This is a genomic window from Clostridium gallinarum (assembly GCF_014836325.1).
Classification (GTDB): domain Bacteria; phylum Bacillota; class Clostridia; order Clostridiales; family Clostridiaceae; genus Clostridium; species Clostridium gallinarum.
On the sequence record NZ_JACSQZ010000021.1, the window covers coordinates 1 to 47395 of the forward strand.

Here is a 47395-nt window from a genome sequence, read left to right on the forward strand (position 1 = left end):
CTTTTCTCCTTTGTAAATACTCAATTTATATAAATCTATACTTAATATAATCTCCATATTTTATTATATTTAGCACGTTTTTAACCTATAAATTCAAAAAAATTTATAATTATTTTTAAAGTCTAGTAATAAAGATACTATAAAAAAGAGACTATTGCAAATAGCCTCCTACTTTCCCTTTGGAATTACTATAGTTATAGTTGTTCCACTATTTAATTTACTCTTTATATTAATACCATAATCATTTCCATAAATAAGCTTAATTCTACTATCAACATTATTAATACCTATTCCACTAAAATATCTATTCTTTTCTTCATTGCCTTTCATAATTCTATCTATATTTTCCTCATCTATACCTATACCATTATCAAAAATTTCTATCTTTACCTTATCTTCATCTATTTCCTTTATAAAAATTTGAATTTCACCCTCTTCTTCAGAAGGAAAAGCATGAAAAAATGAGTTTTCTATAAAGGGTTGTAATATTAGTTTTGGTATCAAATATTCATAGCAATCAGGCATAATAAAGTACTCTACCTTTATTCTATCCCCATATCTTATATTGTTAATTAAAACATAGTTTTTTAAATTTTCTATTTCTTCTTCTATAGTTACAAATTCATCTGTTTTACTTATAGTATTTCTTATCATATTAATAAAAGCATCTATAGCACTTATAGATTTTTCCTTACTTCCTTGCCAAATAAGCCACTTAATACTAGATAAAGTATTATATATATAATGAGGATTTATTTGCATTTGCAAAGCATTTATTTCAGCTTTTCTCTTTTCTTTTTGTACCTTCATTAATTCATTAACATATTTATTTATATCCTTTATCATATAATTATAAGTAGATGATAATTCCTTTATTTCTTCTGGACCACTTACTTCTATATATTCATTAAAGTTACCATTCTTCACCTTAGACATTTTTTCTGTTAATAAATAAAGAGGCCTTGTCATTTCTCTTACTATTAAAAATATACCAACTAAAACACCTAAAGTTATTAAAGTGCATATAAATGCTATCCCCTTAACATCATACATTTTTTCTAAAGCCTTATTATTATCAACAGTGCCACAAATAGTTAAATTACAGTAAGGTAGTCTTTGGATAAATATAGTATTTCTATTATTTTCATAACTTTTATTTAACCTTTTATTTTCTATTAGTTCATTAATTGTATCTTTAAAATCTAATTGTACCTGTCCAATATTGCTCTTTTTATTAGACGATATAACTAAATTATTTTCATCTAGTAATACTATATCATTGATTTTAACCGTAAAATAATCATAAAACTTTTGAAAGTTTTTTTCTTTAATTATAAAATTAATAACTCCATAAGGTTTTTCATCTTGTAAGTTTAAAGCCTTTGAAATAACTATTACTGCATCATTCTTACTTGATGATGTTATACCTTTCTCAAGATATTTATATGTTATAGCCTTATTATTTTCAAGAGAACTTTTAATACTATCTAATCCTAAAAGTTCCTCTCCTCCCATTGTTAGTAATTCATCACTATTTAAATATGTTCTACCATTTATTCCAACTATAAGTACACTCATATCGTACTTATTTGAGTTCATTAACTCTTTCATTTGTTTCTTTAGTTCATAAATATCTATAGATAAATCCTTTGCCGATAGATTTTCTTCACTAAAGTAGGATCTAAAGGCCCTATGTGAATTTATTGCATTTATATTTTTTACTATTTCACTATGAAAATCATAAATTTCATCATTTACTTGGTCGAAAATTTTCTTTTGAGACTCCTTATAATTATCAGTAAATATTCTTCTTGACATATTTATTGTAATATATCCTACAGAAATAGAAACGCATATTACTCCTACAACTACTACACATAATATTTTTACAAATAAACTATTTAACTTTAGTTTTCTCTTCATTTACTCTCACTCCCTGAGTACGCATTTTTATTCTGTAGTTACTAGGTGTATATCCTGTTATTTTTTTAAATACTCTACAAAAATAACTATGATCAGAATATCCAATCATTGAACTAATTTCTGAAACATACCTCTTATTTTCTTTTAACAGATCACAAGCTTTTTCTATTCTAATTCTATTTAAATATTCAGAGAAACCTTCTTTGCAATGATTATTAAAATAGTACGATAAATAATAATAATTAAAATTAAAAGCCTTTGCTATATCACTCAATTCTAAAGTCTTATTATAATTTTCATCTATATATTCTAATATTTCATTAATTCTGTCTTCCTCTAAATTTATATTCTTATTAACAAACTCTTTAAGTTCTAACAAAATATTATTAACTTCATAACTAAATTCCTCTATATAAGTCGTTTTATCTATTCTTTTAAAATACCTTTGCCTTAAATTTTCTGCATCTAAATTATAAGATTCTAAGCTTACAATTAAATTGTATAACAAATTTTTAAGTAAATTTTTAATCTTGTATTCATCCATCTTAAATAAAATAGACGTATCTATATAATTTTTTATTAAATTTATTGCAGATATAAAATCCTTCTTTTTTAATAGTAAATCATACTTATTTGAATCAAATTTTTCTATTCCTTCAGTTAAAATGATATCTTCTGTATTTAACAGAAATTTTTCCTTATAATAAAACTTTTGAGATAAATAAGGTAAAAACTTATTATTATATACATCTTTTACATTAGATATATTATTAAATTTAGATGTAATAATATAAAATCTGTTTTCATGAATCATTTTATTTTCTATGTATTTTTCAAACCTTTTAACTAATTCTTTATCATCACTTACCTTATAGTTAATTAAATATAATAAAATTTCTTCATTAATAATAAATCTAATAAATACATAATTGTTATTTATTAAAAATTCCTCTACAAGTCTTCTAGACTCTTTTATAAATTCCCTATTTTTTGTATAACCTTGCTTAATGTTTATTCCTAAAAGCCTAAAACAAGTATTAGGAAAAATATCAAAGAAATTATTACTATCTATATTATCCTCAAAGCCTAAGATGTATTTTTCAATTATACTACTATAGTAAACCTCTTCATCTTTAACTAATTCTAATCCAGGAATTCTATCAACAGCCTTTTTTAAAGTAACTAAAAGTTCATTTGGTGTTAAGGTTGGTTTTAAGATATAATCTACTGCTCCACTTAAAAGTGTATCTTTTACATATTCAAAATTATCATAACTGCTTAATATTATAATTTGTATCTCTGGATACTTTTTTTGAACTATCTTTGAAAAATCCACACCATTTAATATAGGCATAACTATATCGGATATTACTATATTAGGCTTTAAATCCTCTATTAACTTTAGTGCTTCTTCTCCATTAGTAGCTTCTCCAACTATTGTAAATCCTTCTTTTTCCCATTCAATCATATGTTTCATACCCTGTCTCATTATAAACTCATCCTCAACAATTAAAACCCTACAATAATTCTTTTCCATATAAACCCCCGTTTGGTAATTGATAATGCATAATGCACAATGGATAATTTCGGTTGTGATTTGTTCCAAATCACTTTAATTTATAGCTAATAATTAGTAATTATGATTATTGTTTAATCAAAATCACTTTAATTTTCAAGTTCCTTATAAATGGGTTTAGTGTGAAAGCTTCTTTTTTAACGAAACCTTCACACTATATATTAATTTCTATTTATATTCTTGAAATTGTAAAACTTAGATCTATATCTTTATTAGATGGTATTTTAAATTCTTCGTGAACTGGTGCTCCCCAGCTATCGTCTCCACCTACACCCATTTGTTTTGCTATTATTCTAACCCAAGTGTAATTAACAGGTGGAAGTTCGTACATATGCATAGCATTTTCTAGTTCATATGCACTATATGGTAATACACTCATTTCAAAAGGAGTATCTACATAGCTAAATTTTAATCCTTCATTATTCTTATCCACTATCTTTACCCATCTAACATTTGTTCTATTTCCACACTCTTGAGGAATTAGATATCTTGACATATTACTTTCTGCAGTATTTTCATATATACCTAATTTTGCTCCATTATTTCTATCAATATAATTTTCTTCTGGACCATAACCATAATATTCAAAAGCACTTAATTCTTTCTTAAGCTTAAAGTCAATTGAATATAACGGAAGTTCAGGCAATCCTTCTACTCCAGCATAATGTATATTAACTTTTATGTTTCCATCTGGAGTTACTGTATATGTTACTGTATTAGTAGTTTTAATACTTGTTGGCATTTCAAATTTATATACTAAAGTAATTTCTTCTTTGCTTTCTGTGTAATTAAAATCTACTAATCTTTGATGTAATCCTGCTATTTGCCAAGTTGAAGTTCTAAAATTATGTCCATTACCTCTATCATTGTCAGTTGTAGCCCTAAAGAAAGAGGTTTTTGGTGCTCTTGTAATATATTCTTTATCATCATAACAAAGAGAAATTAATCCACCTTCTTGAATTGAAAACATCATTTTAAAGTCTTCACCCATAACCCCTATATTTACATCGCCATGGATAATTTTAAACTCTCTATTTTCTAATACTTCATTATAACCTTTACAATCATTTATATTATAGATAGCTTGACCAAAATTCACTTCATATCCCTTATTTGCCCAAAGTGTATCTTTATTTAATATCATAGATATATTATAACTGTATTCACCATTATTTTCAATTAGTGGATATTCTATTTCTATATACTCTCTTTCACCTGGTTTAACATCTGCATTTATTCTTGTTTCAAATATTTTTCTACCTTCTTTTTCAATATAAGCTATAAAATCATAATCACTTGTTCCAACAAATAAATTATTATTTTCAATAGTTACTCCTTTTTTATCTGGAATAATTTTTATATTAGAATAAAGTTTTTTAACTTCTTGTGCTTTTGGAGATATTGTTCTATCTGCATAAATTATTCCATCAGTGCAGAAACAATAATCTGTTGCTCTATCATCAAAATCTCCACCATATGCTAAGGTATTTACTCCTTCTCTCTCTATTTCTATAGCTTGGTCTATATAATCCCAAATAAATCCCCCTTGATACATATCATACTTATCTTCAAGATCTGTATAAAGCTTCATTCCTCCACAAGAATTTCCCATAGCATGCATGTACTCGCAGCTTATATAAGGTTTCTCAGGATTATTATTTAAGTATTCCTCTATTTCCTTAGGCTTTGCATACATTCTACTTTCCATATCACTAGCATCATTAAAATCTCTATTCCAAAATACTCCTTCATAATGAACCAATCTAGTATCATCCTTAGAATGGAAGTATCTTGTCATCTCTAAAATATTTTCTCCTGCATAAGATTCATTACCACAAGACCAAATTAATATAGATGGATGATTCTTATCTCTTTCAAGCATAGATTCTGCTCTATCTACTACTACATCTCTCCACTCAGGAAGTGAACCTGGTATATTCCATTCTGGAGAACATTTGCCCATCTTTTGCCATGAACCATGACTTTCTAAGTTAGCTTCATCTATTAAATAAATTCCATATTCATCACAAAGGTCGTACCACATACTTTGGTTAGGATAATGTGAAGTTCTTACTGCATTGATATTGTGCTTTTTCATGAATTTTATATCCCAAAGCATTTCCTCTTCAGTTATTGCTCTACCCTTTGTATGACTAAATTCATGTCTATTTACACCTTTAAATACAATTCGTTTGCCGTTTATATGCATAATATTATTCTTCATTTCAAAAGTTCTAAACCCTATCTTTTGTGGAACTACTTCTATTAAATTTCCTTCTTTATCTAATACCTCAATATATAAAGTATATAAATATGGACTTTCAGTACTCCAAGGCTCTACATTATTTACTGTAGCTTTTAGGGTATCTATTTTTTTATCTTTAGATACTAATTCTCCAAAGTCATAAACTGTATTTCCTTCTTTATCATTAAGATAAGATTTTAATTTAAATTCTTCTTCATTACCTAAAATAAAATCTAAGTCAATTTTCAACTTTCCATTTTTATAATTTTCATCTAAAGTTGATTTTACAAATAAATCTCTTATATGAACCTTTGGTACTCCATATAAATACACATCTCTAAATATTCCTGAAAATCTCCAAAAATCTTGATCTTCTATCCAACTTGCACTACTTCTTTTATAAACTTCAACAGCTAATTTATTTTCTTCATTTTCCTTAACATACTCAGTTATATCAAATTCTGATGGAGTGAAGGTATCCTCACTATACCCAACAAACTCTCCATTTACCCATAGATAAAAAGCAGTTTCAACTCCTTGGAAGGATATAAATATTTTCTTATTTTTTAATTCATCCTTTACATTAAAGTACTTTACATAACTTCCAACAGGGTTATTTTCCTTTGATATATATGGAGGTCTAAGTTCATCTACTCCATCCCAAGGATACATTGTATTAATATATTGGCATTTATCATAGCCTTGCATTTGAATATGTCCTGGTACATTTATATAATCAAAGGTACTACAATCATAATCTACCTTATAAAAATCTTTCTCTCTTCTATATGGATTTTTTGCATAAGAAAATCTCCACTTTCCATTTAAGCTTTGCCTTAATGGCATATTATATCCTAAATTTATCTCTTCTATACTTTCATAAAACAAATGATCTGAATGCGCATCTAACCTACTCACTCTAAATATTTCTGGATTTTCAAGCCAATCTAAGCTTGGATTAATTTTATCTTTCTTCATTTAAAGTCCTCCTCATAATAATTTTCTCTATTAAAGTTCAACAAAATTTTCTAACCCTTAACAGACCCAGTCATACCTGCAACAAAGTGTTTTTGCATTAAGAAGAATATTAAAGCCGTTGGCAGTGTTGCAATAACAACAGCAGTCATTATCATTCCATAATCAGGAGTATAAGATGAGCCTAATGCTGAAATTACTAAAGGAAGAGTTCTTTTCTCTGGTGATTGAAGTGCAATAAGTGGCCATAAATAACTATTCCAGCTTGCCATAAATGTAACTATTGTTGCTGCTGCATAAGTTGATTTCATGGTTGGCATATATATTCTAAAGAAAATTCCTATTTCACTAAGACCATCTATTCTAGCAGCTTCTATTAAATCTTTAGGAAAACTTTTTGTGTTTTGTCTAAAGAAAAATATTAAAAATGCTGTAGCAACAGATATTATTATAACTGCACCACTAGTATTTATTGCTATTGCCTTTAATGGCCCCATACTATTAAACTTACTAAACAATCTAAATAAAGGAACTATTAAAGCGGCAAAAGGAACCATCATTGAAAGTAATATGAAATTAAATATTCTTTCTCTACTCTTGCTTTTATAAACCTCAAAAGCATATCCTGCAAGAGATGAGACTATCATAGCTAAAACCGTTGTAATAATTGAAATTACTAAAGAATTTTTGAAAGCTGTAGTATACTTTAAATCTGAAGCTAATAAATTCTTTAAATTTTCTATAAAATATCCTCCTGGAATTAAAGTTCCATTTGTAACATCTACAGATTTATTAGTAGTTGCAATTATCATCCAAATGAATGGAAATATTGAAATAAACGATAGTACACTTAAAAAAATATACTTAAAAATATTTATTATATTAAATTTCTTATTCATTCTTATCACCTCCAGCTTTTAATTGAATAAAGGATAATACTACTATAATTAATACTATTACATAAGATATTGCTGCTGCATAACCAAAGTTTGGTGAATATTTAAATAATAGATTATAAATATATTGAGAAATAGTTATAGTTGCATTGGCAGGTCCACCATTAGTTATATTTACTGTTTCATCAAACAATTGTAATGTTCCTATAGTTGAATTTATTGTTGTAAATAAAATAATTGGCTTTAATAATGGAAGTGTTATGCTCTTAAATTTAACAAAGGCATTTGCTCCATCAATTTCTGCTGCTTCATAGATTGAATCATCAATAGATTGCATTCCTGCTAAATAAAATACCATATTATAACCTGTCCATCTCCATGTTATAGCAACAATTATAAGAATCTTTGCCCAAATAGGATGAGTTATCCATGCTATTGGTTCTGCAATAAGGTTAATCTTCATTAAAAATACATTTATAAATCCATCTGTTGCAAATAAACTTTTAAATATTATTGAATATGCTACTAAAGATGTAACACAAGGTAAAAATATAGCTGTTCTAAAAAATCCCCTTGCCTTTAATTTCTTATCATTTAATAAAACTGAAATACCAAGAGCTAAGATTATCATAATCGGAACTTGAACTATTAAATATAATATTGTATTAAATAATGCCTTTTTAAAAGTTGAATCTGTAAGTAATCTCTTATAATTATCTATCCCTACAAAACTTAAGTTATTACCCATTCCACTTTTTAGAGAAATAATAAAAGCTTGTACCATAGGATAAAACACAAGAACTGTTACTAAAATTATGCTTGGTAATACAAATAACCATGCTTTTCTATCTAATTTATTTTGTAATTTATTACTTTTAACTTTACTACCTTTATTTTTCATCTTACTCACCCCTTATACAAGAAATAGCCATTTACTAATTTCTCTTTTTAATAAATGGCTATTTATAAACTTATAAAAAAAATTATCTGTTATCATCTTTAGTTAAGAAGCCTTACTATTAATTTTATGATCACTTATACCCTATTCGACAGAATAATCAAAATTACACCGATACACTCTTTTTCATAATTCCGAGTGAAACCAGGAATTATTTTCTCCCATTTCTAGATTCACTATCTAATAAATGAGATAAATATTATACGAGGTTGACTTCGAGCGCATGCAACAAAGTAACCCAATCTACATAATCATACTTCTCTTTTCATAATTCCGAGTACAACGAGGAATTATTTCCTTTAGCTCGGAAACGTCATATCTAAGGAATGAGATAAATATTGTGTGACGGCGACTTGGAGCGCATGCGACGGAGCAAGGAACATAATATTTATCTCATTCTCTTACTGCGCAACTGCTGATTCTATTTGACTTTGGAATGTTTTTAATGTTGAATCAATATCTGCCCCACCTAATACAGCTTGAACAGCTTCAGTCATTATATCTTCTATTGCATAAGTGTGTAAGCCATAATTTACTGAAGGTACTTCACCTGTCCATTTAGCAAGATCTGCAAAAACTTCTTGTCCACCAAAGAATTCATTTTCTTTTGAATAATTTGGCGCTTCAGATGCTTTATTTAAAGTACTAACTAAAGTTATTGACTCTGCTAAATCATTCATTAAATCTACGTTTGATGCAAAAGTTTTTCCTAAGAAATCTACTGCTATATCAGTATTTCCGACATTCTTAAGTACATACCATCCTGCTCCACCTATAGAAGATGCATTAACTGATTTGCTATTAGAACTCATTTTAGGAAATGCGGCAACTGCCCATTTTCCGCTTTGATCTTCTGCTTTTTTAATTGAAGGAGCAATCCAACAACCAGTAACTACTGATGCAACTTCGCCTTTATTAAATGCACCAACAAATTGATCCCAATCTGCAACTTGCTTTATAGCTCCTGATTCGGTTAAATCTTTATATATCTTAATAGCATCTTTTAATGCCTGATTGTCAGATATAGAAACTTTTCCATCTGCATCGGTATACCATGCCCCTGCACTTTGTAACATCATTCTAATTTGTCCTAAATCACTTGGATCTAATGTACACATAGCTACACCAGTTTTTTCTTTAACTGCCTTACCTATTTCAATATATTTTTCCCAAGTTAAGTTTTCCATATCAGCCTTAGTATAACCAGCTTGCTCTATTAAATCTGTTCTATAGAATGTTGCTGCAACTCCACTATCAAAAGGAACGCCATATAACTTTCCATCTACGTAGTTAACTCCTGTTTTATAGCTTGCAAAATCACTTTGTTTAGCTACTGAAGATAAATCCTCAAATTCATCTTGATATGCTGTTAAATATCCTTGAATTTTATAATCTTCTATTAATACTATATTTGGAAGCCCTTCATAAGAACCTGATGATAAACTTGTATTTAACTTTGCAACTATATCATCTTGAGCCATAGTTACAACCTCAACTTCTGCATCTGGATTATCCTTTAAATATACTTCCTTAGCTTTATTTGCTGCTACTATATTGAAAGATTCATCCCAAGCCCAAATAGTAATTTTTTTACTTTCAGTCGTAGTATTATTTGCATTCCCACCACTTTCTGATGAATTGCTGTTTCCACATGCTACTAATCCAAATGTCATTGCTGTTGCCATAATAATTGATGTTAGTTTTTTTAATTTCATTTATACCCCTCCATAAAATAAATTTCTTTCATAAACCTCTTTGTAATGCTTTACAATTTATAAATTTATAATATCATACCTTCTGAATTTTAATTTAGAAAATAGTTTATTAAAATTTTTAAATTTTTTAGATTTTATTTTTTTATCTACATAATCTTTGGATTATTTTAAGATGATTGTACTATTTTTATAATTACATAATACTTGGAATATTTTTAGATTACAAAAAAGTGTATCTATCTACTTTTTCATTCAGTCTATTTTACAAAAGACTATAAAAAAGTTAATAGATACACTTCAAATATAAAATTTATTTTAGCTAATCTTTTTTTTATTTATTAATAAATATGAAACTCCTGAAATTACTAATAATAATCCTATTATAATTATTTGATTATTAGATATTACAGAGCCAGTCGAAGGTAAATCACTATTACCTTTTCCATTACTATCGTTTGAATTAGTACTTTCATTATTAGATGAAGTATCTTCTTCATTATTGCTTGTATCATTATTAATATTTCCATTATTGTCATTATTAGTACTATTATCATCATTACCTTCAGTAGCTCCATTATTAGAATCAGTATTTCCATCGTTATTACCTTGTGCTAATTCTAACCCTCCTAAAGCTAATTCTAACTCATCTGCAGCACTGTCTATTTCATCTTGTGTTGCTTCTTCATAATCTAAAACCAACTTAACTTTAGATAATTTATCCTTTAATTCACTAACACTTTCCTTCGTATATTTAGATAAATCCATAGATTCAACTTTATTTACTAACTCTTCAAGTCTAGATTTATCTGGTATCAATCTTAAATCTAAATAAGCTTTAATTAATTTATTATATACTTCTTTAACTTCCTCTTCCATTGCATTTTCATTAGCTATTACTTTATTAGCATTGTTAAGTTCTGCCTCAAAAATAGTCCAAGTTGATTCTTTATATTTACTACCATCTAAACTTCCTATTATTCCAACTACTTTTTTTAGCTCATCCTTATCACCTTTTTTGAAATCTAACATATGGATAACTTTTATTAATCTATCAGTAGCTAAATTAACTTCAGTTTCTGTAGCACTTTCATTTAATAGAACATTCTTAGCATTCTTTAATGCTGCTTCAAATTCCTGAACTACAGCTGGAACAACATTATCAAGACCACCTTGTAACTTTATATCTTCAGCATAATCTACTGTATATTGTAATATTGTCTTATCAGTAGCTACAGGTATCTTATCTTGCTCTTTAAATTTCGCATTTAATACCAAATCAGATTTAACTATAAATCTATAAGTGTATTCTCTGCTAATTTCATTACCATTTTCATCAAACCATCCAATAAATTCAAAACCATTATTGGCTGTTGCTATTAATGTAACTTCTTTTCCATCTAAATATTTTCCTTCTCCAGCAACTGAACCACCATCTGTTTTATTAACTGTAACTGTGTATTCCTTTGGCGCTGGTAACTCATAGTTTATAGTATAAATATTTTTAGTTCCATCCTCTGCACGAACAATTATTATTGATTTATTATTGTAAATTGGTAGCATAGTTACTGATGCATTATCTTCTGCTGATGCTTCAACTAATTCAGGTAATTTTTCTAAATTAACTGTGTATTCATTTATAGATGAATCTAGGTTTTCTAAAGCTATACCATCTATTTTTATTTCATTTAAGATGCTTGTTGTATTAGCATTTTCTTGTGGAACATATTCATATACATTAACTTCTGTTAATCCAATACAGCTTCCAACTTGTGGTTGTTGCATATAAATTCTAATACTATCTGTATTTATAACATTATCTAAGAAATAAGTTGTTTCACCAGATGTATATGATACTTCTGTTGTATTAGTATGTGTAGCTACTATATAATTTCCTTCCTCATCTTTATAGCTAATTTCAACCTTTTTAGGAATTCTTCCACTTGAGTTATCTGTAAATAACCATAAATCTAAACGATCAATATCATATTTATTTTTCCAATCAAATTGAACGTATGCACCTTTAGGCTCTCCATTTTCATTAACTAAACTACGTTCATTCCAGTTTGTCCAACGTTCATTAGTACTTACTGTATCTACTTTTACTCCATTATTAATTGAATTTAAATTATCTGAAATTTTTGTAGGACTTTGTGATAATATTGGAATATCATCATTATCACTTAATTTATTTATAGCAAGATTTCTAGCTGCTTTTAAAGATGGTACTACACGTATACTTGCTGTAACATTATAAGTTTTGCCTAATAAATTTATAGTTCCTGGAACTAATACATTGGTATTTTCATTAGAGAAATCTAACTCATCCAAATTCCAATCAACTACAAAATCTTCTGATTCATTTCCATTTTCTAAATACCCTTTTAATGTATTTGGCAAACTTGGTATTGTTCCTGCATAAGTAAATGCAGAATAATTTTCAATTGCTACTATATTTCCTATTACATGTATATTTACAACAACTGTAATGTTATTATTTTCCAATTTGCCTGTGATCTTAAATATTTGTGGAGTTTTTAATTCTTCTTTATTGTACTCATTCCAATTAATTTTTAAAGTATCAGTTGTACCATCACTATATCTAGCATTAACTGATTCCGGCAATAAAGGCTCTTCTTCTAATGAAACATAATAATCTTTAACTATATCATATGATTGTATATACTTATTATCTTCTTCATTATTTACAGTATTTATAGTTATAGTTTTAGATTCTAATCCTTCTCCTGAAACAGTTAATGTCATTTCTCCTGCATCTTTAGTTGATTGAACAATCACTAAAGCTTTACCATTAAATGCACTTCTACTTCCTGATTTATCTGTTTCTGGTTTATAACTATCAGTATCAGCTGCATTTCCATTATCTAACCCAACTATTTTACCATTGCCTTCAAGAGTATAAGTTAATTCATTATTAGCTCCTGAAGTGATATTACCATCTTTATCAACTAAATCTACAGTTATATAAGATAAATCATATCCATCTGCATCTATTGTAGTATTATCTGCACTTAAATCTACAGTTGTTACTTTTCCATAAGTATTTATTGAAGATCTACCTTCTGTATTAGTTAATAAATTACCATCCTTATCATATCCTTTTGCTTCGATTGTTCCTTTTTCATATTTAACACTAAAACTTGGATATAATGAATCATTGTCAAAAGTATAATATTTATATCCCACACCTGTTGTATGCTCTGTTGCTGTTTTAGTTCCAACAAGGTTATTATTTACGTATAATTCTACTTTATAAGCATCGGTAAACACATCAACTTGTACATTTCCATTTGAAACTGGAATATCTTCCTCATTCCATGTAGGTAATATGTGTAATGTATTTACATCATCATTCCATTGACTTTGGTATAAATAATAAACATCTTTTTCAAATCCAGCAGTATCAACTATACCAAAATAACTTGATTTTGGTGCTGCTCCCACTCCTGAAACACTACCAGTTCCAATTCCATTCCAAGGTGTAGGTTCTCCAATATAATCAAATCCTGTCCAAACGAATTCTCCAGCATTATAATCATATTTTATTGTGTATTTCCATGCATCGCTAGCTGAGTGACCCCAGCCAACTTTATTTGAATTGTTATCAAACTCAGGTATTTGTAAATCTGAATTACTTTGAGGAGTTCTATTGATTGATTTATAATACCCTCTACTATGAACTGCACTACTTGTTTCAGCTCCATAAAGTATCCAATTAGTTTTACTATTTCTTAAACTATTAAATTGGCTTTCATTAGCATAGTTAAATCCAACTATTCCGCCATTATTAGCTACAACATCTGAAATAGCTACAGCATTTGTATTACCAAGTCCCCCCTTACTTCTATTATCTCCTATAGTAACAGGTCTAGTAGTATCTTCTTCTTGAATCCAATTTATAATATTTTGTGCAATTTGAGGATAATTAGATGAGTTTCCACCTATTCCTTCTAAAACTTCATTTCCTATTGACCACATAATTACTGATGGATTATTCTTTGAAGTCTTAACCATTGTTCTAGTTTCAAATTCTCCCCATGACATTCCTGTCTCACCATTAATTATCTCATTATCATCTTCAATTGTAACATTAAAGAATTTAGAAAAATCATTTACATTTCCATTTTTAGAATTTGTCCATGTATCGAAAGCTTCATTTATTACTAAAAGACCTAATCTATCACAAATTTCTAATAATGTTTCACTTGCTGGATTATGAGTAACACGAATTGCATTTACTCCCATCTCCTTCATTATTTCCATTTGACGTTCTACAGCTCTATAATAAGAGGCTGCTCCTAAAGATCCTTGGTCATGATGCATACTAACACCTTTAAGCTTCATATTTTCTCCATTTAATGAGAAACCTGTATCTCTGTCAAAATTAAAATATCTAAATCCAAAGTCTGTATAATAAGTATCAACTACATTATCATTTACTATAACTTCATTTTTTACCTTATACATATTTGGACTTTCTACTGACCATAAAGCAGTATTATTTACCACTATAGTTTGTCCAAAATTAAAACTTTCATTTGCAGCTATATTTTCAATTGATTCTACTGGTGTACTAACTTCTTCTCCATTAGAATTTACAACAGTAGTTTTAAGCTTAATATCAGTAGCATTATCTGATTCATTTTCTACAGATGTTTCAACTATTACATCAACATTTCCACCTCTTTGAGTTTCAATTTCTGGTGTAGTAACAGTTGTTCCTAAATGCGAAACATGGATGGAATCTGTAACTGTTAATGTAACATCTCTATATATTCCACTTCCAGAATACCATCTGCTTGATGGAATTGGATTTTTCACCTTTACAGCTATTATATTTTCAGTTTGTCCATCACATATTAACTCATCGGTAATATCAAAAGCAAATGCAGTGTATCCATAATTATGCTCACCAAGTAATTTACCATTTACATAAACCTCAGCATTCATGTATACTCCATCAAAATTTATAGTAAATTCCTTTCCTTCATATTTTTCTGGAATAACAAAATGCTTACGATACCATCCAGTACCCCCAAGTAAAAATCCACTTTCTGCCTCACCTTGAACTGTGAAATCTTCTTCAATACTCCAATCATGTGGTAAACTTAAAGAACGCCAAGATGAATCATTAAAAGCAACAGCTTCTAAACCAGGTTGATCACCTTTATAAAAGCGCCAATCTTGATTAAATACTGTAGATCTTTCTCCATCCTTAATAACCCCTACATAAACCGTTTCTGCAGCTTGTATTTGCTTTGTATCAGCTTTAACACTTATAGGCATAGTACTTGTCATTACTGATATACCAACTAATAAAGCACAACATTTTTTATGAAATCTTCTCATAAAATATCCTCCTTCAAATATGAATTATAAATACCCTTTTAAAACAAACTCTATTTGCATAATAACTATAGCAATATTAATAATCATTTTATAATTATTCAACAAATAATTTGCTTAATAACTTTGATATCTTTTTTTATATTAACTAACGTTCTCTATTTTTTCTTCTTAAAATTGCTCCTAAACTAGTTAATGATATTGATATGCCTAATAATGAACCCATTGAACTCCCACCTGTTTTAGGTAATTCTTCGTTCTTTTCTTCGTTCTTTTCTTCATTACTGCTAATAATATCATCATTAGATGAATTACTTTCTTCATTCTTCTCTTCATCTTTACTAATATTAGTATCATCATTGTTAGTCTCATCATTATTCACTTCATCTGTGCTAGTATTATCCTTCTTTTCTTCTAATCCTGCTAAAGCTATTTCAAGTTCATCTACTGCATTATTAACTTCTTCTTGAGTTGCTTCTTTATTATCTAAAACAGATTTAACTTCAGATAATTTTTCATTAAGCTTATTAATACTTTCCTCTGTATATTTATATATATCTATTGCTTCAGATTTATTTATCAATTCTTCAAGCTTAGATTTATCAGGTATTAATCTTAACTCTAAGTAAGCTCTAATTAACTTGTTATAAGCTTCATCTACTTGCTCTTGTGTAGCTTCATTACTACTTAATATAACTTTAGTACTCTTTAATTCTTCATTAAACTTATTAACGCTTCCTATTGTATACTTTGATAAATCCTTAGATTCTAACTCTACAACTAACTTTTCAAGTTTAGATTTATCTGCTGTTAATTCTAATTTAGTAAAAGCTGAATTTAAGCTTTCGAAACTTTTATAAACTTCTTCTTTCATTGCATTCTCATCTATAATTACTTTATTTGCATTTTCAAGTTCAGCTTGAAGTACAGCCCAAGTTGATTTTGTATATTTGCTTTCATCTAAAGCATTCATTACTTCAACTAGTTTCTTAAGATCTTTCTTATCACCTTTCTTGAACTCTAACATATGAATTACTTTAATTAATCTATCAGAAACAACATCTACTTGCTCTTGTGTAGCATCTTCATCTACTAAAACGATTTTAGCTTCTTTTAATGCTTCTTCAAATTCTTTAACTACTAATGGAACAACATCTTCAAGAGCCCCTTTTTCTTTTACATCTTCTGCATATTCTATAACAATTGTTAATAATTTTTTATTAGCCTCCGAAGTTACTACTTCTTCCTTAACTAAAGAATCTATTGCAATTCTTAAGCTTGATACAGCATCATTTATCATTTCCTTCGTTGCATCTTCATTCGCTAGCACTTCATTTGCCTTTTCTAATGCTGAATTAAGAATATTTAATGATACTTCTGTGTACTTTTCACCATTATTCTTAATTTCATTAGCTTCTCCTATAACTGTATTTAATTCTGATTTATCAATTAATAACTTGAAAATAACATTTATAGTCATATCCTTTTTTATATTTTCAATAGTATAACTATCCTTAACCCCTACAGAAGATCCATCTACTATAACATCACCAACCTCATAACCTTCGTTAGGTATAAAAGTAAATATCTTTGATTGACCATCTTCTAAAGTAACTTCTCCAGCTGGACTAATACTACCATTTTCTCCTGCAGTCGCTGTAATAGTATGTGTAACCTCTTTTAACTCTTTAGCTGACACTTCAAAAACATCAATATTAGGCGAAGATTGTGAGTCAGCTGTGAATATTAATTCTCCTGCGCCTGCTTTTGTTACTACAACTTCAAAGCTTGTTTTAATTATTGGAACTGGATTTTGATTGCCTGTACCTGGAACCGATTTGCTATTCGATTCAATATTTGTTCCACTCCAATTAATCTTATTTAAATTACCTTCACTTCTTCCTGATTGATATGACATATTAAAAATATATGTCCCTGCCTTTTCAGCATAAAAAGGAACTCTTATTTTATTCCCTGATTCAAACCATGTAACCATCTTTCCATTACTTGCTTGAGAGTTTTCACTTATCCTTACATACTTATTACCTGATATAGGATTAAGAGTAAATAATTCTGCCTCTAATATCCTTTTATCTTCTAATGTATTAGGTAACATAAAAGGATCTGCTTCAGTATAAGGTTTATTAACATCATTATCTATAATAGTTATTTCAGATTTCTTATTAAATCCTACAATTGATCCATTAGTTGGAGTATCTATATTACAATAGAATTTTACATCCCCTGCCTTCTCATTATTATCTATAGTTCCAACAGATACCTTAGCTGTTGTTTGTCCATCAGCGAATTCTATAGTTTCGTTTATATCATTGTAATGTCTACCATGAACTGCACTATCTGGTGATGTTGAAAAATGTACTGTGGCAACCCCATTACTTCCTCCAACTCTTTTTATAGTTATTTCTTTTTCCTCACCTTCATCAACTGTATAATTAGTGTTTTCTATTTCAAACATTCCTGCTCCATTATTATTTAAATAATATGCACAATCTAATCCTATAGCAGTTCCTTTAGCCGAAGAATTTTTTTCTCCTTTAACAACTACTTTTACTGTATGCTCTCCATACTTTAAATCTTCAGTTTCATATAAGATTTGAGAAATTGATCTTTTTGAATTATAAGTATCTACATCGGTAACCTTTTCATCATCAACCCAAACTTCCATAATACCATGATTAGGATCGAAAGTACCGACAACCCATGCTTTAGTTCCTGTAAAAGTAAAGCTTGCATTAGTTCCTTTTGTACTTGAATACATTCCAGTATTCCCTATACCTATATTTTCTTGATTCCAGCTATTCTTATTTTCAAAATTTATATTATCTATAAAATCTGTACCAGACGGTACTAATGATTTAATTTCAAAAGCTTCATCAGCCTTATAAACTTCAATATTTTCAATCAATGGAACAGCTAATGAACTTTTAATATTTATTTTAATTTTAGATGCCTTTACTGGTATGCCTCTTACTAATCTTTTTGCACCTATGGTATATCCACTACTGAATTCTTTCCAAACTCCATTAGAATATACTTCTACAGAAAATTCTGATATTCTTTGTCCTAGCTTTATATATTCTTCAATTGATACAATGTCAAAAGTCTTTTCTTCACCTAAATCTATTGTTATATTTCCAGTGGTTTGTCCATCATCCATTGACCAATAAGTATCATCATTATCATCTAATACATTATTTGCACTATAATCATTACTATTTCCTCTAACTGCTGAAGCCACAGCACTAGTTGTTGTTTCATCTACTAAATTTTCATCAAATGATTTATTAATGGCACTTGAAAATTCCTTTATTCTAGCAATATCCGCAGATGTAAAATGACCTGTTCTATCTGGTGCTACATTAAGTAATAATGGCTGACCTCTTCCTACTGAATTAAAGTATATTTCTGTTAATTGTTCCATGGTCTTAGGTCCATTTCCTGCATGCCAGAACCATCCACTTGTTAATGATACATCACATTCTCCTACGCTCCATATATCACCATTAGGATCTCCATTATTAAGATATTTGTTCTCCTCACCTAGCCCTGCATTATATCTATCTCTTATACGCTTTTTATTAATTTTGGACCAAACAGGATCTCCAGCTTTTCCCGATTCATTTCCTATCCATCTTACATCTGTCGCATAAGGACTAAATACTACAGCCCCTGGCTCTAACTCTTCTATTAAATCAAACCACTCCTCAAATTTATAATTTTGAGCTGCTGCTCCACTTCCCTTAGCACCATCCATCCAAACTTCAACGAATTTCCCATTATTCCCATACTTATCATTTCCTAATATTTCTCTTAATTGCTCCATATAAAACTCATTATAATCGCCATTACTATCAGTTTCTTCATTAGTTCCTGTTCCATACCCATAAGAAGAAGCATTAGCATCCCATGGTGATAAATAAATTCCCATATCCATATCATATTTAGTACATGATTTAGAAAGTTCTTCTAACACATCTCCTTCTCCATCTCTAGTAGCTTGCCAATCTTTGCTATTCTCTATATCATGCTCAGTAACTGAACTCTTCCACAATGCAAAACCATCATGATGTTTTCCTACTATAATAACACGTTTAAATCCTGCATCTTTTAAAGTTTTTACCCATTCATCTGTATCTAAATCTGTCGGATTGAAACTATTAGGATTCTCTTTTCCACTTCCCCATTCGCTATTTGTAAATGTATTCATTCCAAAGTGAATAAAAGCTGCTAATTCTTCCTCGTGGTACCGTAATTGTGACTTATTAGGTGTTGCACCATATGCTTCTGGTACTCTTATAGTATTAACCTCAGCCGCAATTATGTTTATAGGCATAATTTGACACGCCATACCTGCAATAATAATAGTAGCTACTAACTTTTTTACCCTTTTCATATAATTCTCCTCCATAAATTCTTTATAAAAATATTAATTATTTTTACCCATTTAATATTTTAACTTTTCATTTCTATATATTATTCTTCAGCTTTTATCCAATTTATTCCTTGATATTATATCATTAATAATTCTTAATTTATTACTATTTCCTAAACCCATTAGAAATTTATAGATTTACTTAATAATTTTTATATATTTAATTTATAATATATAGTTCCTAGGATACATTACCCTAGGAACTATTAAAATTAAATTCTTCTTCTTAAAATTGAGCCAGCACCAATAAATAATGATGCAATTCCTATTAATACAAATGCTGAAGTTCCACCTGTTATAGGTAAGTTTTTATTATCATTTACATTATTATCATAGTTGTTTTCATTATTACTTAAATTATCGTCAACATTATTATTGTCACTTTCAGCATTATCAGCATTATTATTATCTTCAGTAACTCCATTATTAGAATCATCACTTCCAGTATTATCATTTTTACTTTCAGAATTATCATTATTGCTTTCAGAATTATCAGAGTTATTATTGTCCTTCTTTTCTTCTAATCCAGATAAAGCTATTTCTAATTCTTCTGATGCCTTTTTAACTTCATCTTGAGTAGCCTCTTCATTGCCTAAAAGCTCTTTAACTTCTTTTAATTTTATATTAAGTATACTTACACTTTCCTCTGTATACTTAGATACATCTATTGCTTCAGCTTTATTTATTAATTCTTCAAGTTTAGATTTATCAGGTATTAACCTTAAATCTAAATAAGCTCTAATTAATTTATTATAAGCGTCATCTATTTGCTCCTGTGTAGCTTCATTGTCACTTAATATAACTTTACTATTATCTAGTTCTGAATTAAACTTATTAGCACTTCCTACTGTGTACTTAGATAAATCCTTAGCTTCTAACTCAGTAACTAACTTTTCAAGTTTAGATTTATCTGCTGCTAATTCTAACTCAGCAAAAGCTTTATTTAAGCTTTCATAAGTCTCAGCTACTTCTTTTTCCATTGCATTTTCATCTGCTATTACTTTATTAGCTTTTTCAAGTTCAGCTTGAAGTACAGCCCAAGTTGATGTTGTATATTTACTTTCATCTAAAGCATTTATTACTTCAACTAGTTTATTAAGTTCTGTCTTATCGCCTTTCTTGAATTCTAACATCTGAATTACAGCAATTAATCTATCTGAAGCAACATTTACTTGTTCTTGTGTAACATTTTCATCTGTAAGAATAGCTTTAGCCTCTTCTAATGCTTCTTCAAATTCCTTAATTACTGCTGGAACAACATCTTCAAGAGCTCCTTTTTCTTTTACAGCTTCAGCATATTCTACAACAATTGTTAATAATGTCTTATCAGCCTCTGGAGTTGCTATTTCATCCTTAACTAAAGAATCTATCGCAATTCTTAAACTTGATACAGAAGCACTTACCATTTCCTTTGTTGCTTCTTCATTTTTTATTACCTCATTTGCATTTTCTAATGCTGTATTAAGAATATTTAAAGATACTTCTGTATACTTTTCACCATTATTATTAATATCATTAGCTTCATTAATAATATTTGATAATTCTTCTATACTTACTAATTCTGTAATTGCATTTGATAGATTATCTTTTGCACTATTTATTTTTTCTTGATTTGCATTTCCTAAATCATTTAATATAGCTCTTGCTTTTTCTAAAGCTTCTGTAAATTTAGAAAAGCTTCCAACTGTATAGATTTCTTCTAGATAATTATTAGAATATTCTACTAATGATTCTAAATCAGTTATATTTGGAACATTATAATCTGTAATTGTAACTAATTCATAAATAGTAGGAGCTATTCCTTCCCACTCAATTCTTATTTCATAAATATTATCATACTTAGCATTTATAAATTCATTTAAACTCCTATTCAATATTCCAACTTCATTCCAAACTTCTTCTCCTGCTTCATTATATCCTGTTCTAACCATTACCTTAGCATTTGAAATATCATTAGCACTTTGAATAATATTAATCTTCTTAACATCTGTATTTTCTGATAATCTGTATGTTAAGCTTCCTGATTTTATTTCTCCATTATTAGTATTTGGTTTATATGCTGTAGTTAAATTTCCATCATTAATTTTTTCTGGTCCAAAACCTTCTACTTCTATTGGATCAGATACATATGTTGGATTATTAGCAGTCGGAACATATTCTCCATCATTTATTAGTATTTCACTTATCCTAACCCATCTATAGTCATAATCAGCAGTAAATAAAACCCTTAAATATCTAGATTCCTTAACAGTATCTAATTCTCCCTTTATAAATGCATGAGATATTGGTACTATAGTTGTACTATCTCCATGATCATATCCTGCATCAACTGGTTTAGAATTCATATCACTATTATTATTTTTAACTCCATCTCCAATAGTTATTACATCTGTCCATTCTTGGCCATCTGATGATATTTGGAATTTAGCATCCCTTAAATAGTTAATTTCTGTATCTAATACAGAATAAGTGATATTACTTACATTAATACTTTGCCCTAAATCAAATACTATACTTTTATCTTTTCTAGGATAAGAGTCAAATGATGCTGATGTATTAAAGTTTTTATCAAATATTGATGTTACATTACCATTAATATCAACAAATGATGATTCTAACGATATTGGATAAATCTCATTTGATTTAACTTCAAACTTATTTAAATTGAAAGTAACATCTTTACTAGCTATTAATCTAATATATCTTGCATTTTTCAAACTACTTGTCTCATCTAAATTAACATCAAACCATTCCTTTTCATTCATAGATGCTTGTAATGCTAATCCATCCATACTTGATACTTCTAAGGCAATTTTACTTAAATCCTTAATTCTATCTAACTTAACTCCAACATACTCGTTTTCATGTAAAGTTATATTTTCTTGTGGTACTAACTTAGTTAATTCTTCACTTTCAAATATTGATTTAATCTCTAAATCAGTGTTTGTATAAACATTCTTTGTTGATTCTAATGAAGTATATTTTTCTACTTTTAATTCTGAAAAAATAACCCACTTATTTAACGCCTTCGTATTAACTAACCTTACATATCTAGCTTCTATTCCATTTAAATTTTCTTCTATAACATCTTGTCCTGATGCCTTACCTATATATTCTTTATAAGTAGTCCAATTTATATTATCTTTTGAGTATTCCATTTTATAATTGGTCCATTTATCTGCTGACCCATTTCTTCCTAAAACAAACCTAACCTTCCCTACTGGAACTATAGACCCTAAATCTAATCCCATATAATCTCCTACTAGAGTTAAATCCCCAGTATTAGTCTGATACCAAACATCAGTACTATCATTTCCATCAAATAAATTAGATTGGCTTCCAGAATAAATTTTCCAAGCAGATGTTCTTATAACTGAAGGCGTAATTGTTGTTTCATTCTTTGGTAAGTCATTCTTATTCACAACAATATCCTTAATTCCAAGCCAAGTACTTAATCTAGCTTTAGTTGCAATAACACGAATTCCCGTTGCATCTAAATCTAAGTCTTCTACTGTAATTTTATTTGGCATAGAATAAGTCTTGCCTTCTTCTAAATCTACCCAAGTTTTCCCATCAACTGTATATTGAACCTTAGCCTCTTGCATTGTATCATTTGAATTTGAAATTGCTCCCATTAAGAACTCTACATCTTTAATATTAATTACTCTATTGTACTTAACACCAACATAAGTTCCTTCTGATATACTATTTGGATTCTTATAAACAACTTCTGTTGAAGAGTTATTATCTAGTATATTTGATAAACTTCCTGTTGGAACATCAGATCTATTTGTTATAACCGCTGCTATTACCTTAGATGGATCTACTATTCCAGTAACTATTGCTGCTAGTTCACTTTCTAAAGTTTTTATAAATGGTACAATATGTTGAACACCTACTTCTGAGTATTCAAGGTGATCTACATAATTAAATCCATATGTCTTTGATTTTTCAAAAGCTGATTGTGCAGATGAATAGTTAGACCATAATTCACTATTATTACCTTCTTCATTTGCTATAATAGCCTTTAAATATTCAATTGCTGCTTTTGTTGTATCCTCCCAACAATTTAACCAATAAATTATTTGATCTCTTGTCTTTTCATTTCCAGGATTATTTTTATAATAATTAGCTGCTTCTTTAAGCTTTGTAAATTCTTCAATTAATTCTAATGCATCTTCTTTTACACTAGCTCCAGAAGCATATTTTTCTTTAAATGCTGTAAGCTTTGGTGCTAATTCAACAGACTCTTGTAATGTAGTAACACGAGTATCCATAGCTTGATTAATCATGTGCTTACTTATTTCTCTTAATGCACTTGAAGCTTCAGTTTCTATAGCTGAATTATGATCCATATACTTAAATGAATCATACCAATTTTGGTCTGCTTGATCCTTTGTATCCCAAATATTCCATGAGTAATCTGCTACTGCAAATAAAGCTGATTTATTCGCCTCTGATTGTTGCATTGGGTTTAACATTATACCTTCAATAAGTGTTGGATCTACCCCTGGATGTAGGAATGTATCATTACCACCCATTATTAAATGTTTCTTAGAATTATCTGAACATGGCCAGTTAATCCAATAATAAGGTGCTCTACCTGTATTATTTTTAAATGTTTGTGAAAAATTTTGAGTTACCTCTCCCCATATTCTTCCACCAGTAATAACTAATTGAACATTTTCTGGTGATTGCTTTAAATATGTGAATTCATTGCTTGAACCATTTCCCATATAATCAAAAGGAATATATGGTAGTGTGGTTTTCATATCTGGATATTGAAGCTTTACTTCATTTTCTAACCAAGTAGTTATATCATTAACTAATCTAAGACCAAGTTGTCCGCCTGGATTGGCAAAGTCATCTGCAAGTATAGCTACTTGCCTAACACCTTGATCTATAACTTGCTTAAGTTTAGCTTTTAAATCAGATAAATCCTTTTGGTATCCAGCTTCACCTTTACCAATTCCAAAAGCATCATTTCCTGGAAATGGGTGAATTCCATAAACAAACCTAGTTTTAGAAGCATTGCCTGCATCTGCTAATTGTTTAATCCATGTTAATTCATCCTCAGTGTAAAGTGTACGCCATTGAGTTCTATGCTTAGGATCATCCTTTGGAGCATAGAAATAAGCATTTAACTTATAGTATCCACCATAAGTCATAAGATCTACTCTATCTTGAACTGACCATGGATTTCCATAATATCCTTCTATAAATCCACGAGTTACAACATTTGAGTAATCCTCTATTTTAAAATTTCTAATTTCATTATTATCTATTTGGTTTACTACATGATAAAAAGTAGTTAATCCATAAAATGCTGAATCTGTATCTTTTCCAATAACAGTTATCGTATTATTATCTACTGCTAAAAAATAAGCATCTGTTTTACTAAAAAGACTTTCTGTTAATATACTATACTTATTAGCATAAGTATCAACAGATTGTCCAGAACCTTCAATGCCAACTAAAATATTAATCTTACTTTCAACAATTTCATTTGAATTTGAAACTTCATAAGTAATATTATTAGATTTTAAAATCTCATCTTCCAGTCTAGCTTTAGTATAGTCATCTATACCAGTTTCGTATACAATGTTTACTCCATTATTAAAATTAGTAATACCCTCTTGATATTCTATCCTTTGTGGAGCAGGGTAAATTTCGTATTCATTACTATTATTAGTAGTAACTTCTGCTGTATATACTTCATTAGTTGTAGTATCTGCTGATACTGTAATAGTACCTAACATATTAGATAATACCATAGCACCTGTTAGCATTGCTGATAAATATCTTTTCGATCTCTTTATCATAATTTATCCTCCTTAATATTATTACTATAATTTATATAAATATTTAGCATCGTAAATTATTAAACTAAAAAATACTATGCTTATAAAAGCTACATATAATACTAGCAACATGTAATAAAAGGAGTTTAAATATTTCTCAATACCTCTTAAAATACCCTTCCATTCCATATAAATAGAAAAGCTGAAAAGGCATAAAAATACATCTTCAGCTAATGCTCAAATTTAATTGATTACACGCCCACTTCCATTTTTTTATATATTTTATAGTTTTTCACATTTATTATAGTATAGAAAGTAAATCTTTTCAATAAACTAATTATCTTTTCATACAATATCTATTAATGTTCTATATATTTATTTTATACTCTATATTTTAATAGAGCTGTCTTACAACAGCTCTATTAAAATATATTACTTATCTAAAATTATCTTAGTGACAAAATTGATTTCGTAATCTTCTATAACTCCATCTTTATTTAAGTCAAGATGCTCTATATTACTCCAATTACTATCAGAATTTTTCTTTCCGTAATTCTTAGAAATTATAGCTAAATCAGCAATATTAATTTTTCCATTGTTATTTATATCACCTGTAGTTTCAGTAATTACTAAGCTATTAAATCTTTCTATAGCTAAATTTAACTGATCTTTAATAGCTTGAACTTCTTCATTTGTCGCATTCTCACTATCATTTATAGCTTTTTCTATTGCCAAATTTAAACTAGATTTAGCTCCTAAATGATATTCTCCAATCTTTGTACCTTCTACAGCATTATCATAAATTTCTTGTGCTGAGCTGATTAATTCATTTAAACTATTATCTAATTGTTCTTCTGCCGCTTTAACAAATAATGCTTCCGCCCAATCAGCATGGTCACTACCATTATTACCAACCTTGTCAGCTACTAATTTGACTTCCTTTATCCCTTCTATATCTAAATTAATAAATTTAGCAGGATCATTTGCTTTCATAACACCACTATCAAAGGCTAAATTATTATCAACATAAACTTTAAATTGAATACCATCACTATTACTTCCAGACATTTCTTGATCATTTCCAACATAGCTTTGGAAATACTTATAGTCTTTTCCTGATACATCATAAATTATTGTGGAGTCAGTATGTGTTCCTATACCTTTACTAAAGGTTGTAACCTTATCGCCAACTATTAATCTTAATGGATTTGAATCTACAGATAGATCCTTTTTAATTGTTCCCCATCCAATTGTTGCACTTTTCCATGCAATATCACTAGCATAGTAACCTTCAGCAACATTTACCTTTGTTGATATTTCTACATTATTTCCAGAAATATTAGCAGCTCCTTTTATAGTGTAGACTCCTTCTTTTTCAAATATCATATGATCAAGAGGCTCCCAAATTACATTTGCGTAAGATTTTGATTCATCTGTATAATTTATAAGAATTTCTGATGGTAAAGTAACTAAATTTCCCAATTTAGCACTTATTGTGCCTGTACTAGCAATTTCTTTTATTGTTATTGTAGCTATAACTTTATTTGTAGTTCTTTCTATTGTTCCTTCAACAGTAAATTCTCCTACTTTATTATAGCTTTCTTCACTAATTTCATTCCAAGTAACGCTAACTTCCTTGCTAATTCCATCAACCGTGTCAACTGTTATTTTATTTGGAAGCTCTGGCTTAATCCCCTTTATTCCAGATATTGATATATTTTGATTTTCAGCTAATTCATATGATAATGCTTTCTTATTAACTTCCATTGGATCTTCATCATTTAAATTAATTGCTTTAAGTCTCATTCTATAAGTGTAATTTTTATTTGATTTCAATTGGAAGTCTTCATGAGGCCTAGCTCCCCAAGCATCATCTCCTCCAACCCCCATTTGCTTGTAGTTAAGATTAACTTCAATATCACCCTTAACCAACTTATATGGATGACTCTTTGAAGATAACTCTTCTTCACTATAATGAAGGGCTGAGAATTCAATTAAATTATCTCCTGATGCCATTAATCCAACTCCATCTTCATTAGTTAAAGTCATCCACCTTACATCAGTCTTATTACCAGTTTGTTGTGGCTCTAAATAAGGAAAGAATTGATCATCTACATTACTAGTATATAACCCAACATCAGTGCTCATATTTCTATCCCAGTAGTTTTCATCTGGTCCTCTTCCAAACCATTGTAAGTTTTCAAATCCATTTGACATTTTAAGTTCCATACCTATAGCAGGTATTTCAGGAAGTGATGATGAACCCGGCTCTAAGTTTGATGTAATAACAACATCTCCATTACCATAAATTTTTATAATATTACTATATTTTGACGCAGTAGTTGTTGGAAGAGTTGAATCAACTGCAATTGTTACAACTTTCTCATTAGAGATAACATCAATATTTTCTATAGTTCTATTTTCACCAGCATTTTTCCAAGTTGCTGTTCTATTTGGCATTCCATTTTCTCTATCATTATCATTTGGAGCCCTCCAAAAATCTGGTATTATTGGTGAGCTTAGTAACTCTACTCCATTATTCTTAAAAGAATCAATATTTCCAGTTGATTTATCAAAATTAACTTCAAAACCTTTTCCTGAAACTTTTATATCACTATCAGATTCTTCTAAAGATACATTTTCCATAGATGACACATCAACCAAATCTTTACCTTCATCTGCAAAGTTAACAATAAATTGTTGTTTTGCAACTTCGTATCCAACATCTGCCCATTTTGTAGCTTCTTTTTGCTTAAATCTTACGGTTACAAAATATTCAGATCCATTATCTATATTTTCAGGAGCATTAAATGGAATCACTACCTCTTTAGTTGTTAATGGTTCAATATCTAAGCCATCTAATTTTCCTTCGCTAATTATTGCTCCATCTTGATAAAGCTCCCATACAGCATCATACTTATTTATATTAGTAAATAGACTTTCATTTTCTATAGAAATTATTCCATTATTAATATCAACCTCTTTCATCTCTATATCTTGATAGTGATACTTAACATCTAAAAGCTGTGCCTTTGGAGTTCTATCTGCATTTAGTAACCCATTGCCAGAGAAGTTTCCATCATTAGGACTATCTCCCCAATCACCACCATATGCAAAATATTTATCATCTCCACTTGGATTATTAGTTACTTGGTTATCAAAATCAACCCAAAGTAATGAATCTGATGCATCTCTTGTTTTATCATTTAATTCTTCAAGTGATAATGCTCTATTATAAAGTCTAACATTATCTATTGTTGCATTACTTCTTCTATTTTCCTGAGCATCTCCTCCTATAGTTAATGGATAATTAGACGACGTAATTACTCCACTATATTTAGTTTCTGATACTTGCTTTCCATCTATAAATAATTTAATAGTTTCACCATCATAAGTTCCAGCTATATCATGCCAATTACCAACCCAGTTTTCCGGTAATTCTGTTACCATAGCAGATACCCATTGTGTATATGAACCTGGTTTATTAGCATCATAAATAAAGAATTCTAAAGCTCTCTTCCCTGTATGCTGAAAATCAACAGTTTCCTTTATTGCGAATTGAGTATCTCCCTTTGCAACGAATGTGCTATCTGTTGTAGATTCTTCAGGCTTTACAGAAACTTCAACAGTTAAACCCTTGCCAGTTACATTTAACTTTGAATCATTTGGTAAAGTGGCATATCCCTTGATACCTTCTCCTTCTTTACCTTCTTCTAATCCTCCACTTTGAATATCAACTGTAAATCCATTACTACTTGAATCTTTTATAGAAACCTCTTCTTCAATATCCTTATATAAAGCTTGATCTACAAAATCCCATATAAAACCACCTTGAAGATTATCATACTTTTCAAATATCTCCATATATTTATTTAAATCGCCGCCACTATTGCCCATTGAATGAAGATATTCACAAATAATTACTGGTTTATTCTTACTTGCAAAAGATTCTAATGTGCTTGGATATGGATACATCCAACTAAATACATCTGATGCTGTTGTATTATTGCTATAATCTCCTTCATAATGAATAGGTCTAGTTGGTTCATTTTCTCTTATCCAATCTGCTGCCTCTTTAAATATTTCTCCACCACCAGCTTCATTACCTAAAGACCACATTACAATTGATGCAACATTTTTGTCTCTTTCTACCATACTTTCTATCCTATCCATAACTGGCGCTTTCCACACTGGTACACTTTGTGGAATTTTATCTCTAACTCCATGAGTCTCAACATTTGCTTCATCAACAACATACAATCCATATTCATCACATAATTCTAAAAATGCAGGATTATTTGGATAATGTGATGTTCTAACTGCATTTATATTATTAGCCTTCATTATTTTTATATCTTCAATCATACTTTCAACCGAAACTGCTCTGCCATCAGTTGGATCTGTTTCATGTCTGTTTACCCCTTTAAAATAAATAGGTTTTCCATTTATTAAAATTTGTTTATCTTTAATTTCTACCTTCTTAAATCCTATTTTTGTACTTACAGCCTCTTTTTCTACTCCATTTTTATCTTTTAAAGCAATGACTACTGTATAAAGATTTGGATCTTCAGCAGACCACTTTTTAGGACTAGTAACTTCTCCACTTATATTTACAATCTTACGAGTAGCATTTTCATTTAAATCAGTTTCCCCATCAAAATTAGTTGTAGTTTTAAGAGGAGAATCAAAAACTTCATTATAATCAGCATCATAAAGTTTTGCTTCAATAGTATATTCATCATTATTTTTTAAGTAATTCGATAAATCAACTTCAATATCTAATGTAGCATCTTCATAATTTTCATCTAAATTTCCCACTGCTTCAAAGTCTCTTATGCGAACTTCAGGAGTTGAGTATATGGATACATCTCTAAATATACCACTTAATCTTATAAAATCTTGATCTTCAAGCCAGCTTGCATCTGACCATCTAAATACTTGTACAGAAATAATATTTTCTCCTTCTCTTAAATAATCAGTTATATCAAAATCCTTTGCAGTATAACTATCCTCTGAATAACCAACTTCTTCACCATTTATCCATAAATAAAATGCTGACTCTACACCTTGAAATGATACATAAACTCTTCTATCTGTACTCCATCCTTCTGGTAACTCAAAACTTCTTTGATATGTTCCAACAGGATTATACTTAGTTGGCGCAACTCCTATATCTGGATTTTCAGTACTTGTCCAAGGATATTTAATATTTGTGTAAATTGGATAATCATACCCCTGAGTCTGCCAGTTACTAGGAACCTTTATTGTATCCCAGCCATCAGTGTCAAAACCATTTTCATCAGATACATCAGGCCTTAAAGATGGCTTATCAACTATATTAAAGTCCCATTCACCATTTAGTAACATATTATAATCAGAATTTACCCTTATTCCTCTTTCTGCTACTGGTTTCTTTTCATATTCTAGAGCTGTCTCGCTATTCTTATAAGATACAAAAGTTGAATGTGCCTCTTCTCTATTTACTTCATATACATTAGGTTGATTCTTCCATTGTTCTTTAGTTTCGAATAACTTACTAAAAAAGTTAGTACCTGCAGATACTACATTTTCACTTAATGTAGTTGTTAATACTACAGCTACTATTAGTGCAAATAATTTCTTATTGCGCTTTATCATAAAATCTCTCCTCTCACCAATTATACTTTTACCCTCTTTCCTACCACAATTTAAAATGCTTTTATTTCTATATTTTACATTTAATGTAAACAACATATAGTTAATTATATCTATAAAATAAATTTTTGTCTATACATCACTGTTATGTTCGCAAGATTGTTTAATATTAGATAATTATTAGTTACTAAATCTAATTTTGTAAAATTAAAAAGAGTAAATAAATTATATATAAATTTATCTACTCTTACTATTGTTATAAATTATCTTTTCTTTTTGGATAGTATAGCACCTAATAAAATTGAAATAATTGAAACGGTTGAAAAGTAAATGGTATCTATTCCTCCGGTAGTAGGTAACTTATTATTTTCTTTATTTCCATTATTTTTTGTGCCACCATTGTTTACATCATTTTTATCATTATTTCCATTATCACCATTATTATTTTCCTCTTTATTAGATTCTTCAGTATTTTTATCATTTTTACTACTATCATCACTCTTAGCTACTAAATTATCAATTGATTTTACCAAATTATTTGTAGCTATTTCTACATCGACTTCATTTATTTCATTATTATTTAAAACTTCTGTCGCTCTTGATAAAGCTATTTTAAAAATTTCAACTGAATCTTCTGTATATTTAGTCAAATCTAATACTTTAGCTTTATTTATTAACTCTTCTAACTTTTCTTTATTAGGTATTAATCTCAAATCAAGATAAGCTTTTACTAATTTTTTATAAGTTTTCGCTACTTCTTCTTCCATTGCATTCTCATCTTCTATTACCATATTAGCTTCACTAAGTTGAAGTTCTAATGTAGACCAAGTAGAAGGCTTATACTTATCTTTCTCTAATGCATTTATAATTTTAACTAGCTTTATTAGTTGAGTTTTATCCCCCTGCTTGAAATCTAACATATGAATTGCTTCAACTAATCTCTTTATAACTGTATCAACTTCTTCTTGACTTACATATTCCTTATCAAAAATTATCTTAGCTTCTTCTAATGCAGATTCAAACTCATTAAATACAGCGGGAACAACATTTTCAAGTCCACCATTTATCTTTACTTCTTCTGCATAATCTATAACTATTTCTAAAGCTTCCTTATCAATTAATACAATATTATCTTCCTTCTCAATAAGATTATCAATTGCTTCTAGAATATCTATTTTTAATTTATCTATATCTTCTTGTAATGCACTTTCATCATTTAATAATATTTTAGCATTTTCAATTAAATCAATTAATGCTGCTGTACTTTCATCTGTATAATTATCTAAATTAATAGCTTCTGCTTGCTCTAATGTTTTTATTAATTCATCTTTATTAACCTCTATACCTTCCATCTTCTCTTCAACAACAAAATAATCTATTATCATATTATATGATCCATTTGCACTAGGATTTTGAGTTCTTGTATTTAATACTTTAATCTTATACGAATTATTTAAATCAAATTCCTTTTCATAAATTAATGCTTGATCTTCCATAATGTCTCTATAACAATCAACTTCTTTAGTTTCTATAAGGGTTTCTTCTCCATCTTCTAATAAATATACTTCTACTCTTAAAATTGCTGTCCCTACAGCTTTTCTGCCATAAACAGAAATCTTATTTCCATAAAAAGATAATCCTATACTGTCATCTTTTTTATCAGTTTTTAATTGTGTACCTTTAGAAGCAGTACTTGATTCTATAGTAACAAATGTTCCACTCTTATTGACCAATTTATCTTCAGCTTCATAAGTTCCAGCTTTGGGTATTGTTGAATCAACAGGTTTTTCATTAACTTGTGGCTTCTTAGCTTTAGTTACTACATATTGAGCTTGTTTTTTAACTATTTGCTCTTTATACTCTACAGTTACTTCAACTTCTATTATTCCTGGATTATTAGCTATTAAAGTATTCCCTGTAATAATTCCTTCTCCACTAATTACTTTATAAGTTGTTACTACTTCACTATTAATTTCTTTACAAGAATCAATAGCATATGATGATGTTAAAGGAATACTTATACTATCATCATAATATGAAATAACATACTTTCCACTATTCATAAATACGTTTTCTAATGTATTAACTTCACACTCACTACTTAGACTTTCATTTACATCTACATTAAATTTAACTACATTTAATGCCTTTTGGCTTGTACTACTATTTTTTACTATAATTATGCAGTCAGTATCTTTTTCAAACATATTTTCAAAATCTTTTACTTTTATTAAATTAGGATTCTCACTATAAGTATTAATATTAATAACCTTAAATGGTGTACTCATATTATCCTTTGTATATACTTCTATCACGCCTTCACCAGCACCTGCACCTGATTTTAATATTGGTGTAATTCCAGTTCCACTCCATTCAAACTTAACATAAGCACCATTTGACTTTGTATAAACTAATGGCTCTTGATTAAATGTGGTATTAACCCATTTACTATTAGCTTCTATAGGAGTTTCATTAATAACATCTGTTTGTAGATCCCCACTACTTAAATATTTCTTTACTTCATCACTTGTTGAATTCACACTATAAGGAACCTTTACCGTTTCATGTCCTAAACCATTATAAGCGCCAATATTTATATTTCCTTTAATTATACTATATCCATAGAAATCTAATCCCCCATTATCTTCTAAAGATACACCTGATCCAATTAATGGAGATATACTTTTTAATTTAACAGCTTGAAATACTTCATCTTTAGAATTGCTAAATATATTTTCATTCATAAATTGAGGATTAATAACTTTAGCATTAGAATCCACTGAAATGCCATTTTTATTAGGTTGATTAATTCCATAATATACATTATTGTTAAATGTTGAATTTTCACCAAAATCAAAAGGTGAAGTTCTACTTGCTAAATTTGAATTTGTAAAATACCAAATGTTATTAGTATAAGTCACCTCATTTCCTTTATATACTGGATGAGCATCTTTATTAGAAATAAATGTATTGTTATAAACTTTAGCATTTTCAATTTGAGTTTCAGGATCTTTATCTTCTCCCACAGCTACTATTTGAGCTACATGTGGAGCAAATGTTCCAGAATCATTAATGCTTATATTATATCGAATTGTATGGTTACGATTGTATGATTTAGGCCTGACATGAGTCTAATAAAATTTAGAATCCTAGAACATATAAAATGAACTTTCCTTATAGTATTATGTTTTTAAATGAAAAAGAGGCTGTCTAAGACAACCCCTTTTTTTCAATCTATTTAAGTTCAGGCCAGAACTCTTTATTTGCTTCTATCATATCATCTAATATATCTTTAGCAATTAATGCTGATGGAACTGTTTTATTCATAGCGAATGATTGAAGTACCTTAGCATATGAACCTTCAATTGCTCCTTCAACTAATAATTTTTCTGAAGCTACTTGTTGTTCCATTAATCCTTTATGGAAAGTTGGAATTGCATCAATCTTAATAACTTCCGCTCCATTTTTACCCATTAGTGCTGGTAATTCTACCATAACATCATCATCTATATTAGGAATATTTCCGTTATTAGGTTCAATAACTATAAACTTTTGTTTTAAGTCATTTTTAATAGATACAGCTAAATCTGCAATAAAGTTTCCATGTGCTCCATGATAGAATGCATCCTTTGTTATTTCTCCTGTCTTTAGGTAATGATCTACCCCTTCAAATAAATTCTTTTCACGGCTCATCATAACTTCATTTGCTCTAGTCCATTCTGCATCTGAATGTTCTACTACATCTTTAGATAATAAGTAATATTGTAAATAAGTGTTTGGTAAATAATCTGGGAATAAATCCATCATAGTCTTCATATTGTTCCAAACCTTAATCCATGATTGAGAAGCATGTCTTTCTCCTTCTTTAAATGGATTTTTCTTCATAGCTTCTACATATTGTCTTGGCATTAAAGTTCCAACTTCATTTAAGTATTCACGAACTTCCTTAATTATATCTCTTCCTTCATAAGTAATTTCAGTAAACCATCCAAAGTGATTTAATCCAAAGTATTTATAATCCATCTTTAAGTAATCTACATCACCTAAACATTTACCAATCATTTCTAAGATAGCTATTGGCATATCACAAATATTTATTATTCTTGCATTAGGTCTTAAAACTCTACAAGCTTCAGAAACTACTGCTGCTGGGTTTGAGTAATTTAATATCCAGTGGTCTTTAGCTGCATATTTTTCAACATCATCTATAACTTCCATCATTGGGAATATAGTTCTAAGTCCATAAGCTAATCCACCACAACCACAAGTTTCTTGTCCAACACATCCATGCTTTAGTGGAATCTTTTCATCCATTTCACGCATAGCATACTTACCAACTCTCATTTGAGCAAATATAAAGCTTGCATCTTTATAAGCAGTTTCTTTATCAGTAGTTACAGTTAATTTAATATTTGAATTTAATTCTTTTAAAATATAATCTACTACAACAGCGACCTTATTTTGTCTTTCTTCATCTATGTCAAATAATCTTACTTCTGTTGCTTCTAAGTCCTTTTCTCTTAATGCTATTGATTTTACTATTCCTGGAGTGAAAGTACTTCCTCCACCTACTATTGTTATTATCATATCTACACATCTCCTTCTTTTGCTATAATTAATCTATAAAATTTGAACATATATAAGCTTTTAATTTTTCTTATATCAAGCTAACTAAAACTTAAATATATTCACTTGATAACTAAATTTTTAAGTTAAAGAGTTGCTAATACATCTTCAACTTCCTTACGTACATCAGGTACTTCAATTCCAAATATAATTTGAACATTATTTCCCCTCTTAACTATTCCACTATTTTTACATTTTTTTATTTCTTCTTCATTTAATAAAGAAAGATCTTTAACATCTACTCTTAATCTAGTGAAACAATTAGTTACATTTACTATATTTTCTTTTCCACCTAAACCATTTATTATTGCTAAGGCTTCTCTAGCTCCAACTTTATTTCCTATTTTATTAACTTTAGCATCTTCGCTACTAACTTCTTCTCTTCCTGGAGTTTTAAGATTAAACTTTTTAATTATGAATGAGAATAATACGAAGTAAACAGCTATTTGAACTAAACCTAAAACAAACATTATTGGCCAATTTGTCTTTTGAACTCCTGCTATAAGGTTATTTAGAGTTATTGTTATTATTCCTCCACCTAGCATTGAAGTTACATTAAATACTTTTAATAATACTATGAATAAACCAGCTATTGCTGAGTGAATTACATATAATACTGGTGCTGCAAATATAAATAAGAAATCAAATGGCTCTGTTACACCAGAAAGGCAAGCTGTAATTGCTAAAGGCATTAATAGCGCCTTAACACTTTGCTTATTTTCTTTAAATGCAGTTTTATAGAATGCTAATGCTATACCTATATAACCAAAAGTTTTAGTAAAACCAGTTGCCATATAATAAATTGTATCTGAGAACTTTGTTACTGATGGATTACCAAACTCAGCAATTGTTATAGCATAAGCACCAGCTACAGTTTGCTCTCCAACTTGCATTACTCCACCAATATCTGTGAATTGGAATGGAACATAAACTAAGTGATGTAAACCTGTTGGTATAAGTAATCTTTCTAAGAAACCATATATAAATAATCCAAAGCTTCCACTATTTTTAATTAGTACTGTTAAAGCTTGTATTCCTTGAGCGACTACTGGCCATACAAATGTAACCATAACTCCTAGAGCTAAACTTACTAAAATCATTAATATAAATGAGAATCTAGTTCCTGAATACATTGCCCAGTAACCTTTAAACTTAGAATCGCAAGATTTATTAAATATATATCCTACTAAGCAACCAATAATTATTCCACTAAATACACCCATGTCAGATACTTGAATTCCTAAAACTGAAGCTTGTCCAGTACCTATTAAACCTAACATTTCATTTGGAGTTTTTAACATCTCAAAAGTTTTTAAAGTAATATTATTTGCTTTTAAAAACATTAAGTAAGACATAAAGGATATAATCGATGCTTGATGCTTCTCCTTTTTAGCTAAAGCTGCTGCAATTCCTATACAAAAAATTATTCCTAAATTATTAACTAAAATCATTATGCATTCATAAATCAGCTTTCCTACTAATTGGATTGGTGTCCATTTTAAAAATGGTAAAAATTGATTAACTGTTGTGTTAGTTAAAAGAACACCTAAAATTAAAATCATACCTGCCACTGAAAGATACATAAGGGGTTGAACCATAGCCTTTGCAAATTTCTCTGCCGATGCTAAAAATTTTTCTTTCATACTTTCTCTTCCTTTCGAAATAAAATTATATTTTAAATTTGAAAACGTTTTAATAAGGATAAAAAATATAGACCTAAATTATACTTAAGAAAATTTTTCTAAATATAATCTAGGTCTAGCCTGCTTTACCAGTAACAATCCTAATCTCTTATAACTTTTAATAAATGTACCATTAAATAAACTTTTTCTTGTTTTAAAATTTCATAATTAAAAGTAGTTTTTATATACTCTTCTACCTTTTCAACACAAAGCTCTAACTTTGACTCTTTTCTTTTAAGTAAATCATATAAATCATCTACTTCGTCTATTGTTTTTGTAGAATCAGTTATTATTCTTTGTGCTAAGAATTTTAAATGAGTAGTTAATCTTGAATAATCTAATCTATTTTCTGTTAAATCTATATTATAAATTTCTTTTAATATTTTTGAAACTCCAGAACATAAGACTAAAATCTTTCTCGTATTATTAGTTCCAATATCTAAACATGCATTTACAATATGTATTGCTATATAACTTGCTTCATCAACAGGTAATTTTTCTCCTGTATATTTCTCTACTATATCTAATGCTCTTAAACCAATTTTATACTCTTCAGAATATAAGGATTTAATTTCGTTACTCATAAGGTTAGGTAGAATTAATCCTTCTTTAAGTCTTTCCACTGCACAGAAAATATGATCAGTTAAAGATATAATAATTTGACTACTAAGTTTTATATCTAATTCTTTACTTGCAATTCCAATTATTTCTTCAACAGCTTGAAAATATTCAATTGGAGTATTTTCAAAAATCTCATTAAACTTGCTTTTACTTTCATCTTCTATAAAATATCTTTTTTCTATCTTATCTTCCTCTATCAAATCGCCAACCTTTTTCTTAAATCCAATACCTGAACCTTGTACTATCACTTCTTTATTATCATCAGTAATAGTAGCTACTATATTGTTATTAAACAACCTGATAATTTTCATTAGTATAATCTCCCAACCCTAAAATTTGTACAAAAAAGACCTAAATTAAACTAGAAATATAAATCAGTTTAATGTTAGGTCTTGCCTGCGCTATCAGTAACAATCCATATGTTATGGTTTTATTATACAAGCCTTATTTCACTTTGTCAATGTTTACATGAAATTTTTATTTATATTGATAAATTCAATGAATAATATTATTTCCTTTATAAATTTTTTAATTTAATACAGCACATACTATAGTTCTAGCATTTTCAAACTCATAGCTACAGGTATAAAGGGTAATTATATTAGAAAAATCACTATCAATATTATTTTTATAATACGATTTTTTCTTAAGCTCATTAATGTATTTAATATAATCTTCTTCACTAATAAAATTACTTTTTAAATTAATGTCGTTTGCCGCTTCTACAAATACAGAAAAAACTTCATAGCTTCTCTCTTCATTTTCTGTAACTATTTTTATTTTTCCACTATCAAAGAAGTCCTTTTCCTTAAACTTATTTATAGCTGCAAACATACTTCCATCTCTCATATTATGACCATATAAAATTAAATTTTTATCTTCTAAAGTATTTTTATAATCTAAAAATATTGCTCCTGAAATACTATTTTCCTTATAAAAATCATTGCTTAAGTAAAAATCATTATCCTCTCCTTTAACTACAGGATAATCTATTACAGTCTCTTCTACAGTAATCCAAAATTTATAATCAGGATTTATACTTTTAAGTTCTTCATACATATGATTAAGCTTATTATTTTCCTCAGTACTTACAACATTATTATTTTTTATTTCTCTAATGCTATCATAGGTCTTATCAGATTTATAATAATTATACTTTTTAATTCCTATAATTATTAAACAAACTATTATAATAAAATATAAAATTATTTTTACTATATTTATAAACTTCTTATTTATTGCTAACACCTCTTTTAATATTAGTTGTTAGTAGCCAAGATGAAATAAATGAAACTAATGGAACTGCTAAAATAACTGCTAAGCTTCCTGAAATTCCTTGCATTATCTCAATTCCAATATCGTACATATTAATTAATTGATTATATTTTAAATTATACGCATAATTTAAAATAAGAGTATTTATTGATCCACCTGTAAACGCTAATATTAGAGTATTAGACATAGTTCCCATCATATCTTTTCCAACATTTATTCCAGATTTAAAAAGCTCACCCTTTGATATCTCTGGATTATGAATTTGTATTTCATTAATTGTAGATGCTATAGACATACTAACATCCATAACAGCTCCTAATGAAGCAATTAATATTCCTGCAAATAAAATCCCACCAACTCGTAACTTTGTATTATTAGCTAGAAATACTAGCTCCTCTATTTCCGAAACGTTATATCCTGATATTTTAGCAAAATATCCAAAGCCTGCTGCAAATACTCCTGCTATAATTACTCCAAGTATTGTACCAATCATTGCTGAAATTGATTTTTTACTTATTCCATCTATTAAATATAAACAAACAATAGATACTAATATTATTACAACTACTGCCGATAAAAATGGGGAATAACCATTGTATAACATCGGTAAAAATAAATATATTATACATATGAACGTGAATATTAACCCAATTGCTGATTTAAAACCTTTTTTACCACCAATTAACCAAAGCATCATTAAAAAGAATCCTACAAATATATAAATAATATTTGATCTATAAAAACTATATACAGATAAAGTTACATCACTATCGTACTCACTTACTCCTACTATTACCTTCATTCCTACTGTACAATCTGCACCATAAAGATTTCCAGCAAAACTAGTAGAATCATATATGTCCCCTTTTAAATCTCCACTTAATAATTTAACCCTTATCTTTTGATATCCAATTCTAGAACCATCCTCTTGAATATTATCTTCTAGTATTTCTACAACTACAGCCTTTTCATAACTCGTCCCTAAACGATTAATTAATTCTACCTTATCTATTTTATTGAAAAAGTATAAAAATATAAAAAATAATAAAATAATGACTCCAAATAATATATTCCTCTTAATATTTTTACTGCTTAATAAGCTACCTAACATAATACCCCCTAGTATAATGAAAAATTTAAAATTAATAATGAAGAATTAAGGAAAAAATCCTTCGGATTTTTATAAGGAGCTGACTTAGCCAACTCCTTTTTAATTTCTTTTAATTAAGCTTCTTTTTTTATTTTTATTTTCTTAAACTTTAATATAGTTAAACCTAGTATTGATAATGCTAAAACTCCATATACATATATATTATATGAATCTCCTGTATTTACAGTTGCATTTCCTTTATTAGAATTATTGTTACTATTTGAATTGTTGTTTTCATTTTTATCTGAATTAGTATTTTCGTTATTTTCTACTGAAGTGTTCTCTTTTACTATTACTTTTGATTTAAAAGTTTTAATTGCTTCTTCTAATTTAGTAACCGCTTCATCTACAACTGTTTGACTAGCTTCATTTGAAGATGCTACACTTTTAGCTTCTTCTATCGCTAATACTAAAATTTCTTTATCTTCTAATTTATAATTACCTTCTTCACTTCCTATAACAGCTCCTTCAAGTAGCTTTGTAGCTTCTTCTATTACTGAATTTAATTTTTCTTTATTTCCTTGTAATACAAGAGAATTCATAGTTGTATTTAAATCTGTATAGGCTTTAGTTATTATATCAGAAGTAGCATCTGATTGAGCTGATACAGCCTTTGCATTAGCAAGAGCTCCTTCAAATAAAATCCAAGATGATGATGTATAATCAGTTTTAATTTTTTCTTCTGCAATCTTTATTAAATCAAGTAAGTTTGTCTTATCAAGTGATTTTACTATAGTATAAGTTTCATCTATTTTTTCCATAGTATCTGTTCTATAAGTGCTTATAGATAAGCTTACTTCATTAACATTTATACTTGAGAAAGTTGGAACATCTTCTTGCCATCTATTTGCTATATAAGCTTGTTGTCTTGGAACATTGTCATAATATTTACTACCTGATGCTGAGTTTGCAGTTATATAAAGTATTCCATCAGGATTAACTACTTTACCAGCTTCAATATTAAGATTGGTTACTACAGCATTTTTATCTTCAATACTTGCTAGATAATCTAAATAAGCTTTATCAGTTACTAAATTTTCATATCCACTTTCAAATTCTTCATCAAAGAAATCTTCATATTCTTCTTCACTTATAAATGTTTGTTCATCTATTACTCCACCCTTTAAGATTTTTGATCTTGCATAAGTGTGATCATGTCCTGTTAAAACAAGATCTATATTATTTTCTTCAAATATAGGAACTAAAGAATATCTAAGTTCTACAATTTCTGGTTCATTTGAATGTTCTCCTGAACCATAAATATCTTGATGAAGTGTAATAACTCTCCACGTTGAGTCTTTAGCACTATTTACAGCCTCTTCTATAAACTTTTTATGCTCTGCTATATTTCTATTATTTGTATTTAAATTAATAAATAATGTATTTCCATATGTGTAATAGTAATTTCCACCACCTATAGTTGAGCCTAGTTCACTTGCATTAGGATTATTAAAATGATATGAATAATTTCCACTAACAGCATCATGATTTCCAAGAGTTGTAGCTGTAGGTAAAGATTTTAATGCATCTGGGCTTAAATATCCTGCATATTCAATTTCATTTTCTGTATAAACTAAAGCTTCTTCTGTAGTAGCTTTTTTATTTCTTATAGAAATTTGATCCCCTGCTGAAATCATAAAACTTGTATTTGGAAATAATGATAAAGCCTTACTTAAAGTATTGTTCCAGTTAAAAGTATCATTTCTTACAGACTTATCTTGACCTATAGCTTCACTTTCACCAGTAGCTGTATTTTTTAATGATGATCCAATTTGAGGATCTCCTACTAAAATAAAACTAAACTTTTCAGTATTTTGAGTATTAATTTCTATAGCTTCACTCCAATTTCCATTTGTGCCATAGCTATAAAAATACTTAGTATTATTTTCAAGTCCTATTACAGTAACCTTATTTGATAAATATCCAGGAACTGCACTACTTTGAGCCCCATCAAATTCAACAGCATCACTCATCTCCTTATTCTTACTTATCTTTACCTTAGGTGATGATTCATCTGTTTTGGAGTACCAAGCAAAATTTAATTCGCTTTCATTTTTTCCTGGTGCTATAGATAATTGAGTCCAATCATTTTTTATAGTTTCCCATTTTTCACACCATTCTTCCCAAGCTCCATTTTTTGCAGCTTCTGTTTGAGATGCTTCAGTCCAACCATCATTTACAGCTGCAAATACAGTATTACTTGTAGATGAAATCATAACACCTAACATTATTGCAGCAATTACCCTTTTAGTTCTTTTTATCATTTACAAATCCCCCTTGCAATGTATTTACAAAAGGATTATATAACAATAATTTTACATTCTTGAATTTTTTAACATTTTTTAACTTAAGTTTTACTCTTATATAAGTTACCACTAAATCCTTAACATAAATTTTACTAAAAAGTGAACCTACACCTATATAATTTTGCTTATCTCATCACATTTGCTCCAAGTCATCACAAAATTAAAGAATCACTTCAAAGCTAAAAGAAAGAAATTAAAAAATTAAATAAGCAAAAGAGATATTACACTCAGATATTTAAAGTTTATAACTTCAAAAATATATTGATTATATTCTTAACTGTAGCTTGGTTTGTAAATAATATAAAAAATATATAATAAAGCCACTCATAAACTGAGTGGCTTTATTATATATTTTTTAATTATACTATCTCTTTATATAATTCGATTAAATAAAAATTTAATTAAAAAATTACTTTTTCACTTTTGCTATAACTTCACTACAATATTCTTTTACACCAGAAGCTCCCATAGCTTTATAAACTTTATTTAAATCACTACCAATTCCACTACAATCCGCTCCAATTTCTATCCATTCAGTGATATTATCCTTATTTACTCCACCAGTTGGCATTATATTAATATCTTCAAATATTGATTTAACTGCACCTATAAAGCCCTTTCCAACAACATTTCCTGGGAATATTTTTATAAATCTTATCCCTAATTTATATACTTTATTTACTTCTGACATTGTCATTAATCCTGGAATTATTAATATTTTTCTTTCTTTTGAATAATTTATTATTTCTTCATCAACACAAGGAGAAACAATAAAATCTGCATTATTTTCAATACATTCATCTACAGCATCTTTACTTAAAACTGTTCCTGCACCAACGCATATATCCTTGTAATTATCTTTTAATTCTTTTATTAATTTAGGTCCGTTTGGTACACTCATAGTTATTTCTATGATTTTCATACCACCTTCAATTGCTGCTATACTAATTTCTTTAGCCTCTTCATATGTCTTAGTTCTAATAACAGCTACAGCTTTTTCTTCTTTAAATATATTATATATTTTTTCAAACATCTTTTATACCTCATCTTTTATATTCATTTTTACTTCTCTTATTAAATTGCTTTTAACTCATAAAAAAATGTTAAAGTATCATATCTAGGTTCCGTCGCATGCGCTCCAAGTCACCTTGCTATGATATTTTAACACTTACAAACTAAAGGATGGAAATTATAAAACTGTTATTAACAGGGTAACATCTTTATAATTTCCTAAAGAATAAAAAAAGTCTAACGCTCTATTTTCTTTACTTGTCCTAAATGTACTAAAACATCATCATAATAAGGTAACCCCTCATTATCACCTTCGACCCCTACTACTAGAGAGCCAACTGCATTTCCAAATTCAACACATTCTTTAAAAGTTTTCTCTTTACATAAGGCTGTCAAAAATCCTGCTGCAAATCCATCTCCTGCCCCTACAGTATCTATTAAAGCTTTAGGTTTAATAGCATCCACTTCATAAATACTATTTCCATCTGATCCAACAACTCCTTTAGCACCTTTTTTAATCACAACTTTTCCTATTCCATAGTCATGGAAAGTTTTTATTGCATTTTCAATAGTTGTATCACCTAATAATATTTCTATTTCTTCATCACCAACTAGAATGATATCTACATAAGGTAATACTTTCTCTATATAAGACCTTGCTTCTTCCTTTGTCCACATTTTTAATCTTATATTAGGATCAAAAGAGATAATTAAGTTGTTTTTCTTTGCTAATTTTATTGCTTCTAATATAATTTCTTGATTATTTTTAGTTATTGAAGGAAATACTCCTGTGATATGAAGTATTTTTGCCGATCTAAGATATTCTTCATTTAATTCTTCACATTTCATTGTACTTGTTGGTGAGTTTTCTCTATAATAAAATGATCTACTAGATCCATCTGATAAAACTTCTCTAAAATATACTGAAGTTTGATATCCCTCTACAAGCTTAACTTCTGAAATATCAATAGCTTCTCCTCTAATAGTTTTTAATATATATTTTCCAAAATCATCATTACCAAGTCTACTTATAAAACCTGCTTTTAATCCTAATCTTGCACATCCTATTGCAACATTTAGCTCTGCCCCACCTACTTTTCTTTTAAAAGTATCTGAAAATATTATTGGTCCCTTTTCCCTAGGACACATTGCAATCATAGCATCTCCTATAGTAATTACATCCATTAATCCTACACCTCTTTCATTGGCTTATATGTTTTTTAGACTTATACTTTTATTTAATACCGAAATATTCATTAGCATTGTTATAACATATACCTTCTACAATTTTCTTAAGTAATTTTTGATTGTCTGGTACTTCCCCATTTTCAACCCATTCTCCAATTAAATTACATAATATTCTTCTAAAATATTCATGTCTTGTGTATGATAAAAAACTTCTAGAATCAGTTAACATTCCAACGAAGCGACCTAATAATCCAAGGTTAGCTAATGCCTTCATTTGTTCAATCATTCCATCTTTATTATCATTAAACCACCAAGCAGATCCAAATTGTATTTTCCCTGGAATTCCATCACCTTGGAAGTTTCCTAGCATAGTTCCTAAAACATAGTTATCCTTTGGATTTAAAGTATATAAAATAGTTTTAGGAAGAGAATTTTCTCTATCTAATGAATCTAAAAGTCTAGAAAGAGGATAAGCTATACTTTCATCATTTATAGAATCAAATCCAGTATCTGCTCCTAGTTCTTCCTTCATTCTTGTATTATTATTTCTAAGTGCTGCAATATGAAGTTGCATTGTCCATCCAAGTCTGTAATAATGTTTAGCTAAAAATCTAAATGTGTAAGTCTTATATTTCTTTTCTTCTTCTAAGCTTACTCCATCACCTTCTAAACCCTTTTCAAATATTGCTTCTGCTTCTTCCTTTGAAACCTCTGAATACAATACTGTATTATTCATACCGTGATCTGATATTCTACATCCAACTGAATGGAAATATTCTATTCTTGATTCAAATGCCTTTAAAAATTCATCGTAACTGTTAATTTTAACTTTAGATACTTTTTCTAAATTTTTTACCCATGAAGCAAAGCCTTCTGCATTTATTTCCATACCTTTATCAGGTCTAAATGTTGGTAAAACTTTTACATCAAAGCTTTTATCTTCTTTAAGCTTTAAATGATATTCTAATGTATCAGTTGGATCATCTGTTGTGCAGATCACTTTAACATTTGATTTTTTAATTAAATCTCTTACATTAAAACCTTCTCCATTAAGTAATTTATTTGCCTTTTCCCAAATTAATGGAGCTGTATCTTCATCTATAACATCATATATTCCAAAAAATCTTTGAAGTTCTAAATGTGCCCAGTGATAAAGTGGATTTCCTATAGCCATTGGTAATGTTTTTGACCAATCTACAAATTTATCATAATCACTTCCATCTCCAGTAATATACTTTTCATCTATTCCATTACTTCTCATTGCTCTCCATTTATAATGATCCCCATATAACCAAGCCTCAGTAATATTTTTAAATTTTTTATTTTCATATATCTCCTTTGGATCTATATGACAGTGATAGTCTATTATAGGCATATCCTTAGCGTATTTATGATATAAATCTATAGCTGTTTGATTAGATAATAAAAAGTTCTCATCCATAAATTTTTTCAATTTAATCACCCTTATTTCATTATTATTTTCTTCAAATAAATCATATTAGATTATTTTCTTTCCATAATTTAATTATATATAATAATTTGTAATTTTTATTATTTTTTTCCTAAAAATTCTCTACATAAGGATACAAAAAAAGTGCCTACTAATTAGACACTTTTTCATATTATTTATTTAATTATTTCATCATATAAGTTACCTTGTACACATAACTTATCATTATCTATTTCTTTAATCTTTTTCTCTTGTTCTATTTTATCAATACCTTCTAGAACAATAAATTTATCCTCTGCTTTTGCTATTCTTGAAATAAAAATTATTATTTCACTTCTTATTATACTCTTGTCCATATTTTCAGTAAAAATTTTATCTATTTTTATTATATCTATATCTAAGTCTTGTATAATATTTAAATTTGAATATTCTATTCCAAAATCATCTATTGCTATTAAAAATCCTGCTTCTTTTAAGATTTTTATATTTCCACTTATAATTTCAATATCTCTAACATTTATATTTCCAATGACTTCAATACAAATG

At 28.5% G+C, this 47395-nt stretch carries 21 protein-coding genes; all 21 read right to left on the bottom strand.

Annotated elements, in window-relative coordinates; translation table 11 throughout:
- Nucleotides 1-168 precede the first annotated feature (168 nt).
- Nucleotides 169-1923: a sensor histidine kinase gene (locus H9660_RS07470; protein ID WP_191749749.1), complete on the bottom strand. Its 1755-nt coding sequence runs from the start codon at nt 1921-1923 to the stop codon at nt 169-171.
- Complete coding sequence (locus H9660_RS07475; RefSeq protein ID WP_191749750.1) at nt 1898-3460, bottom strand: response regulator transcription factor; 1563 nt, start codon at nt 3458-3460, stop codon at nt 1898-1900. Before H9660_RS07475 ends, H9660_RS07470 begins: the two co-directional genes overlap by 26 nt.
- A 211-nt stretch (nt 3461-3671) precedes the next feature.
- On the bottom strand, nt 3672-6722 hold the full coding sequence (gene lacZ / locus H9660_RS07480) for a beta-galactosidase, LacZ type (protein WP_191749751.1): 3051 nt from the start codon (nt 6720-6722) through the stop codon (nt 3672-3674).
- A gap of 50 nt (nt 6723-6772) precedes the next feature.
- Nucleotides 6773-7618, bottom strand: a complete 846-nt coding sequence (locus tag H9660_RS07485; protein ID WP_191749752.1) for a carbohydrate ABC transporter permease — start codon at nt 7616-7618, stop codon at nt 6773-6775.
- On the bottom strand, nt 7611-8516 hold the full coding sequence (locus tag H9660_RS07490; RefSeq protein ID WP_191749753.1) for a carbohydrate ABC transporter permease: 906 nt from the start codon (nt 8514-8516) through the stop codon (nt 7611-7613). Before H9660_RS07490 ends, H9660_RS07485 begins: the two co-directional genes overlap by 8 nt.
- 458 nt (nt 8517-8974) lie before the next feature.
- Nucleotides 8975-10288, bottom strand: a complete 1314-nt coding sequence (locus tag H9660_RS07495; RefSeq protein WP_191749754.1) for an ABC transporter substrate-binding protein — start codon at nt 10286-10288, stop codon at nt 8975-8977.
- Between the two features lie 315 nt (nt 10289-10603).
- On the bottom strand, nt 10604-15655 hold the full coding sequence (locus tag H9660_RS07500) for a glycoside hydrolase family 2 TIM barrel-domain containing protein (RefSeq protein WP_191749755.1): 5052 nt from the start codon (nt 15653-15655) through the stop codon (nt 10604-10606).
- A 145-nt stretch (nt 15656-15800) separates the two neighbouring features.
- On the bottom strand, nt 15801-20066 hold the full coding sequence (locus H9660_RS07505; RefSeq protein WP_191749756.1) for an alpha-L-fucosidase: 4266 nt from the start codon (nt 20064-20066) through the stop codon (nt 15801-15803).
- Between the two features lie 251 nt (nt 20067-20317).
- Nucleotides 20318-25927 carry a beta-N-acetylglucosaminidase domain-containing protein gene (locus H9660_RS07510; protein ID WP_191749757.1) on the bottom strand — a complete coding sequence of 1870 codons (5610 nt, stop codon included), beginning with the start codon at nt 25925-25927 and terminating at the stop codon, nt 20318-20320.
- A 411-nt stretch (nt 25928-26338) separates the two neighbouring features.
- Nucleotides 26339-31543, bottom strand: coding sequence for a glycoside hydrolase family 2 TIM barrel-domain containing protein (locus H9660_RS07515; protein ID WP_191749758.1), 5205 nt, complete (start codon nt 31541-31543; stop codon nt 26339-26341).
- A gap of 260 nt (nt 31544-31803) precedes the next feature.
- Nucleotides 31804-34566: an LPXTG cell wall anchor domain-containing protein gene (locus tag H9660_RS16595; protein WP_191749759.1), complete on the bottom strand. Its 2763-nt coding sequence runs from the start codon at nt 34564-34566 to the stop codon at nt 31804-31806.
- Between the two features lie 208 nt (nt 34567-34774).
- Nucleotides 34775-36127 carry a family 4 glycosyl hydrolase gene (locus tag H9660_RS07525; protein ID WP_191749760.1) on the bottom strand — a complete coding sequence of 451 codons (1353 nt, stop codon included), beginning with the start codon at nt 36125-36127 and terminating at the stop codon, nt 34775-34777.
- Nucleotides 36128-36252: 125 nt separating this feature from the next.
- Nucleotides 36253-37809, bottom strand: a complete 1557-nt coding sequence (locus tag H9660_RS07530) for a PTS transporter subunit EIIC (RefSeq protein WP_191749761.1) — start codon at nt 37807-37809, stop codon at nt 36253-36255.
- Between the two features lie 140 nt (nt 37810-37949).
- Nucleotides 37950-38780, bottom strand: a complete 831-nt coding sequence (locus H9660_RS07535; protein ID WP_191749762.1) for a PRD domain-containing protein — start codon at nt 38778-38780, stop codon at nt 37950-37952.
- 217 nt (nt 38781-38997) lie between these two features.
- Nucleotides 38998-39717 carry a class B sortase gene (srtB, locus tag H9660_RS07540; RefSeq protein ID WP_341479577.1) on the bottom strand — a complete coding sequence of 240 codons (720 nt, stop codon included), beginning with the start codon at nt 39715-39717 and terminating at the stop codon, nt 38998-39000.
- Nucleotides 39701-40855, bottom strand: coding sequence for a YibE/F family protein (locus H9660_RS07545; protein ID WP_191749763.1), 1155 nt, complete (start codon nt 40853-40855; stop codon nt 39701-39703). The genes srtB and H9660_RS07545 overlap by 17 nt, the downstream gene beginning before the upstream one ends.
- Before the next feature lie 113 nt (nt 40856-40968).
- A complete protein-coding gene (locus H9660_RS07550; RefSeq protein WP_191749764.1) occupies nt 40969-43158 on the bottom strand; it encodes a purple acid phosphatase family protein in 2190 nt (729 codons plus the stop codon).
- A 451-nt stretch (nt 43159-43609) separates the two neighbouring features.
- Nucleotides 43610-44233, bottom strand: a complete 624-nt coding sequence (locus H9660_RS07555; protein WP_191749765.1) for a bifunctional 4-hydroxy-2-oxoglutarate aldolase/2-dehydro-3-deoxy-phosphogluconate aldolase — start codon at nt 44231-44233, stop codon at nt 43610-43612.
- A 215-nt stretch (nt 44234-44448) separates the two neighbouring features.
- Entirely contained in the window at nt 44449-45396 is a 948-nt protein-coding gene (locus H9660_RS07560) for a sugar kinase (protein WP_191749766.1), read from the bottom strand.
- A 49-nt stretch (nt 45397-45445) separates the two neighbouring features.
- Nucleotides 45446-46852 (bottom strand): glucuronate isomerase, encoded by a 1407-nt coding sequence (gene uxaC, locus H9660_RS07565; RefSeq protein WP_191749767.1) that lies wholly within the window; start codon nt 46850-46852, stop codon nt 45446-45448.
- Between the two features lie 173 nt (nt 46853-47025).
- A partial coding sequence (locus tag H9660_RS07570) for an EAL domain-containing protein (RefSeq protein WP_191749768.1) occupies nt 47026-47395 on the bottom strand: 370 nt, incomplete at its 5' end.

What these genes read in the sequence shown, in the direction of transcription:
- H9660_RS07495 (WP_191749754.1), bottom strand. Translation starts at nt 10,288, where the DNA reads ATGAAATTAAAAAAACTAACATCAATTATTATGGCAACAGCAATGACA.
- H9660_RS07510 (WP_191749757.1), bottom strand. Translation starts at nt 25,927, where the DNA reads ATGATAAAGAGATCGAAAAGATATTTATCAGCAATGCTAACAGGTGCT.
- H9660_RS07555 (WP_191749765.1), bottom strand. Translation starts at nt 44,233, where the DNA reads ATGTTTGAAAAAATATATAATATATTTAAAGAAGAAAAAGCTGTAGCT.
- H9660_RS07525 (WP_191749760.1), bottom strand. Translation starts at nt 36,127, where the DNA reads ATGATAATAACAATAGTAGGTGGAGGAAGTACTTTCACTCCAGGAATA.
- H9660_RS07550 (WP_191749764.1), bottom strand. Translation starts at nt 43,158, where the DNA reads ATGATAAAAAGAACTAAAAGGGTAATTGCTGCAATAATGTTAGGTGTT.
- H9660_RS07535 (WP_191749762.1), bottom strand. Translation starts at nt 38,780, where the DNA reads ATGAAAATTATCAGGTTGTTTAATAACAATATAGTAGCTACTATTACT.
- H9660_RS07490 (WP_191749753.1), bottom strand. Translation starts at nt 8,516, where the DNA reads ATGAAAAATAAAGGTAGTAAAGTTAAAAGTAATAAATTACAAAATAAA.
- H9660_RS07560 (WP_191749766.1), bottom strand. Translation starts at nt 45,396, where the DNA reads ATGGATGTAATTACTATAGGAGATGCTATGATTGCAATGTGTCCTAGG.
- H9660_RS07475 (WP_191749750.1), bottom strand. Translation starts at nt 3,460, where the DNA reads ATGGAAAAGAATTATTGTAGGGTTTTAATTGTTGAGGATGAGTTTATA.
- H9660_RS07545 (WP_191749763.1), bottom strand. Translation starts at nt 40,855, where the DNA reads ATGTTAGGTAGCTTATTAAGCAGTAAAAATATTAAGAGGAATATATTA.
- H9660_RS07515 (WP_191749758.1), bottom strand. Translation starts at nt 31,543, where the DNA reads ATGATAAAGCGCAATAAGAAATTATTTGCACTAATAGTAGCTGTAGTA.
- H9660_RS07470 (WP_191749749.1), bottom strand. Translation starts at nt 1,923, where the DNA reads ATGAAGAGAAAACTAAAGTTAAATAGTTTATTTGTAAAAATATTATGT.
- H9660_RS07530 (WP_191749761.1), bottom strand. Translation starts at nt 37,809, where the DNA reads ATGAAAGAAAAATTTTTAGCATCGGCAGAGAAATTTGCAAAGGCTATG.
- H9660_RS07505 (WP_191749756.1), bottom strand. Translation starts at nt 20,066, where the DNA reads ATGAAAAGGGTAAAAAAGTTAGTAGCTACTATTATTATTGCAGGTATG.
- H9660_RS07485 (WP_191749752.1), bottom strand. Translation starts at nt 7,618, where the DNA reads ATGAATAAGAAATTTAATATAATAAATATTTTTAAGTATATTTTTTTA.
- lacZ (WP_191749751.1), bottom strand. Translation starts at nt 6,722, where the DNA reads ATGAAGAAAGATAAAATTAATCCAAGCTTAGATTGGCTTGAAAATCCA.
- H9660_RS07500 (WP_191749755.1), bottom strand. Translation starts at nt 15,655, where the DNA reads ATGAGAAGATTTCATAAAAAATGTTGTGCTTTATTAGTTGGTATATCA.